A 57,671-nucleotide genomic window follows, 5' to 3' on the forward strand; every position below is an offset into this window, starting at 1 on the left:
TCATCTATGAGCAGACCGGACAGTATGCCAATATCCTTCGTTTCCCTGGTGGAACATCCAATACCATCAGCCGCCATTATGCAACCGGAATCATGGCCGATTTGGCAGAATCCGCTCCAAAGCTCGGATATTTCTACAGTGATTGGAATATCACCAGTGGAGATGCCGGAGAGACAACCGTCACCTCCGAAATTGTTGCAAATGTAACCGCAGGTATGAAATATCAGGATGTATCTATCGTATTGCAGCATGATATCAAAGATTTCTCTGTCAATGCAGTAGAAGAAATCATCCAGTGGGGACTTGCAAACGGATATACATTCCTGCCGATGGATGAGACAACACCAATGGTTCATTGGAAAGCAAACAACTAATTCAAACATGTACCAAAAAAGGTGCCGTAAATCAAATCTGATTTACAGCACCTTTTTATTATGTATATTTTATTCCAACGCAAGAAAGAAACGGCGCACTTCATCCCATGCATTCTTTGATTCAGGAATACTCAAAAATGCAAGTTGAAAGTCATGAAACATCCCCTGATATACACTCAAGCGCACTCTGTTACCCTGCATTCTGGCTTTTGCGGCCACTTCAACAGAATCCGACAGAAGCATCTCATTTTCACCCACCTGAATCAGCATCGGCGGGAATCCCCTGAAATCTCCAAAGAGCGGAGAAATATACGGATCCATCGGATCATGATTGCCCGGATAGTCATTCAGATAAATCATACTCTCGTGTGTATTGCCAAAAAGCGGATCTTTCTCATAATTGGTGCGGTATGATTCCCCGCTCGCCGTCAAATCCGTCCATGGAGACATTGCAATGATTCCTCCTGGCACAGGCATGTTATGATCGCGCAGATACATTGTCAGCGCCATTGCCAAACCTCCGCCGGCAGAATCTCCGGCCAGAATAATTTGTTCTCCAAAATAATTTTGACTGAGTAACCACTGATATGCGGCAAGCGCATCTTCGAGAGCCGCCGGAAACGGATTCTCCGGAGCAACACGATAATCCGGCACGACAACGTCAGCACCCTGACTTACTTCATTATAAAGACCGGCCATTACATAATAGGCATTTCTCACGCCTGCTATGTAACCGCCGCCATGAAATTCGAGAATCACCCGATTGGCATTGCGCTCCTCTTTGCGTGCCAACCGCTGCATTTTAAAATTCCCCAAATCAATTTCTTCCATTGTGAAAATATCCGGGACTGACCACGCCGGTTCGACCAGTTTTTTTCGCAGTTCACCGGTCCTGATTTTGCGTCCCAGTAAGTGGTCTGCCGTAAATCTGGAAATCAGTTCTGACAGAACGCGCCCGGATAAACTCGTATTTTTCATACATGGAACCTCCGATTCATCTCATTGCGCGCTCTGCGGTCTCCCAAGATCAAAGTGCCCAAAAAAGTGAACAAGGCTACGCCCACCGATATTTGTGCAAGCAACGGGCTGCGGTTCCATCCTGCAAGCCAGAAAACTCCGGAAAACAATGACAAAACAACCAATACCAATTGTGGCAGCATATAACTCTGCCAATTGCGTCGATTGGTAATCATCAGAATCAGGATTGCCAGATCCAATGCCATAATGCCGCTCGGATATACATAGGTCAGTGCCCATCCCTCAAATCCCGTCAGATAATCAATGCCTTCGAGGACCAGCAATGCAATCACCAGCAACCCATATACTTTTGACTGATAGCCGGAGCGACCGAGAATCGCATAGCGAATGACGACATTCACATAAAACAATGACAATACCACGATCAGACTCCACCAATTGGTATGAGACAATTTATAATTTAGATAAAGTGCAACGATTCCTGCAATCACAGATAAGAAAAGCACCATATTTTCAAATAAACGGGCACGCCTAATGCTTCCCACCGCATCCGGATAAGAGCGCAATCCACCATCCGGGCCGGACAGTGCATGACGACAAAGCGGGCATCGATCGGTATCATCCAATATTTTCACATTACATTTTGGACAAGTTTTCATGATTTGTCCCTTTCTTTTTCTTAATAATAAACCCGATTGGTCTCGATAGAGACATCAATCCCATCTTCGGCCAGTTTTCTGAAAAATGACTTTTGCACAATCGTCTCACGAAAAACAGAACTGAATGTAAAGCACAGATTTCCGTTATAGGAGCATATGGTTCCTTTCAGTGACTGCCCCTTTGACATGGCAATACAAGCTGTGAATTTCTCGATGTAGTCCGCATATCGCTGATCAAGCACCACATTGCCGATGTTCGTGATGGTACTGGTATTGGCCAGTGCCGATTTGGAATAGACGATTCGAATGGCAGGCTTCTTGAGCGGCAAAGGAAATGCACGCAGGAATTTGTTTTTCTGGTTGGATACGGAATAAGAAAAAAGATCTTCCATATGATCTTTTTGAATTTGTTCCCGCAACGAATCACGCACGGCCTCAAGGACATCTTCAAATGTCATATTGTCCTGCGAAGCCACAAATTCCGCTGAAACCACAATAAAGAAATTGCGTGTGGTATCCGAATCAAAATACGGTCGCAAATTTACCGGCACCGCCACACGAATCGGATGCGGATTGGCCGAGCGAAGCATATGCTCTGTATAAACACTATATACGAAAGCAGCCACAAGATATTCATTCAGTGAAACCCCGTACCGATGTGCCACCTCTTTTAATTCCGACACCTTCATATAGCCATGCATCAAGGCAAATTCGCCTGTCGGTAATTTTTCCTCGCGAATAATATAGGCCTTTTTCTTTTCAAATCCGCTTGGCTTTGCCGCTTTATAGTTTTTCAAAAAAGAGTCTTCCACCGAGAGTGAAGTTTCATCCGAAAGACGGTCCTCACACTGTTTGCCCAACTCCTGATGTGCCAGTCGCAAATACTGATAGGTCAGCTCGCGCAGAAAATTCACGCCTCCCATTCCGTCTGCCAGAACATGGAATACTTCCAGATTGATGCGGCACTGATAATAAGTCACACGGAACAGATAGCTGTGGTTCCTGTTTGCATGGATATAACGGCATGGAAAAAGAGACTCCTCTGTTACTTTAGGAGCCTTCTTTCCATTTTCTTCAAAATAATACCAAAACACACCGGCACGCAGCCTCACATTGAATCCGTCGATTTTCGGCAAAACCATATCCAGTGCTTTTTGCAACAATTTTGGTTGTACCGGTTCCTTTAAGGTCACGGAAATGCGATAGACATTGGTCATACTTTCGCCGGCGATTGCCGGAAACAGCAATGCGGTATTGTCCAGTTTCTGCCAGCGGATGTAGCGATGTGTAGAGCCGATGTGGTCCTTAGTGTCTTTGTTTCTTTTCATAATTGATGTTCGTATTCTTATTTGTTTCGATTTTCAATATCAGTAAACATTGCAATGCGAACCGCATGGCGACCGCCTTCGAATTCCGCATCCAGATATGCTTTTACAATATCTTTCGCAAGCTCAACGCCGACGATGCGTGCGCCGAAGGCAATGATATTCGCATTGTTATGCTGCTTTACCAATCGTGCTGTTGCACAGTCAGAGCATACTGCTGCACGCACACCATTTACTTTGTTGGCTGCAATGGAGATGCCAACTCCGGTTCCGCAGATCAAGACTGCACATTCCACTTCGCCGTTTGCAACTGCATTGCCGACTTTCTCTCCGATTTCAGGATAATGACAACTCTCTGTCGAATCCGTTCCGTAATTGACCACTTCATGGCCAAGTTCCTCCAAATATGCAACAATCTGATACTTTAATTCAACTGCACTATGATCATTTCCGATTCCGATTTTCATCTTATATTCCTCCAAATTACGATTCTGTTTTATTTTTCTCAAGTGCTGCAAGCAATCTGCCCAGCACATCCTGCGGCACATATGCCTTTACAGACACACCTTCTGCCACATATTCTTCCGAAAGCAGTTCGCCCTGTTTGCGAATCTGCTGAAGCAGACTACCCTGTGAAAATGGGATGATTCCCTCAAATAATACTTTGTTGTCACGCAAAATCTGTTCCAGCAAGTCTCTGACGCGGTCAAGTCCAATCTCATTCTTTGCCGAAATCGAAAGCGTATAATCCGCACGGAAATCGCGCAAAGGTTCATCATCCGTGCGCAAATCCTGTTTGTTAAACAATGTGATAATCGGCTTGTCTTTGACTCCAAGCTCCGTCAAAGTCTGGTATACAATCTGCATATGCTTTTCGCGCTGCGGATTGGATGCATCAACCACATGAATGATATAATCCGCATATTTTGCTTCTTCGAGTGTACTTTTAAATGCCTCAATCAGATGATGCGGCAATTTGCGGATAAATCCGACCGTATCTGTCAAAAGCAGCTCCTGCTTGCCGGACAATTCCAGCACACGCGTCGTCGGATCAAGTGTCGCAAACAGTTTGTCTTCCTCAAGCACCTCTGCCTGAGTCAGATGATTCAGCAATGTGGATTTTCCGGCATTGGTATAGCCGACAATGGCAGCAACCGGTTTTGCGTTCTTTTTGCGCTTTGCACGCGTGATATCACGGTGCTGTTCCACCTCTTTTAATTCCCGCCGCAATTGTGCCACACGCGCCTGAATCAGTCGGCGATCCAGTTCCAGTTTCTTTTCACCTGGACCTTTGTTTCCCATCTGACCGCCCTGTCGTGACAGGGATTTGCCAAGTCCGATCAGTCGACTGCTCCGATAGCGCAATTGTGCCAACTCAACCTGTATTTTTCCTTCGCTGCTGGTCGCATGCGCCGCAAATATATCAAGAATTACGAGAGTACGATCGAGAATACGGACAGACAGCAAATCCGACAGATTCGAAATCTGTGCCGGTGACAGCTCATCGTCACAGATGACGGAAGTTGCCCCCGTGCGTGCGATTGCTTCACGGATTTCTTCTACTTTTCCGCTTCCCACGTAGGTTCCCGGATGTACATGCTCTCTGTTTTGAATAATGGTCTCAACCGCCTGTGCGCCCGCAGTCTGTACGAGTTCCGCAAGTTCTGCAAGGGAATCTTCCGTATCATCCCCTTCATTGTCGCATACGCCGACCAAAATTACTTTTTCAAGTTCCTGTTGTGTTGTTTCTATCATTCGGTATCCTCAGTCTGCAGCCCTTCCCTTGTCTTCAAAAACTGCAATTCTGCAGCAGCTTCGTCATCCTTCGGGAATTCATTTACATATTCTTCCAGTATTTCTTTTGCTTTCTGATAATCGCCCATCTTTTCATATGCGACCGTCAGATTCTTGAGCAGGTTCTGCCGATCCAGCAAATCTTTTTGGTCTTTTGCCCCTTCAAAGAAACGAATTGACCATTCATAATCCTTGTTTGCAAATGTCTCCTCGCCCGCATGGACCAGTGCCTGCGCATCCACTTTATCAGAGCTTAGATAGGCATTCAGATAAGTCTCTGCCGCCTCATTTTCGCCCAGTGCTTTTTCGATCATTGCCAGATAAAAATTGGCTTCTACATAATCCTGCTCAATGGCCTGTTTCAGCAGGGAAACAGCATTCTCATATTCTTCCAGATAATAGGCAATGCGTCCTTTGTAAAAATGATCTCTGCCCTTTTCACCGGACTGCTCATAGCCCTTTTGCAGATAATCACGCGCCCGCTCATCCTGTCCTTTATTTTTAAGTGTTTCATAAATGCCGATATACAATTCATAATTCTTTTTGTCTTTTTGAATTGCCTGATTATAATCGGACAGCGCCTCATCCGTACGCCCCTGCTCCATCAGCAGATTGCCTCTCTGGAAATATGCCGGCGCATAATCATTATAAGAGATCAGCGCATCATAAGTTTCGAGAGCCGAGTCAATATCATTCAGACGATAATAGGATTCTGCCAGATACAGATTGATGTCCAATTCCATATCTCCGACAGAATGCGCTGCTGACAGCGCCTTTTGAAATGCCTTTACCGCTTCCTCGTAATTTCCCTGACTCATACAGGTAATTCCATAGGAACGATAAGCCTCCTCATCATTGTCTTCCGCCGCTTTTCCGCAGGACACAAGAAGAAGGGATACTGCCGAAATCAACAGCCCCCTTCTGATATGTTTCATGATCTTATTATTCTTGATTTTATTTTGCGTAATCCGTATCATTTTCTGATTCATGATTTCCTTTTTCTTCCATGCAAAAACTCTTCTTGCATTATTGCTCAACAAAGCAATTATAACACAAGAAGAGTTTTCTTAAAAGAATCGGCTACAATTAATTATAAGTGCCAGATATCCTGATTGTACTGTTCGATGGTACGGTCTGAAGAGAAGAATCCTGCCTTTGAAATATTCACAAGCATCTTCTTTGCCCAGGTCTTGCGATCGTCGAAGTCTGCTACGACGCGATCCTTGGTTTTGCAATAATCCTCAAAATCAGGGAATGTCATGAACCAATCTTTTACGATCAATTCCTTATGCAGTCTCTCAAGATTTTCTTTCTGACCAACCTTCATCATTTCCGGTCCGACAATGAATTCTACCGCACGCTTAATCAGCTTATTCTTCTCGATGTAATCCTTTGAGCAATAATCTCCTCTCTCATAGCGATCGATGACAGTCTGAGAATCCTCTCCGAATACATAGATGTTGTCTTCGCCGACCAACTGAGCGATTTCAACATTCGCACCGTCGCTGGTGCCAAGTGTAACTGCTCCGTTCAGCATGAATTTCATATTTCCGGTTCCGGATGCTTCCTTGGAAGCAAGTGAAATCTGTTCTGAAACATCACATGCCGGAATCAGCTTTTCTGCGAGGGTCACATTGTAGTTTTCTACCATAACAACCTTTAAGTATGGGCTTACCTCAGGATCGTTTGCAATGATTTCCTGCAGACATAAAATCAAATGAATGATGTCTTTTGCAATGATATATGCAGGCGCTGCCTTCGCACCAAAGATTACGGTAATCGGATGATTTGGCTTTTTGCCTTCTTTGATTTCAAAGTATTTGTTGATGACATAAAGTGCATTCAGTTGCTGACGCTTGTACTCATGCAAACGCTTTACCTGGATATCAAAAATTGAATTTGCATCCACTTCGATGCCCTGCTTCTCTTTCAAATAAGCGACAAGCTCGTTCTTCTTTGTCTGCTTTACATCAAGAATCTTCTGCAATACCGCATCATCATTGACATAATTGCCAAGCTTTTCAAGCTCATTTGCATCCTTCTTCCATCCTTCTCCGATCAATTCGGTTACGAGATTGGAAAGTTCAGGATTACAGCTCATCAGCCAGCGGCGGAAAGTAATTCCGTTTGTCTTGTTGTTGAAACGTTCCGGATACAGCTTGTAGAAGTTGTTCAGCTCGGTATTCTTCAAAATCTCGGTATGAAGGTATGCTACACCGTTGATGGAATATCCGTAATGGATATCCATATGCGCCATGTGAACCAAATCATTCTGAATGATATAGGTTGTCTCATCCTTTACCTTGCTTCTCACACGGTTGTCAAGCTCAACAATGATTGGCATCAACTGTGGAACAGCCTTGTTCATGAAGTGGATTGGCCACTTCTCAAGTGCTTCCGCAAGAATGGTATGGTTGGTATATGCACACATCTTGGATACGATTTCAATCGCCTCATCCATCAGGAGTCCCTTCTGGCAAAGCAGACGAATCATTTCCGGAATGATCATGGACGGATGGGTATCATTGATCTGAATGACTGCATAGTCAGCAAGATCATGGAGATTTGAACCGTGTTCAATCGCCTCATCAATAATCAGCTGTGCCGCATTTGAAACCATGAAATACTGCTGATATACACGAAGGATACGACCCTTGTCATCCGAATCATCCGGATACAGGAACAAGGTCAGGTTCTTTTCTACTTCATCCTTATCAAAATCAATAGTATCGCCAACAAGGCTCTCATCGATTGTCTCAATATCAAATAAATGTAATTTGTTGGTACGGTTGTTGTATCCGACAACATCGATGTCATACATCTTCGAAGTCACTTCAAATCCACCGAAGTTTACTTTGTAGGTCTTCTCTGTCTTGTTCAGCCAGCTTTCCTTTGTAATCCATGGATTTGGTGTCTCATGCTGAAGATTGTTCTCAAATACCTGCTTGAACAATCCGTAATGATAATTCAAACCAACACCGTCTCCAGGCAGTCCGAGGGTTGCAAGTGAGTCAAGGAAACATGCAGCAAGTCTTCCGAGACCACCGTTTCCGAGAGATGGCTCCATCTCGATTTCCTCGATCTGTGCAAGTGACTTACCCTGCTGCTCGAGTGCTTTCTTGGTTTCTTCATAGATACCAAGATTGATCAGGTTGTTGGATAATAATTTTCCGATCAAAAACTCAGCGGAAACATAATATAATTTCTTTTTTCCTTCGAGCTTTTCTTTTTTCTGTGCTTTTTCTTTTACGAGATCTAAAAGCGCAAAATAAATCTGTTCATTGGTTGCAGCGGTAATGCTGTTGCAGAGCTTGCGCTCCAATTCATTCATAATAGACATATGATTTCCTCCATATCTGTTTGCTCTTACTCAATGACAAGATTATTATTTCACACTTGTCTGACAAATACTTGCAGTATCTGTGCAAAAAGTGGTACAATCCTATCATGTTATTGCGTAATCAATACCAAAACGGCTATTTAATCGCTAAATTTATGTTGTGATTGTATCATTGAGGAATCAATATGAATATTGTAGAATACGAAAATTATCAGGAAAACAAGGACCATTCCCTGGCCGACTTTCCCTATAACACTTACCTTTGCTCCATCCCACTGGACTTCACGGAAGTGCCGTTGCATTGGCATGATGAAATGGAAATCATCTATATCAAGAAAGGCCATGGCATCGTCACCGTCGATTTTCGCAGCTATCATGTAGAAGGACCGAATCTGATTCTTGTCCGCCCCGGTCAGCTGCATTCCATCGAACAATATCTGGACGATTCCATGGAATATGAAAATATTCTGTTTTCTCCGAATCTGCTGATGTCCAAGGCCGAGGAGTCACGAATTATGGATTTTATGTCCGGCTTTTTATCGGGTCTGATTCGTGTGCCGACGCATTATACGCCGGTCTATCCTTATTACGAGGATATCGCTTCCTGCATTGATGCCTGCGATGAAATTATGAAGACACGGCCCCAGGGATATGAATTCTTTATCAAGAGCAAACTCTTTGAACTGCTGTTTGTACTCGACAACCGCTGCAAGAATTTCGGCCCGGAAGACTCCAACAAAAAGACATTGGAAAAAATGCGCATCGTGTTAAAATATGTCGAAAACCATTATCGGGATCATATTGCGGTTGCGGATGTTGCAAAGATTTCCGGATTCTCAGAATCGCATTTCATGCGCTATTTCAAAGATGCAATGGGCAGTTCCTTCATCGATTATCTGAAGGATTACCGGCTGACAATGGCAGCCCGTATGCTGCAAAGCTCTGAAGAAAGCATCCTCATCATTTCTGAGGAGGCGGGCTTTTCGAACCTCTCCTACTTTAACAGGAGTTTTAAAGACAAATATAAAATGACACCGCGCGAATATCGCAAGCAGTGTCAATAATAATATACGATCAGACTGCACAGGACTGCAAATGCAGCACCTGCCAAAACATCGCTGATATAATGTACGCCTGTCAGTACACGAATGGTGGCAAGCAAAAGCGCACACAAAATCAAAATGATACCGGCCACCGGAATCCCGGACCATAACAACCATGCACAGGCGATGGCCATCGCGGAATAGACATGACGACTCGGAAATGATTTTCCTTTTGTCTGTTTCTCTATAATCGGATGAATCGGCAATGACTCATAAGGCCGCTTTCGATTGCGAATGAATCGATAAACCGTCACAAACAAAAAACCGTCAAGCGGTGCAACGATTGCTTCAAACAAATGTGCATCTTTCTGCAAAAACAGGAAAAGCAACAGCACCGGATATGCGACGAATGACAACACTGTCAGCAGACGGTTCGAAGCTTTCAGGAACCGGCACAAAGCCGGTTTTTCTGCGGTTGTCGTCACCAGGCGAATATAAAAATCCCGCATCTTCTACCTCTCATATAATAAATGTTCCAACAGAAAAATATAAAACCGGCAATCTCTCTCGCCCGCCTGCAGCAATGCAAGCAGATTGGCACGCACATGCTCCACAAAATTATCCGGGGTCAATTCAAGATTCCAGATAGAGCCGTTGATGCGACTGTCATTTGCCAGCACTTCCGAGAACAGTTTCTGCACAGAGTGCATGGTGGACTGATCCATGACACGCAGCCAGCTGTTGTCGTCCTGTGCCAAACGAATCGCCATAAAGGAATAGTATTGTGTCAAAAAATCCGTAAATCCCATTCCCGGTCTGACCAGTTTTTCCTGATCTTTTAATATTTCTCCCCAAAACAGACTCCGACATGCGGCAACAACCGCTTCCTTGTTTGCAAAATAATTATACACCGAGCCAACCGCAATGCCACATTCCGTGGCAAGCTTGCGGATGGTCAGCGCATCAATACCTTCCCGTCTTGCAATTACAAATGCTTTCTCCAAAATCGCATCGGATGTCGTGATTTTGTAATTGATAAATTCTCCCATTATTTTCCTTCGTAACTAACTACGGAAGCGACATCATATCCTTTTAATACATCTCTTCCTTTTAATCCTGCAAGCTCCATCAAAAAGATAATCTTTTCCACTTTTCCGCCGAGTTCCTCAATCAACTCCGCAGCAGCTTTCATGGTACCTCCGGTTGCAATCAGATCATCCACCAATACCACTTTTTGTCCAGGCTTTACCGCATCCTTATGAATCTCAATGGTTGCCTGTCCGTATTCAAGATCATAGCTCTTGGAAACGGTTTCGCGCGGAAGCTTTCCTGCCTTGCGCACCAGTACAAACGGTTTGTGAAGAAGATATGCGATTGGCATTCCAAAAATGAATCCTCTTGATTCTGCACCTGCAATAACATCAAAATCCACACCGTCCAACAGCTTTACCATCTCGTCAATGGCAAGCTTTAATCCGTCCGCATCCTGAATCACGCTGGTAATATCGCGAAACATAATGCCAGGCTCCGGAAAATCCGGAATCGTTGTAATATAATCCTCTACTTTTTTCATCTCTAATCATCCATCCTCTCTGGTTTATTTGGCACATCAGATGCGCCTTTGATGTGCGAAAAATTCGCATCTATTTTTACCACATCACATACGGTTAAGATATCATCTGAAACGGTAAAACGCAAATCATATCCTCCAAAACTGAGTCCGTATATGTAATCCGGCTTCTTGTTGTAAGAAGCGCGTGGATCCTGTGCAAGTATATCATATGCTGCCTGTCTTTTTTCCTGCGGCATTTGTGCAAGCAAAGCTTCCGGAAATACGACTTCAATCCGGTCAGCCTTGTGCTGTTCCGCAAAACTTCCTTTTGCATCCGGATGAGAATCCGTATATGCCAGATACGGTTTGATATCATAAATCGGTGTGCCGTCCATCAGATCCGCTCCGCTGACCACCAAAACCGGGCCCCGGTTTTCGTCAATATAAACCGCTTCGAGTTTCACGGAAGAAAGCCCAAGCGAATTCGGTCGAAACGGCGAACGCGTCGCAAAAACACCTTTCTTTTCTTTTCCACCGAGACGCGGTGGCGCCACCGTCGCTGCAAAATCTTTCTGCCGATTTTTGGAAAAATCCCAGATTAGCCACAAATGTGAAAATTCCTCAATGCCACGGATGGCATCCGGATTGCGGAATTTCGGTTCAAATACAATCTCCGCGCGCAGGGAGGATACCAATCCGCTTTGGCGCGGGATGCCGAATTTGTCCGGAAAATCAGTATGTATTTTTGCAACAATTTCAATTTGCTTCATCTTATAAACTACCTTATACCTGTTCCAAAGTCAACGGCGCAGCCCCTTTGGATAATGGTTTTTCATCTGGTTTGCAGTCGCTTTGCCCCATCCGAGCGGATAACTGCAATAAGTTGCGAGGCAATAGCCGCAGTCCTTCTTTTCCAGAGCAAGGCCCATCTTTGCCTCTCCTCTCAGATAGGCATAAGCTTCTGTCTCATTCAACTCGATTGCGCGCAACACCTGATCTTTTTGCAAAGCCATGGCCCACGCATGTTCCGGTTCAAACCGGTCTTTTTTAAATCCGCCGAGCGCCAGACCCGCGCGCAGAACTTTCAGGCCTGACAAGTTCGGACATTGCGGCGGCGCCAGATACCATTGCTCACCAAAGGTCAATATGCCGTTTGCTTCGATTCTTTTTTCAAATGCATCCGCATATTCCGGTGTGAAATTATCCTGCAGGAATGCAGAAAAGATAAGGCCGTACTGCATTGCATTGGCAGAACCTTTTTTCTTTTTGTTTTTTGCACCTGCATCCGCTTTGAGTGAATGAATCACCGGTGCACGTGTCGCAAAATCCAGTCCGGACAGTTCCCCTTCTTTTTGCAGCAGCGCCATAAAATGGCCTTCGCCCTTGTCTTTGTGTGGCCAGAACCTCACCTGTTTCAGCAAAGAAAAATCCGGATGGCGGGACAAAAATGCATTGACCGTATCTTCATTTTCTTCCTTTGCAAATGTACAGGTCGAATAGACCATGGTGCCTCCCCGCATCAGCATGGACGCGGCATTGTCCAGAATCATTGACTGGCGCTTTGCGCAAAGTTGCACATTCTCCATACTCCATTCCCCAATCGCATCCGGATTCTTGCGGAACATTCCCTCTCCGGAACATGGTGCATCTACCAGAATCCTGTGAAAGAAATCCGAAAAAATTGCAGCCAGATGATCGCTATCCTCATTGAGCACCAGCGCATTGGTGATTCCCATCCGCTCGACATTGGAGGCAAGGATTTTGGCTCTTGCCGGATGGATTTCATTTGCGACAAGCAGTCCTTCATTTTTCAAAAAAGCGGCAAGTTCTGTCGTCTTTCCGCCCGGCGCTGCACACAGGTCCAAAACGCGTTCTCCCGGATTCGGCGACAAAAGCGCTGCCGGTCCCATCGCAGACGGCTCCTGAATATAATAGAGGCCCATCTCATGAAAAGGATGAAGCCCCGGTCTTTTCTCATTGTTATAATAGTAGGAAAGCGGTGCCCACGGAACAGGATCCTCCAGTCCGATTTCATCTGCAAAATTACTCACCAGTTTTTCCCGAACCGCTTCATTGCGAAAGCGAAGTCCGTGATATTCCGGTCGGTCATACGATTGCAAAAATGCATCCATCTCTCCTTCGTCCAGCAGTGGACGAACATGTTCTATAAATTCATTTGGTAATGTCATTTTAGGTTCTTTCCCTCTTTTTGCCAAATTGCCTAGTTATTTTACCATAATTTTTGCGACATTTAAATGTTTTTGAGATTGACACCGCAAAAAGATTTTGCTATCGTATATCAAAAGTATTTTCAACAACTGCACAAGAAAGAGAGGATAACAGCAAAATGGCTACTATTATCGGCGAGGGAATCACCTTCGATGATGTTCTTTTGGTTCCACAGTACTCAGAAGTAACACCAAATTTAATTAACCTCAAGACACATCTTACAAAGAAGATTGTACTTAACATTCCTATGATGTCTGCCGCCATGGATACAGTCACTGAATCCAAAATGGCAATCGCAATGGCAAGACAGGGTGGTATCGGTATCATCCACAAAAACATGTCCATCGAAGCACAGGCCGATGAGGTAGATAAGGTAAAGCGTTCTGAAAATGGCGTTATTACCGATCCATTCTCTTTATCTCCAAATCATACATTACAGGATGCGGACAATCTGATGGCAAAATTCAAGATTTCCGGTGTTCCGATTACCGAAAACGGAAAGCTTGTCGGCATCATCACCAACCGCGACCTGAAATTCGAAACAGATTTCACCAAGAAAATCAGTGAGTCCATGACTTCCGAAAATCTCATCACTGCAAAAGAAGGCATCACTTTGGAAGAGGCAAAGCAGATTCTTGCAAAAGCACGCAAAGAGAAGCTTCCTATCGTAGATGATGATTTTAATCTCAAGGGCTTAATCACCATCAAAGATATCGAAAAGCAGATTAAATATCCTTTATCCGCAAAAGATGATCAGGGTCGTCTTCTCTGCGGCGCAGGTGTAGGAATCACCGGAAATATGATGGATCGTGTTGATGCACTGGTAAAGGCACATGTCGATGTCATCGTTGTCGATTCTGCACATGGTCATTCCAAAAATATTTTAAACGCAGTTCGCGAAATCAAAGCGAAATATCCTGACCTTCAGGTCATTGCCGGAAATATTGCAACCGGCGATGCTGCAAAGGCTCTCGCTGAAGCCGGAGCTGATGCCGTCAAGGTTGGTATCGGACCTGGTTCCATCTGCACAACCCGTATTGTTGCAGGTATTGGTGTACCACAGGTTTCTGCAATTATGGAAGTATATGAAGCAGTAAAAGATCTTGATGTGACCGTCATTGCAGATGGTGGTATCAAGTATTCCGGAGACCTGACCAAAGCACTCGCTGCTGGAGCAGATGTATGTATGATGGGTTCCATGTTTGCCGGATGTGACGAAGCACCGGGAACATTTGAATTATTCCAGGGGCGTAAATACAAAGTATATCGTGGTATGGGTTCCATCGCCGCAATGGAAAACGGTTCCAAAGATCGTTACTTCCAGGAAGGAGCACGAAAGCTTGTACCGGAAGGTGTTGAAGGCCGTGTTGCATACAAGGGCACCCTGGAAGATACCGTCTTCCAGTTGATCGGTGGTATCCGCTCCGGAATGGGATATTGCGGATGTGCTGACATCCCAACCCTCCATGAGAACAGCAAATTCGTCAAGATTTCCGCTGCATCTCTCAAGGAAAGTCATCCACATGATATTCATATCACAAAGGAAGCGCCAAACTACAGCTCAGGTGTATAACAGAAAAAATCAAGGGACTGCATTTGCAGTCCCTTTTTTATTTTGCTTCAAACGCTTTCATCAACAGAGCACGATACACCGGATTGTTCCACCAAACAGATTTTTCAGACAGCCCGGTTTGCAAATCTGCATACGGTTTAGAGATCAGTCTGACCCTGATTTTTCGACGAGATGATTCCGTATCCACGACAGTCAGATAAACTGTCTTCTTCGTACAATTGCCATCCGAATCGGTCGCTGCAAAAATAAGAGGAAGAGTTGCACGATCTGCAAGTCGACCGATTGCGGCAGCATCATAATTCATAATCACCGGAGTCAATATCCCATCTTCCATATCATATGCGCGCGCATATTTGCAAAGAAATGCCTCAGTCAGCTTTCCGCTTCGCGCCTCCTGTACTGTAAAATACATGTCCCGCGCTTCCACCGCAGGAACCGCATCTGAGAGCGCATATATGGTAATGACAGCCTGATCTGTATTCAAAACACCTGCTTCTTTTGCAAGTGCAGCAACAGTCATTTCTGTTTTTGCATCATACAGCTTCCCGCTCTTGGGCTTCGCATGCAGACTCCATCCGGCAAAACTGTCCATCGGCGCATCCGGCATCACAATCGTCTGTGTCACATCCACTCTCATCGTTTTGATCACCGCTTGTGGATTTTGCCGTACAAAGCGGATGGTATATGTATTGGGCAGCCATATCGCATACAATTTTGTGCTTGCATAATGTTCTACAATCCAATTATCGCTCACGGCCGCTGTTGTTGAATAATCACGTCTGCTTTGACTGCGTGTACTGCCCCATCCGCTCTGATAATATCCGGCGCGTGTCCAGCCCGGATTAGGAAATGCCTGGTTCTTTTTTTGAAACTGAAAAGTCGCTTTGACACTGGTCTGATCCGTCCCACTTTGGTTACGATAAAAAGTAACCGTCGTCTTCATCACGGTTGCATATGCGGTCCATTTGGAATTGTCATTGACCAGAAAAGAGACTTTTGCAGTTGTCTCTGTCGAAGGCCCGCTCCATTTTGAAAAGGTATATCCCTTTTGCACCTGCGCCGATATGACCGCTTTGGTGCCGTAACAATAGTTTCCTTCACCGGATACCGAAGCGATTCCGCTTCCTTTCGATAATTTCACGGAATAGAAAAGTCCCTGCACCGATTTCCCGTAGTAGCTTTGCAATGCCACCTTCGATGCCACGGACCAGTCCTGTGCTCCGACAATCCCATCATAGGTTGTATAGACCACACCGCTGATCGGTCCGGAGTCATTCATGCTGCCCTGCACCACTCCATTTTTTACTACAACCATACATGCATTCAGCCGAATCGACACCTTGCCCTCCCGCAACAGATTCAGCGCCTGTCCTGTCATGCGCGATTGCATGTCCGACAACTGAAATGCATACAGATTGTATTCATAATCTCCGCTTTTTCGATTATCAACCCGCTTCAAATATTTCCCGCCAAGCGCAAAATAGATTGTCTGCAGCAACTTGTCATTGTTATCACGGATCAGCAGTTTCCAGCCGATGGTACGATATTTGATTCCTGATGTAGAACTTGCCCCACGGCTTCCGAAATAGACTTTTCCGTCTTTTTCCGAGGTCGGATGAAAAACCGGCTCACCACCATATTCGAGATAATAGTCCGTAGCCTGGTTCCAGACGGATGCACGCACAGTCTGCGTACAACCGGTCCACAGAATCAACGCCAAAAGAAGCGGCCGGATATATTTTTTTGCCTTCAAATCTATCCCTCCTGTTCTACAATCGCAGTCTTTTCATACTCCCGCTGTGTCATGATTCCAAATGGATTCCGATATTTTTCCGTAATGCAAACGGACAGAATCCCTTTGTCTGTATCACAGACTCTGACTGCAATCTCAAATTGCGAATCTGAAGCAATCCGGGTTGCCAGCTCCCCGGACAAAAGCGCACGGACTTGTGTTTCATCCGCTTTGGTTCCGTAAGATTGTTTTAATACAGTCGTAACTGCCCTTGAAAGGATATGCTCCATCTCGTTTTTGCGTGAGATATTTCCATAAATCGACATGCAGGTCAATATCGAATACAGCATAATCAGTCCACAGACTGTCCCCATAATAATATTTTTCATGTCAGGCCTCCCGGAACCGGTGTCTGGACCGGAATCGTAACTGTGCAATTTTGGATTATGCCATTTTGATCCGTCCCCGAAAAAGAAAAATCATAAATTCCCGGTTCTTCGAGACAAATGACCGCCCCATCATTTTCCTGCTGAAACAGGAAAGATTGTCCATTTTGGTTTTGCACCATTGTCAGCTGTAGTTGCACAGGACTGCCGGTGCTGTCTTTCGCCTCAAAATGATCTTTGACCTCCGTCCGGACACCTGCGACAATCGGATGGTCTACCAGATATCCGATATGAATTCCCGTCTGACGCTCATATTTTGAAAATGCCACATTATCCTGTTGCACCTGCCGGTGGGAAGGATACAGTTGACCGATTCCATTTGTGAGATGATTTTTTCCCACAAACAGAATCATCACCGCCAGCACACTGACCGCAATCATCATCCCTCCGAATTGCGATATAATTTCACGCATACAGACCTCCTATCCTGCTCCGTTGACCAGTAAAAACAATAATTTTGAAAGCCCGCCGTCTCCGGACAAAAACATCATCCGAATCACCCAGAATATTGCAGTTGCTCCCAGAACAGAAAGCACTGTCAGGCCATACTCACTCAAAAGATTTTTCATTTAATATCCTCCTCGGATTTATAAGAGCGTCGCTATGTATCTGATTGCATGAACAGCGCTCAAGCCTATAATTGCCAAGACGAGACTAATCCCATATTCTTCCAGTATTTCTACCATGCAAACCTCCTTATCAATAGGTATATGCCGACAAAATATGCGTCTGTTCTTCCTGCAATCCGAAAATGTGGAGCGCATATTTCAATTCCACTTTTGCTGTCTCGCATTGAATCTGCGCCGGAACCATTGCCGCATCCTGTATCACAATCGGTGTTTTCCCGGGTTGATACAGCGTCACCTCCAGCCTGCAGCCTGCAGTCTGCGCGCGCATGCAACATTCGCGCAAAACATCCGGATAATAATCACTTTCTTCCAGTTCTTTGACAATTTTAGCATGCAGATTCTGCGCTTCCATGACATGCAAAAATTGAGCAAACATTCCGATGCAGCAGCTGCACATCAACAAAATCAAAAATACTCCCAAAAAAGTTTTGATAATCTGATTCACCCAAGCCTCCTATCCGGTCTGTCCCATAAATGCAAACAAAAACATTAGCATGTCCGCGATCAGTTTCATGGATGCTGTCAGCACCGGAGCCAAAAACAGCAAATACATCCCACTGCATTTGTCTTTCAGGCGTACCTGTTCCGCCTCATCCAGCGCGCGATAATTATTGCTGACGAGATTCATCAGTTGTCCCTTTGCATTCCCGCTGTTTCCCATGGAAAGTGCATATAACATACTCATCGCTGTTGAAATCTGAGGCATCTGAAAGTCCTGCAAAAAATGATGGTAAGGTCGCGCCGACTCCGGATCCACAATCAGTTCCTGTTCCAGCCGGCTCAAATCCGTCATCAGAATCTGCGGCGCATGCAATGTGGATTTTTGAATTGCAACCTGTACATTTTCGGTTTGCAGCAGCAATACCAGATCGACCAGCCAATGTGGAAAGGCACTTCGTATTTCCTTTTGCACCTGACGCCGGCGCAGTGTTTGCCCGATATAATGCTGATTCAGCACAACAAATGAAACCGCAAGCCCAAATGCACCGTACCATGGGTGCTTTAATATGATACAGATTGCCGAAAGAATCATAAAAGGAATCCCGGCAAGAAGTGAATTCCGCCAGCCTTTTGACATATCATAATTACGATAATCATTCAGTCTTTGCGTGCTTCTCTTCTCATCCGAAAAAGCATCCAATTTAATCCAATCTTCATTTAAGAATTTTGCTCCGCCGAATATAATCAATACATCCAGCGCAATTACGACAACACTCAAAGTCTGTGTGACAATATTTGCACTAATGTCCAGATTCATGACCGGCAGATAGAGAATACAGCTGCAAATCACAAGAGAAGCAATCACGGAAAGAACAATTTCACGCAGGGACTTTTTACGGTCGCGAATCGAATCCTCAATGCGCATTTTCCATCGATTCTCATCCTCCTCCATCAATGCAATTGCCTCCCTTCGTTCTCCGCCTGTCATTTCCACACGCAGCATAAAATCATGCAGGTCTTTCACACGCTTGCAATCATATGCTTTTGCGATCATTTCCAGTGCATCAGCTGTCACTTCCGATTCATCAAAGGTTAACTGGATATGGTCGCAGGCCTCCGTCAGGATTGCTTTAAGCGGGCCCGGATTGACAGAAATTGCAGTATCCGATAAAGCAGCATCGATTTTGCCGGATTTCAAAAAGGCGCGAAACATCATTTCAAGGTATAAGCAGGTCTCCTGAAATCTTTGATACTGCCGTTTTTGCAAGACATCCTTTTTGCGCCAGAATAACACTGCAATCATTCCAATCGCCAGGACAATGGCCGTCACAATCCAATTCAGTTTCAACATCAGATGAAGGAAATAAACAATCATCATCATTCCAAGATATTTCATTTACACCTCCGCATGCTCTACTGTTTCAGATCCGCTGTCGACAATGTTTTGCGCAAACGGGTCCACGATTCCAGACCGGTTCAGCCGATGCAGAATGTGCGCCGGTATTTCATGTGTACACAGTCGCCCGGATTGCACCAGCATATAAATATGATTCCCCTGCTCATCGCGATCAAACAGGCAAAGCTGATCAATATACCGATAAATCTTGTGCTGCGCGTTTTTTTTGCGGCGAATCAAAATGCCGACATCGATTGCTTCGTAGATATCATTTTCGAGCCGGTCCGCATCAATGCGATTCTCCAACATACTCAATATCCTGTCCGGCACATGATGCACATCATCGGTATGCAGTGTGGTCATTCCGCATACGCCGGTGGACCAGCTTTCCAGCAAATATTTCACTTCCCTGCCGCGCGCCTCTGAGAGCATAATCCATTTCGGATTCAGCCGCAGTGATGACTTGATTGCCTGTGCATAATCAAATTGATCTCCGACACGCACTTCCACACAGTCCTTTCCCGGATTGGTCTGGCGGTATCGCAATTCCATCGTATCCTCGATGGTAATTACCCGGTCACTGGCCGGAATAAATTGCGACAGGAACTTCACACACTCTGTTTTTCCCACTCCTGGCATGCCACAGAAAACCATATTCATCTTTGCATGAACAAAGTTCAAAAGGAGATTTAGAACCGCCTCCTCACAATAATCCTCGCGTAGGGCTGACTCAGCCGTCAGCCGAATCACGGGAGGGGTTTTTCTGATGCTGACAGTTCTGCCGTTTCTCGCCACAGATTCATGCAAAATGGTCACACGCAAATCCGGAGTCTCTGCTTCGAGCACAGGATTTTGTTTGTTGAATTGCCGGCTGATGACGTTTGCAATCCGATTGGTGAATTGTTCAATAAACGCTGTCGTAATATTGGCTTTTACATACGCGTCCGGGACAGGATACCGTTCATTGAGAATATTGGTCAGCCATACCTGATTGCCATTGTAATCGATATCCGTCACTTCATCGCTTTCCACAAAGCGCCAGAAAGGTCCAAAATAATCTTTGCCCAGTTCCATGGCACACCTACATACCGGCCGCGCTGTCTGCTGTGCTGATAAAATGCTCGATCAGATTTGCAAACGCTTTGCCGACCACGCCGGAACCGTCCGTGCCTACAACGACAAGGATCACTGCCAAAACGGCAAGAATCGCAGTAATCGTAATCAAAATACCACCGTATTCCTGAAATATTTCTTTCATATTGTCTCCATTCCGATGGGGGAAAGAGTGTGCGAATGCACTTGATTTAAATTGAATTCCAAAAAAGTAATTCTAGTTATACAAAATAATTTTGGATTTGTAAATAGGACATTTATCCCTTATAATAATGGAGTAAAGATATTTTTCATCCGAAAGGAGTATGTCTATGCAAGACAAGGAAACATATCGAATCGGTATCGTCCTGACAAATTTCATGTCCTATACGCCAAGCGGTATTCTGGAAGAAATTTCAAAAGTTTTTCGCGAGCAGGGACATATCACCTTATATACCGAAACAAACGGAAATCTTGAAGACGAACGAAGAGCCATCTCCTATCTGGTTGAAGAGACAGACGGTTTGATTATCATGTCCTGTGCCAAAGACTATTCAGAGATTGAAGATGTGTTGCCGGATTCTTTCCCGGCCGTTTTTCTGCTGAGTTATCCTCGCAACTGCAGAAAATCCGTCATCATCGAAAATGATTATTCAGCCATTTATCAGGGCATTTTATCCCTTTCGAATCAGAATTTCCGCAAAATTGCCTGCGTAATCGAAAATCCGGACACTTTGGTCGGACAGTCTTACATAAAGGCATACGAAGATGCATTAACTGCCATCGGCCAGCCGATTGAAAAAAATATGATGATCGAAATCGATGACTTTACATCCATGAATCCGACAAAAATCTTTTCACAGATTATTGCCTGCGGTGCCGAAGCAGTCTTTTGCACTTCGAGCGCTTTAACCGTATCGCTTTCCGATTGTCTGATTTATTATAATCACAATATCAACAACAAGCCGATTCCCCTTCTGGGTTACGGTGTCAGCGATGTCAGCATCGCCAGTTTTTTAAGTGTAGATTTAATAAGCCATTCAGTTGCTGAATTTGCGAACCTTGCGTTCCAGACACTGATCTATTGCATTCGTCATCCAAATGAGACAGTGCAAAAAGAAAGAGTGCTCCAGTTAAAAGGAACACTCCAAATGCACAGATATAACGGATTAAATATTACAGAAGATTAACAATCTTCTTTCTCACAAATCTCGGAAGCCAGTTCCGAGATTTGTTTCATATTATCGATAAATCCTCTGATATGATCAGCCGAATCATTGGCAACATTCTTCATCGCATCAATTGAACTGGTGGAGGACTCCACCTGCGTGGTCAGATTCTGTGCGATATATGTGAAATCCTGCATTTTATCAAACATAATCTTGGAATCATTCTGATATTTGCGGCCAACCTCAACCAACTCATTATAGCTGCCGATGGTCTTATCCTTCATAAATTCAAGCACCTTGGTCGCCTCTTCCGCAAGGCCCGATACCGCATTCAAAACAATATTGGAAATATCCTTAATCTGAGACGCCGTCTCGCTGGAATTGGCTGCAAGTTTTTTGATTTCTTCCGCAACAACGGCAAATCCTTTACCTTCCTCGCCAGCGTGTGCCGCCTCAATGGAAGCATTTAATGCAAGCAGATTGGTCTGATCGGAAATCTCGATAATATTGGATGTCAGATTGAGAATCAGCTCCGCTTTTCTGGATTCCTCGATTTTTTCATTCATATTCTGTTCAATGGTAACCGCCATTGCTTCCACTTCCTGGCGTTCCTTCTCCGAACGCATCATAATCTCATATGCATCTTTATTGGAATTTTCGGCATAATCGGCACCGTCTTTCGACTCTTCGCTCATTCCAAGGAATGAATCCTTCATGTCTTCCATCACATTGCTGATATTTGCAATTTCATCCGACATGGTAAGAATGGAATCATAAGCATCTGACATTGCACCGGTCAAATCTGCAGAAGCATCACTCACACTCTGAGACTTTCGCTCTACGTTTTCGAGCATTTTTGCAAGGTCACTTGCATTTTTTTGAACAGCCGCAAGTTGCTCTTTCAAAATCTGATTTTTTTCTTCAATTTCGCTTAATGCCTTATTTCTTCTAGCCATATTCCACTCCTATATTCCTGATTATATTTTATAATTCGAAGAATTTTTTATTTTTTCAAATCCCTGCAGGTCCGATAGACATCGCCATCAGTCCTAAAATTAAAGTGCTGTTTATCAAAAAACACCATATACATTTATTATAGCAAACTACATATTTTTGTAAACCTTTTATGTTTTCTCACAAACGTCCTCGCCCCATGGCCCCGGTAAGTTCAGGACATACAAAAAGGCCCCGAAGGGCCCTTTAACTCAGTCGGGCTACAAGCTCCGAGCGAGTCTTGACAAATTGATTATTGTGCGAGCATCTTTTCGCAGCTGACCAGGCGAACGACAGTCACGAATACTTTTGCAGCCTCGGTCAATTCCTCCAAAGAAGGATATGTCGGTGCAATTCGAATTACACTATCCTTTGGATCCTTTTTGTAAGGGAACGGAGAACCGGCTCCGGTCATGGTCACACCGGCTTCCTTGCATTTTGCAATAATTTCTTTTGCGCATCCCTGCAATGCTTCAAACGAAATGAAATATCCACCCAGTGGCTTTTTCCAGTTGCCGATGCCTCTCGGTGCAATTTCTTCGCTTAAAAGGTCATTTAACATTTCGAATTTTGGCCGGATAATTGCGGCCTGTTTCATCATATGAGCATCGATTCCGGCGCGGTCCTTAAAGAATGCGACATGGCGATACTGATTGATTTTGTCAAAGCCGATGGTCTGATAAGTCAGCTGACTCTTGATGTCCTCGAGATTCTTCTTTGATGCAGCAACACCTGCAATACCACTTCCCGGGAAAGAGACTTTGCTGGTTGAGCAAAACTCAAAGATCATATCTTCATTGCCGTATTTCTTTGCTTCATCAAAAATATTCAAAATCTCAGCCTGCTCATCCTCATAGAGATGGTGTACAACATATGCATTGTCCCAGAAAATACGAAAATCTTCTGCAGCAGGTTTCAGGGCAGCGAAGCGACGAACGGTTTCATCGGAATAGACAACACCTTCCGGGTTGGAATACTTCGGCACACACCAGATTCCTTTGACACTTGGATCCTTTACCGCTTCTTCCACCTGATCCATCAGAGGTCCATCATCATTCATGTCGATGTTGATCATCTCGATTCCGAAATGCTCCGTAATCGCAAAATGGCGATCATATCCCGGAACCGGGCAGAGGAATTTTACTTTTTCAAGCTTGCACCATGGTGTATGGCCGCAGATACCTTCGTAATAAGCGCGTGCCACCTGGTCGTACATACTGTTTAAGCTGGAATTGCCATATACCAGAATCATTTCAGGATCCACATCAATCATGGATGCAATCAGGCGCTTAGCCTCCGGGATACCATCCAAAATACCATAATTGCGCAAATCAGTGCCGTTTTCACTCTTTAAAACAGTTTTTGAATTCACAACATCAAGCATTGGCATTGCAAGTTCCAACTGTTCTGTTCCCGGCTTTCCGCGTGACATATCAAGTGAAAGTCCCTTGGCTTTGATTTTGTCAAATTCTGCCTGTAATGATTGCTGTTCAGCCAAAAGTTCTTCTCTTGTCATTTCCTGGTACTTTTTCATAATTCCCTGTCTCTCCTTACTTGTTAAATCTCTATTATACTTTATTCACTTTCTTGATTCGATTCATGAATCCAATCAAAGTATTCACGAATCTTCTTCTCATATCCGTTGTCTGTCGGCTCATAGAATTTCCGATCCGTCAGTCCATCCGGCAAATATTGCTGCTTTACATAATGCTTTGGATAAGCATGCGCATATTTGTAGCCAATGCCATGGCCGAGTTTCTCGGCAGATTTATAATGTGCATCCTGCAAATGAGTCGGAATCGGCGGTGTCTTTGTCTCTTTCACGCATGCCATCGCAGAGCCAATGGCTTCGTAGGCTGCATTGCTCTTTGGTGCGCTTGCAAGATATGTTGCTGCCTGTGACAGAATAATCTGTGCCTCTGGCATTCCGATTCGTTCAATGGCCAGCGACGCCGAAGTTGCAACGGTCAGTGCCATCGGATCGGCATTTCCGATATCCTCGGACGCAAGAATCATCATTCGTCTTGCAATGAATTTGATATCTTCTCCGGCATAGAGCATACGGGCGAGATAATAAACTGCTGCATCCGGATCCGATCCGCGTACACTCTTGATAAATGCGGAGATGGTATCATAATGATTATCTCCGTTTTTGTCATACGAAACCACGCGCTTCTGGATACATTCCGATGCCACATCAATCGTGATATGAATCAGACCGTCCTCGCTTCGTTCCGTAGTCAAAACGCCGAGTTCCACCGCTGTCAAAACGGCTCTTGCATCTCCGTTTGCCACATTTGCGAGGAATTCCAATGCGTCATCATCAATAGTCGCATGAAATGATCCAAGTCCTTTTTCTGTATCATTGATGGCACGCAGAATCAATTCTTTCAAATCATCCGCAGATAATTTTTGCAGTTCAAAAATGACAGAACGCGAAAGCAACGCGCTGTTGACTTCAAAATACGGATTCTCCGTGGTGGCGCCAATCAGGATAATGGTTCCATCCTCCACAAACGGAAGCAGATAATCCTGTTGTCCTTTGTTGAAGCGATGAATCTCATCAATGAACAGGATGGTCTTTCGTCCATACATGCCCTGATTATCTTTTGCCTGCGCAACGACTTCTTCCATGTCCTTTTTGCCTGCAGAAGTCGCATTAATCTGCATAAATTCAGCACTTGTCGTATTGGCAATCACCTTGGCCAGGGTTGTCTTCCCGGTCCCAGGCGGTCCGTAAAAAATGATCGAGCTGAGTTTGTCGGCCTTGATGGCACGATAGAGCAATTTATCTTTCCCGACAATATGCTGCTGTCCAACCACCTCTTCAAGTGTTGTCGGACGCATTCGGGATGCAAGCGGTGATTCCTCATCCTTTTTCTGTTGTCTCATATACTCAAACAAATCCATCGATTCCATCTCCTCATTCAATTTCATCGATCATACATAACTGCAATTTATAAATCGGTATTATAGTGTCCATAATTTGCAATTATGAATAATTCAAACTTGCAAAATTCATTTTCGCATTATTTTTGCAAGTTTACTATGCATTTTAGATTCATTTTTGCATAATTTTATATCGAAAATTTCATTTCTCATAATAGGATACTATTTTTTCTATTTCTTTACAATAAAAAAGTGGAATTTCTGCGGTTTGTATGAAAAACCGTACAAAATTCCACTTTATGTGTGCATATTTCGCGTTTTACAAGTCCGAAACCTCAATGTGAATGACATCTCCCGGCTTTACCTCGTCTGCCAGAATTCTGCGTGCGCAAAGTGTTTCCACATGTTTTTGCAGATAACGTTTCAAAGGACGTGCACCATATGCCGGATCATATCCGTGATCGGCAATATATTTTTCCGCCTCCTCACTTAATTCCACAGAGATTTCACGGTCTGCCAGACGGCGGTTCAAATCTGCAAGCATCAGTTTGATGATATGACCGATATGCTCTCTGGTCAGCGATGCAAATACAATGATTTCATCCAGACGATTCAGGAATTCCGGTCTGAAATGATGTTGCAAATCCTCTGTCTTCAAATTACTTGTCATAATGATGATGGTATTTTTAAAATCAACCGTACGGCCCTGTGAATCCGTAATCCGGCCATCATCAAGCACCTGCAACAGGACATTAAAGACATCCGGATGCGCCTTTTCAATCTCATCAAAGAGGACAACCGAATATGGTTTTCTGCGCACAGCTTCCGTCAGCTGTCCACCCTCATCATATCCGACATATCCCGGAGGCGCTCCGATCAGTCTGGATACCGAATATTTCTCCATATATTCGCTCATGTCGATGCGCACCATATTGGTCTCATCATCAAACAGGCTCTGTGCGAGTGTTTTCGCAAGCTCTGTCTTGCCGACACCGGTCGGTCCCATAAACAGGAAGGAGCCAATCGGTCGGCGCGGATCCTTGATGCCTGCCTTGGAACGCATGATTGCTTCCGATACCTTCTGAATTGCTTCATCCTGACCGATTACGCGCTTGCGCAGTTCCTCATCCAGATGAAGGGTCTTATTTCTCTCACTCTCCGTCAATTTTGCAACCGGAATGCCCGTCCAGCGCGATACAATCTGTGCGATTTCTTCGTCGCTTACATTCTCGCGAATCAATGACAAATCACGATTCTTTAATTGTTCTTCTTCATATTCGAGCTGTTTTTCGAGCTGAGGAAGAATGCCATACTGCAATTCCGCAGCCTTTTCGAGATTGTAGGACTGATTGGCCGCCTCTATCTCGCGTCTCGTCTGATCAATGTTTTCGCGCAGCTTGCTAACCTTGTCGATGGCACTCTTTTCATTGCTCCACTGTGCCTTCTTTTCATTAAACTGATCGCGCAATTCAGCCAGCTCACGCTGCAGATTCTGCAAACGCTCCTGTGACAAATGATCCGTTTCTTTCTTTAAAGCCGTTTCTTCGATTTCCAGCTGCATGATACGGCGATTCATTTCATCCAACTCCATCGGCATTGAATCAAGCTCTGTCTTGATGAGAGCGCAGGCTTCATCCACCAGATCAATCGCTTTATCCGGCAGAAACCGGTCTGAAATATAACGATTTGACAGCACTGCTGCCGATACCAGTGCGGAATCCGTAATTTTGACACCGTGATAGACTTCATATCGCTCTTTCAAGCCACGCAAAATCGAGATGGTATCCTCCACAGTCGGCTCATCTACCATGACCGGTTGGAACCGACGCTCAAGTGCCGCATCTTTTTCGATATATTCACGATATTCATCCAACGTGGTCGCACCAATGCAGTGCAATTCCCCGCGCGCCAGCATCGGTTTTAACAGCTGCCCCGCATCCATCGCCCCGTCTGTCTTTCCGGCACCCACAATGGTATGCAGTTCATCGATAAACAGGATAATCTGCCCTTCTGAACTCTTAATTTCATCGAGCACAGCCTTCAGTCGTTCTTCGAATTCACCTCGATATTTTGCGCCGGCAATCAAAGCGCCCATATCCAAAGCAAAAAGTCGTTTGTCCTTTAATCCGTCCGGGACATCCCCTTTGACAATTCGCTGTGCAAGTCCTTCCACAACCGCCGTCTTTCCGACACCCGGTTCTCCGATTAAAACCGGATTATTCTTGGTCTTCCGGGACAGGATACGGATGGCATTTCGAATTTCATCATCTCGTCCGATTACCGGATCAAGTTTTTGCTCTCTCGCGCGCTCCACCATGTCATATCCGTATTTTTCCAATGTATCATAAGTTGCTTCCGGATTGTCATTCGTAACACGCTGTGTACCGCGTACCATTGACAGCGCCTCCAAAAAGCGTTCTCTCGTCAATCCGTACTCACGCAACAAATCCTTAATTGCTGCATTCGGATAGCGAATCAGGGACAAAAACAGATGCTCTACAGAGACATATTCATCTCCCATCTTCTTCGCCTCATCCTCCGCGTGAATCAGCACATTGTTCAAATCCTTGCCGACATATAACTGTCCGTTTCCACTTACCTTTGTACGGGCATTTAATTTTGTAATTGCATTTTGCATCATATGCTCGAGGCTGATTTCCATCTTTTCGATCAGCTTTGGAATCAATCCCTGTTCCTGCTGAAGCAGGGCAACCAGAAGATGTTCCTGCTCGATTTCCTGATTTCCGTATTCATAAGCCAGCTTTTCACATTCATTGATGGCTTCTACCGATTTTTGTGTGAATTTTTGAATATTCATGTGCTCACCTCCCTTATTCTGTTTCTGTTATAACATGAAAATTAGCACTCGTCAACCGAGAGTGCTAACAATTTATAAATATTTTATTTTCATAAAAAAGAATCTCGCTTGCGAGATTCTACGCGCCGAGCGCGTGTTGCTTTAGCAACAATCTTCATCTCGCGCGAGTGCGCATCCTTAGCGGAGCGCTTTTTACTTTATAGAAAATTCGGAGGAATTTACTATAAAGTCAAAAAGCAAGGCCTGTTTCCAGGCCCTGCTCCATGCTGTTTACAGTTCTTATACGATTATTTCATCATCCTCTTCTTCATCTTCATTTCTCTTATAGAGAATCAGGAAGAAGAAGCAAACTAGTACTGCTGCCCATACAGCTGCAAACAAGAAGCGCATGCTGACGATTGTTGGTGCAGTTTCCTGATGGGTCCACTTTGCGACAAGTGCTGATCCAATGGTTGCAACTCCTGCATCTCTTACTTCATTCAGTTTCTGAAGGAATGCATTGCGCTGTATTTTGTTGCGCTGAACCAGTGCGCGTGCATTTGCGTTTGCATTGGTATCAATGCTCTGCTCAAGCAGCCGGTTCCAAAGTGCCTGATCCATTGTAGGAGCATTGGCCTTCATTTCGTCCACATAAGTCAGTGCGTAGGTCGAGAATTTGCTGGTATAGAATGTAATGGTATGATTTCTTTCATTATATTTGCCGGCGAGATTCTCTGCCACACCGTCATGTACACGGACAATACCAAATGTACGAATCACTTCCACATCTACATTCCAAAGGTTTCTCGGTACGGTTACCACAACCATGATTGCACTGTTTCGTGTGTCTGTGATGCGGACTGCAGGATTTGCATGTCCCTGTGCATCATAGATGCGCTTGAAGAGTGACAGATCCAGATAATGTCCAAACTTCATGCCGTTTTCCTGGCGGGTCAGGAAATTCTTTAACTGCTGTCCGTCGCGCTCCGGAACCTGCTTTTCATTCAAAGCAACTGCTTCCATAAAGACTTCTACTTTATTTCCGTCGCGATATGCCTGCATCTCTTCTTCATCGAGGAGGTTGCTTGCCAATTCGGTATCGAAGTTGCCCAGTTCTACGGATCCGGCATCCTTGTCACCAACGAATGTGGTATACAATTCACCGCCCTTTTCATTCTTCTTCACATCGAGAATGCTGTTTTCGGTTGTTCTTTCAATCTTGGTACCTTCTACTTCACGAACATCTTTATATCCGCAATGTTCACAGTATGCATGCTCTGTCGCATTTGCGCCTGTTGTTGCATTGTCATCATACTCATACTCTGCGTAAGAATGTCCGCTGTATACGGTGATATCCTTAAGCTGAACCACATTTCCGGCGCGATCTGCTACGGTGATGGTATACACTTTGCCGTTGCCCGGCAAAATGTATGTGCCATCAGCGGTAGGAGAAACAACAGAACCATTCACCTTGACTGCTGCGAGATTGGAATCTGAAACGGTAAAGGAAGGGGTTTCGCAGTATAAGGTGTTTGAGGAAATGCCACTGATTACCGGTAAGGTTGCATCAAGTACAACATTATCTGAAGCTGCATAGCTGATATTTCCGGCTGCATCCACTGCCTTTGCATAGATGTAACAGGTCTGATCCGGTGTAACCATGACAGACTTTCCGCTTCCGATTGCGGTCCAGTCTGCAGTTGTCAATGCACCAAGCTGTGCAACATTTAATTTTGTTTCGCTCTTATAATATCCAAGTGATGCCAGTCCACTTTCCTTTTCGCCATCACTTCCCTTGATTACGAATGCGCAATTGGTGTTAAAGAACAATCCTGCGCGTGTGCCGTCATTGATATGATTCCAAACCTTTGTATCCAGTGAAACAGATACTGACGGTTCATACGGATCATCAATCTGCCATACGATTTCCTGAGTTGCGTCATAATTGCCGATTCCCTGTACGATAACGCGATAGGTACCGTAAGCGTCTGCTGAAAGGTCTCCTGAAAGGATATAATCAACGCCTTCGGTCAGCACGCGGTCACCATCCACAATCACGATTTCCGGGCTGATTTCGCCGCGTGTCATAACATAGACATTGTCATTTCGATTGGTCTGCACTTCGAGAAGTTCTGCAGCCTTCGGTACAACTCTGTATCCATGTACACAATCGTCGCGGTTCTCCGGAAGCTTATAATTCGGATTGCTCAGAGAAACAATTTGTGCTTCATATTCGCCGACATTCGAACCTGCATTGGTCAGTCCAGCCAGGCATTCGTCACCGTCGATCAAATCTGCCGGATCAACGATTACGCGCGGAAGCTGTTCAGTCTGATTATAAACCAGATCGGAATCATCCCAGATAAATCCTACTTCCTTCGGCTCAATTACTACGGTTGAAGAACCGTAAACGGTCTCATAGCCTCTTGCTTCAATCTTGTAATAAACGGTATAAGTTCCTTCGCCGGTCTCTACATCTTTGAAGGATACCGGAGTTTCCGTGTAAATACCGTTTCTGGAGGTCGAATAGGTAATGGTTGCGCCCTCCGCCGGTGCGCCGACATTGACACTGATTCCATGATTTTGTCCATCATAGGTTCCTACATATGCCTCTGCGGTCACACCGAGGGTTGCGCGATTTATGGTAAAGGTAAATGGGGTTGTAGTATAAACGTTGTAATTTTCGGTTTCGGTTAAGGTTGCATATACAAAGTAGGTTCCCGGATCCAGGGTATCTTTCTCAAGTTCGGTCCATGGAGTTCCGCCTACATTTGAATTTGTTGTATTGTAATAGAATGTAACTTCTGCATTTTCCTTTACATTGCGAATTACCGGGGTAGATACTTCGCCGTCAAATGTGTAATCGGAAATAGAAATGGTTGCATTCTGATCTGCGCGTACAATTGAAAAATCAATTGATGCTACAAGGTTTTCATATGTCACTTCTGCGCGATATGTTCCAACGCGTGTCGGTGCAGATGCGAGCTGTTCGCTGCCCTTGTAGTAACGCACGTTTGAAGGGCTTTTGCCGGTTTCACCCGTAAGCGGGTTCGTAATGGTTGCGACAATCGGTCTTCCGGTATAAACAGCTGTTCCAATTTCATTCAATGTCAAAGCCATTGCATGATTACGGCCGATATATGCACAATCTTCTTGATAAATTTCTCCGTCACAATATGCATAAATTGCATTGCCCTGTGCGTAGTAATTCCAATGATGTTCATGGAACCGGAACTCACTGGTCTTTGCACTGATATCAGACCAAGGAGTAGACGATGTTGCTGCCACACGGGTATAAACTACATACTGCTTGCTGACGTCAAATGCTGCACCGGTAGAATCACTGGTAAAGCTGATTGCACCGTTTGCTGAAAGTGCATGATTCCATACAGATGAATAATGATCGATTGTGATATTGCTCGGTACACAGATATATTCCTGTCCCGCTGCAGTCTCAATATTGATCTTGCGCTGTTTGCTGTCAACCGTTACTTTTGCTTCCTGTACTACAGGAGGGGTATTCGGCTTTGTTTCAATTTGAAGTTCAGACGGATCTGATTCTTTTCCATCTACAATCTGTACAATATTTAATGTCTTTCCGCGGAAATCATATGCGGTTCCACGGCTGTCTTTTCCTACAAACTGAATATAATCATGAGGGATATTATCAAAATAATACTTGTTTGATCCTACTGTGATCACATAAGAACCATTCTGATCCAAACCGGTTACGACACCGGATTCATAATCTGCACTTGTTGAAATTCCAAATCCTACATCTGCGAGAGAACCAACTCCAAATGAGAAGACAACTTCCGAAGTGGAAAGATTTTCCCATGAAACTGACATTCCGGAGTCTCCGCCTTCATATAATGACAATACATTTTTGCCCTTATAATTGGTTGCTTCTTTATGTTCGCTCACACCGCTGTCATAAGTTTTTGAATCCCAGACATTAACTTCCGAAAAATCATCGATCCAAACTTCGCTTGCAGCGGTCTGCGGAGTAATCGCAAATGCAGCATCATCATCTCTTGGATTTGCATAGGAACCGGATACCATTCCGATCTGTTCAATCTTATTGTTCTTGATAATCGCTTTTACAGGAGCACTGTCATTGGTATTAATCTGTACATCTGTCTCAATCGCAAACGACTTCTGTCCACTTGGCATTCCCACACGGAAATCCACCTGGAATGCATTGGTCTTCTGGAATGATACCTTGACATTGCTCAATGATGCCATTGTAGCCGAGCGGTAATTCACGCCCTGAGGGTTTGTTTCTGACGATGTATAGAAGCCCCAGTTTGCCCCATACGAAGTCTGGATATAAGAGCCCTGATACAATCCTACAACATCAAACGATTGGATTGCGCCTTCGCTTCCAACCAGAGTATATGCCATCGAACCATTTCCGATATACCATCCGGTTGATGAGCCTCTGCGGAACGGAACTTCACCGCTTGTGCTGACCGTCTGTACCGGCTCGGTAAAGGTTGAATCTACTTTGCACTTATACCAGTATCCGTCACGGCCTGCAAATGTATATGTCTGTCCATTAGCACCGCTAATTGCCTCATAGTTTCCGTTTTTCTCGCTTGCTACATACCATGAATAGGAAGAAGCATTTGTGCAGTCAACTGCCAGCTTAATCTGTCCGTCGCTGACTGAAACCAAATACGGATACTTATTGTTTCCAATCGTTGCCGCCTTGATAAAGGAATTTGCATAATGTGTCAACGGAATCGCAGTCACCATCACTGCAATTGCCATTCCAAAAGCCATTGCGCGTGACAAGCCTTTGTTCGCACGGCTTTTTCCAACTGCGTAAATCATCAGATTATACAGGAACAGGAATGGCACCAAAAGGATCAGGATTGGATAAACCAACTTTTTGTTGCGTCTTCCCACTTCTGTGATTTTCTGCAATGTTGCTGCTTTTGTCTGGCGCAGATGGTTCATCATCTGGTTGGCCTGACTTTGATTGTTCTGTTTTTTCTCCGCTCTTGTTCTCATATGCAGTACCCCTCTCTCGAAAATTTTATAGTCCAATGGTACTACTTGGATACGGACAAATGATGGACAAAAGTACCACTTTTCGAAAACTATTTTTACAGTTTCCTTTTCCTCCCGTAATTGTGCGACATTTTCCTGCAAAAAAATATCCATTACTAGTGCCAAAGTACCATCTTTATCCCATTCCATCGGCTAAATCCTCCAGCCCTGTCCCGTCTTGCCAACCGGTCAGGACACACGGCATTCGAAAGCAAGATTCTCCGCAAAGCCGCGCACCGCTTCTATGATTGAGGTTGTTCTTTCAACTATTTGCACTTCTCCGGCACTGTCTTTTCCACGCAAACACCCGATATTCCTGATCACTTTCCTGGGCCATATAGACCGGTGAAGGAACATCGTTGGGAACGCGCTTAGTAAAACAGAAGCCGCTTTTGCGAAGCGCTCGATACGAGCCGCCACGGACGGCGGCGAGAGCCGATGGCGTCCCGGATGGACGCTCTGAGGCGGTATCGAGCGCTCAAAAGCGGCTTCGTTGTTTTACTTAGCAAATGGACAGTGTTCCGAACCGGTCTATATAGGACAGGAAAGCGATTTGAAACACTTCAAGGTGTTTGCGATAAAAAGACAGTTTGTCGAAGTGCAAAATCGGTGAAAGTACAACCCCTTGAAGCGGCGCGTATGGCTTTGGAGAATCTAAGCTTCCGTGCCTATCGTGTCCTGACCGGTTGGCAAGATGGGACAGGGCCTGAGGACTTAGCCGATGGAATGGTACAGCAGAGGGAATGGCACGGTAGAGGGAACAGGGGCGGGGGAATAAAGGCCTGAAAAAAGGGCATAAAAAAAGCAAGTGGCCACAAAAATGAATTTTGTGGCCATCTCGCTCTTTTGGGAGTATGAAATAAAAAATAGATTATGGGGAATAATCTTTGTAAACATATAATAACATTGTATGGTGGACAAATGATGGACAAATTCCGAAAATTTCCGGAAAAATTTTCGTTTCCATCAAGTATCTGTTATTGGACGTATTGAGATGCTGTTCTTGCCATGTCAGTTCCTTCATAATGATCCAGAATATACTGGTAGAACTTTCTTGCATTGGCATCATCCCCGTTTTTGCGGTAGGCCTGCGCAAGATAATATGCAGCCTGACCGTCTTGATAGGCCTTGTCCTGATCGCATACCGCTTTGAGGTCTGTGACTGCGGTCGTATAATCGCCCTGATTGTACGCTTCATATCCCTGCTTAAATGCAGTTTCAAGATATGTGGCACTGACAGCAGCATTCAACTCTTTGTAAGTGCTCTTTCCGCTTTTGCCAAGCAGGGTCTTATCCACTTTTTGAAGAATATTTCCGGCCTTTACGACATCTTCTTTTACATAATAATAGTAATAGCCGCGCACAAGTGCTTCATAGGTGGCCGATACTTTGTCGACCTGTTCCTTGGTCTTGGTCTCCGAATCAAGCTGTTCCTGCAATTCTTCAATCTGCTTGTTTAAGGTCTCGATCATTTGCGCATTCTGGGAAATGGTATCATTGGCATCGACCAGCTGCGCTTTCGCATCTGCTTTTGCATTTTTGCGGACATTCGGAACCACAAGCACACCAATGGTAGCACAGCCGATGAGAATTCCGATTACCAGTGCGACCAGAGTGCCGGCCAGAGAAGTCTCTCGGAAATGCTTTGGCATAATAATGGTATCATTGCCGCTCTGGTACGAAATCAAATCGTCACCTGATGTATTCCGGTTTGGCTTTTCTTCTTTGATACGGCGGTTGACCTCTTTCAGATAACGAAGCGTCGTCGTATTGTCTGTATCGATTTTACCGGCATTACGCAATGTCTTTTTGGCGGTCTCAAGTTTGCCTTCCTGCATATATAATAATGCAAGAAGCTGATGTGCCTTCACCAGACGCGGATTTAAACCGATGACTTTCTTTAATTGGATGATGGCAAGATCGCGGCTGTCCTGCTGACAATACAGCAGCGCCTGATTGTATTTTTTGATGGTCTGGTTGATGGCGTCGAGTCTGCTTTTGTTCGACTGCACCTGATCCAGATATTCGCTTGCGCGATTCTCCTGTGGCTGATAATTCTTGCTGATGACCCACTCGGAAAGAGCCGCAACGGTCTCTCCCGTTTCCAGATAACATAAGCCAAGGAGATTTCTCGCATCGGTATTGTATTTATTGAATTTTAAACTTGCCTTTAAGCTGATAATTGCGCCTGAAATATTACGTACACCGGCCTTTTCGAGTCCGTCATTGTAATATTGATTCGAAATTTTGCGCGCTTTTTGAAAATAATACAGATTCGCACCACATTTTGGGCATATTACCTCAGAACCTGCCTGATTATTGCATCGATAGCAAAACATGACAAATCCCCCTATGATAAATGCTCACGAAGTGCTTCTGCCAACAGATCCGTGACATCCGTCAAATCTTTATTCTTAATCGCCTCTTCTACCTCTTCCACTTCAAGGCTCGGCTGGTAATTCTTCAATTCTTCTTCAAAATTAATCATGATATTCTCCTAATACTCCACCGGAATCATAATCACTTTTCCCTCTCGCAAAATGAATTGCACAGAGTGCTGTGTGTCCTTTACAATCGCAGTGATATTATCAATAGTAACATTTACCCCCGCATGGACATTATTCATGATGCAAACGGTAGCACCCTTTGACGACTCGATGATGGTATCATAATATGATAATTTTTCTTTTGCCTGCGCCAGTTCTGCCTGTGTTGCAATGCGCGCGCGCAAAAGTCCGACTCTTCGCTCGTCACTTGAGATATCAACGCCTTTTTCGATTGCCATTTCCTCGAACTGTTTCAGTCCGATGTTCAGCTTGTCAATCATAGCCTGTTTTTCTCTGACGATATTCTGAAGTGTGACAACTTCCGCTCCCATCACCTTGTCCATACCAACCTGGATTTCGGTGCGCATCTCGCTCTCGTTGCCGCAATTGTAAATCTCAGCGCCTCTGGCGGCATAAATATGACCACCGACCACTGCCGAATTCAGCGAGTTCATCAGAACTTTATCATATATTTCGATATTACAATCCAAAGCCGATGATGCTTCCAAAAAGCCCTCTGCCTTCACTGTTGCATATTCGATGAATTTTGCGGAAATATTGGATTTGGAATAAATGAAGGCGCGGCCCTTTCCGAGCACACCACCTCGAAGAACAATATCCTTTTCGGCTTCAATACGTGCTGCCTCAACAATTCCGTCGATGGTAACGGTTCCTGTCGCGCGGATCTCCGCGCCGGTCAACACATTGCCGTGAATCAGCACATCGCCTCTGAAATCAATATTTCCGGTCTTTAAGTCCACATTTCCATATACTTCATATACCGGGGAAATCTGAATTCGGTTGCCTGTCTTTTCAATCTTTCCGGTAATATCCGCCACATACAGTTTGCCATCCTCGGATCTGGTGAATCCTTTTCCGGCCAATGGCGGAAGCGGTCTGCCTCTCTTTGCGATCAGCATCTTGCCGGATACGCCCATGCCATTTGATCCCGCAACCGGTTCATGATAAATGGCAATTACCTGTCCTTCCTCCACGATTTCAACCACATGGATACTCCAGTAGTCGACCGATCCGTCCGGACGAATGGTAGGCTTGGTGTTAAAGTCTAAATTAAAATTCAACTGAAAGAAGCCATCGATTCCATCCTTGGATGGAGTTCCGACAGCCACAAGGCGTTCATGATTATACTGTTCTCCTTCGATCATTTCACGGACAACATCTTCTTTTACCCCGTAACGCAACCCCTTTGCCGCAATTTTCGACATAATCATATCGAAATCATATTTTTGATCATCTGCCGGTCTGCGCAGCGAGACAAATCCTTTCATGTCATCCTGTGAAATACGAACTGAAAGTTCTTCCACAGTCTTCTCAGCCATGCGAATCCCCCGTTGATTTACACATAAACTCTACCACTTTTATTTTATCTATTTCACTCTGCTAATGCAACCATCAATTCCACATTTGATCATTCACAAACTGTGAATGGGAACCATTCTTAACAAAAAAGGAGCAGGTTTTGAAAAATTCAAGACCTGCTCCGAATCGTGCAAATTACATTTGAGAGAGACGCTCTTCAACAGAGGCCATCATCTGCTCATATTTGGCGAGTTTTTCTTTTTCTTCCGCAACCTTTTCCGGCTTTGCATTGGAAAGGAATTTCTCGTTGGAGAGCATACCGCGGGAACGGGCAAGTTCCTTTGTCAGTTTCTCCTTTTCTTTGGTCAGGCGCTCGCGCTCCTTTTCAAAGTCTACAAGATCTTCCAAAGGCAGATAGCAAACTGCATCAGGGATTACGCAGCTGACTGCATTCTCGGAGATACCGGTCTTGTCGCTTTGGATTTCGATGCCGTTTGTAAAAGCAAGGTTGACATATACTTCCTTGTTGGCTTCAAATACCTCGCGTACAGCTGCATCCTCGGATACAAGGATGAGTTTTGCCTTGCGTGACGGCGGTACCTCCATGCTGGTTCGGGTGTTACGAACCGCGCGAACCAGATCCTGACAACGGGTCAGTGCTGCTTCTGCATCGGTGAAGTTCCACTCTTCCTTGTATTCCGGCCATGCGGAAAGCATGATGGTTTCTTCTTCCGGACAAAGGGTGGTAAAGATTTCTTCCGTGATGAACGGCATGAACGGATGAAGCATCTTCAATCCGTTGGTCAGTGCTGTGCGAAGCGTCCAGAGTGCTGCATTTGCAGATGCCGGATCCTCATCCTTCTTGTACGTACGAACCTTTGCGATTTCGATGTACCAGTCACAGAATTCATCCCAGATGAAATCATATACTTTTTGAACTGCGATACCGAGTTCATATTTGTCCATGTTCTCGGTCATGTCTTTTGCAAGTGTATTGACACGGGAAAGAATCCACTTGTCAGCTGTATGAAGCTCATCGATGGAAGGCTCTTTGATTTCCATACCTTCGAGGTTCATCATAATGAAACGGGATGCATTCCATACTTTGTTTGCAAAATTGCGGGATGCCTCTACACGCTCCATATAGAAACGCATATCATTGCCCGGTGCATTTCCGGTAATCAGGGTCAGACGAAGTGCGTCTGCGCCATACTGATCGATGATTTCGAGCGGATCGATACCATTGCCGAGGGATTTGCTCATCTTGCGTCCCTGTGAATCGCGAACAAGGCCGTGAATCAATACGGTATCAAACGGCGCTTTGCCTGTATGCTCGATTCCGGAGAACATCATACGCATTACCCAGAAAAGAATAATATCATATCCGGTTACCAATACATTGGTTGGATAGAAGTAATCCAGATCTTCGGTTTTGTCCGGCCAGCCTAAGGTTGAGAATGGCCACAAAGCAGACGAGAACCATGTATCGAGGGTGTCCGGATCCTGACGCATCGGTTTGCCACACTTCGGGCAGTTGCAATGGTCTTCTTTGGTAACCACCAGTTCACCGCACTCATCACAATAGAACGCAGGGATACGATGTCCCCACCACAGCTGTCTGGAGATACACCAGTCCTTGATGTTCTCAAGCCAGTGGAAGTAAGTCTTCTCAAAATGCTCCGGCACAAATCTTGTCTCGTTGTTTTTTACCGCATCGATGGCCGGCTTTGCAAGTTCGTCCATCTTTACAAACCACTGCTTTGATACACGTGGTTCAATGGTGGTATGACAACGATAGCAGGTTCCTACATTGTGATCGTGGTCTTCGATCTTAACCAGTGCGCCTTCTGCATCCAATGCCTTTACAATCGCCTCACGGGCCTCATAACGGTCCATTCCGGCAAATTCCGGATAGTCGTCGGTAATCTTTGCATCATCGGTCAAAACATTGATGATGGCAAGGTTATGGCGCTGTCCTACCTCGAAGTCGTTCGGGTCATGTGCAGGTGTAATCTTAACCACACCGGTACCGAATTCCATATCTACATAGTCGTCGGCAATAATCGGAATCTCACGATGTACAATCGGAAGGATTACAGTCTTGCCAACATAATCCTTATATCTTTCATCCTTTGGATTGACAGCAACTGCGGTATCACCGAGCATGGTCTCCGGACGGGTGGTTGCCATCTGGATATATCCGCTTCCGTCAGAAAGAGGATAACGCAGATGCCAGAAATGTCCTGCCTGATCTTCGTATTCTACTTCCGCATCGGAAAGAGAAGTCAGACAGCATGGGCACCAGTTGATGATGCGCTCACCGCGATAAATCATTCCCTTATTGTAAAGATTTACAAATACTTCTTTTACGGCCTTGTTGCAGCCCTCATCCATGGTAAAGCGCTCTCTCTGCCAGTCTGCAGACGAACCCATCTTGCGAAGCTGCTTTACGATGCGTCCGCCGTATTCCTTTTTCCAATCCCATACGCGGTCAAGGAATTTTTCACGGCCGAGGTCTTCTTTGGTCAGTCCTTCTTTTGCAATCTGCTCTACTACCTTTACCTCTGTGGCGATGGACGCATGATCGGTTCCCGGAAGCCATAATGCCGAATAGCCCTGCATTCTCTTGTAGCGGATAATAATATCCTGCATCGTATTGTCAAGCGCATGTCCCATGTGGAGCTGTCCCGTGATATTTGGTGGTGGCATCACAATGGTAAACGGCTTCTTGCTGCGGTCAACTTCGGCATGGAAGTATCCCATCTTTTCCCAGTTTGCATAAAGACGATCTTCGATGTCTTTTGGATCGTAAGTCTTGCTTAATTCTTTGCTCATCCTGTCTCTCCTTTTTATTTCTTATGTATTATGGTCAGATTGTCTGATAAAAAAACGCCCTTCCGACCATAGTCAGAAGGGCGCATGAAAACGCTGTACCACCTTCGTTTGCGTCGGTGCTAAGCACGAACGCCTCATACCCTTTAACGGGGGTGAATCGGAATCTCTTACTGCTGCCGGACGAATGCGGACAGGTTCGGAAATTCGGTTCGAAAGCTACCTTCGGCAAATCTCTTTCCGGCATCTTACAGCCACCCTGACGGGGGATGCCTTCTCTGTAGGAAAGCGGGAATTGCTTACTCCTCTTTCTCATTACCTTTACATGTAATCTTATTTACTAATGTATTCTACGAGGTCAGGTGAAAAATGTCAAGCACCTCCGGATGCTTCTTCTTCCTCTTCTTCCTCTTCATTGGCTGCTGCAACTGCAGAAACCACTGCTGCAACGACTGCCACAACCGCAACAATCACTACAAAAATAACTACGATTAAAAAGAATATCAATAATTGTGATTCAGACATATGCACGCCATCCTTTTCATTCTTTTCCGTTACTAGTTCTAGTGTATCGTTTTCTGCTATGAATTGCAAGAATCTAATTTAGCAATCGCTTTCAATACGACATCAATGGAACGCTCTGCCGCGCGCTCCGCAAATGTCTGATAATCCATCTCTGCGCCTTCGCTGTCCGAGATTGCACGCAAAACAGCAAACGGAACCTTGTTGACATAACATACATGTCCGATGCTTCCGCCTTCCATCTCTGCAGCAATCGCCTCAAAATGATCCCGGATGAAATCGCGTTGCTCGTCCCGCGCGATAAACTGATCGCCGGATGCGATAATGCCTTTTCGATAATTGATTCCTTCTTCTTTGATGCAGGAACAAAGCAGTTCCACCAGTTTCTGATCCGCTGGAAGCAGTATCTCATTGATTCCGGAGAGCAGTCCGACCGGATCTCCGATTGGAGAGGTATCCATATCATGCTGACAGACAGCCTTTGCCACTGCGATATCAAGCACGCTCAAATCTCTGGTCAGCGATCCCGCCACACCGATATTGATGACGCAATCCGGTGCAAAATGAAGGATCATCGCCTCGGTACAGATTGCCGCAAATACTTTTCCAACGCCGGATACCGCAGCAACCACCTCAATATTGCCGATGGTTCCGCTGACGAATTCCACGCCGCTGATTGTCGTAATCTGCTGATTCTGCAATGCCTCCTTGAGGTTGTCCACCTCCATTTGCATCGCACCAATGATTCCGATTTTCATAAACAGTTCTTTCCTTTCGCTTCCTGTCTTATCTTATCCTATCCTGTCCTACCTGGTCGGATATGCAAATGTCATATCTTTCTGAGCTTCTAAAGCTGCCAGATATGTCTTGCATTCCTCTTTGGCCAGACTGAGATCCAGATTTTCGAAATGGCCGCATTCTTTTGCACTCTTGCCAAATATATCCCCTTCATGGGCAATGGTCTTGCGCAGGATATCCTTTGTCAGTTCAAACGCCTGCTGCGGTGTCACCGTATTGCGCAGGAGAAAATAAAATCCGGTCTGGCATCCCATCGGTCCGAAATAAATCACCGAATCCGCATATTCACTGTTGCGCGCATAAGTCGCAAACATATGCTCCACGGAATGCATCACTGCATCGGACATATAATCTCCCATATTCGGACGTCTCGTCCGTAAATCATAGGTAATCACATCGCCATCCTCACGGGAAATATAAAATCCCGGCACAAGAACATCATGATTGATTTCAAAACTTTTAATTCTTTGCATAATAGTCTCCAAATAATTATTCGGCAACCTCTTTCATATTTCCGGCAATCTGATGAATCTCTTCAAGCAATTCATTCATGTTCTGCAGTGCACCCATAGATGAATCACTGACTGAGAATGCAGTTTCGGTAGAAGCTGCAACTTCCTCACTGGTTGCGGAAAGGTTGCTGATATTGTCCATAATAATCTGACTTGCAGATTCAACACTGACAACCGAATTGGTAATACCGCTTACGCTTGCTGTCAGTTCGTCTGTATCAGACTTGATATTTTTGAGCATCTCTTCGGTCTCTTCGATCAATGCATTTTGCATATCTGCATATTCTGCGGATTTTGCCATAGAACTTACAGCATTCTCCGCATCACTGGTCAGATGCTCGATGATGATGCCAATCTTTTCGGTTGCAAGACGGGTCTGTTCTGCGAGCTGGCGAATCTCATCCGCAACAACAGCAAAGCCTTTTCCCGCTTCTCCGGCACGCGCTGCCTCAATGGATGCATTCAAAGCCAAAAGGTTGGTCTGGCTGGAAATGCCAAGGATCGTTCCTGTAATATCCTGAACGTCCTGGATGCTGTGATTGAGCTGTTCCGTGGTCTCACGGGTATCGCTGTTGATTTTAACCACTTCCTCCGCCTGCTCACGCAGCTTGTGAATCAGGACAACGCCCTCATCCACGGTCTCAATGGTTCTGTGTGAAATATCGTTCATGTTGCGTGCTTCTTCCGCAACATTCTGGATGCTTCTCTGGATATCCGCAGTCTGACCGGTCTGCTGTTCAATCGCTTCAGCGGTCGTCTTGGAACTCTCGGAAATATCATAAATAGAACTGTGTGAAGTCTCCATACTCTGATTCAGATTGTCGGAAACTTCTTTTGCTTTTTCAAATTTATTGGTCAGGTCTGTAGCCAGATCTACCACAAGTCCTGCTGTCTTTGCCTGTGCTTCGGCACCCTTTTGCACTGCCTCAATGGTCTCCTTGCTCTGACGGCCCTGCATGATGGAAATCAATCCGGCCATGAAACATGCGATGACGATAAATGTCACATGCAAAATATAATCACCCATCACAATCGTTCCGAATTTTACAAGTCCCAAGGTGTCATGCATCAGGGTTGCAATAACTGCCAAAGTTGAGCCGGCCAGCGTAATCTGTTTGCTTCCGAATACCATAACGGTAATCGCAATCGGAAAAGCGATGGCATAAATTCCGCTTTGACGATATACCGTCAAAGTCACCATGTAAAGTAATGCCAATCCACAGCAACAGATATGGCTGTACACTTCCGACTTGTCAAATTTCAAAAATGTGACATAGGCTGCAATTGCAAGCACAACCGCCACAATCAGTAATGCGACATATTTTGGCTCCGGCCCCTTTGCCATAGAATACACGGTCGGAATCATCACTCCAATACAAAGCATAATTACCGCAAGCATTCCTCGTTGGTTTTTTTCAAACAAATGTCTTGTCTTGATATCCATAAGAACATCCTCCTTGTCTGGCTAAAATAACATAACTATTTCAGTTCCTTTTTGAACAATTGTAGATAATCCCCAAATACTTTCAATGCCGATTCCACAGGTTGTGGAGTGCTCAAATCGACTCCTGCTTCCCTCAATAATTCAATTGGATCCTTTGAACATCCCCCGCAAAGGAAGTGATGAATATAACGTGTGGCAGCCTCCTGTCCGCCCTCCAAAATTAATTTTGCAAATGCTGTTGCAGCCGAATAACCGGTTGCATATTGATAAACATAAAATGATGTGTAAAAATGTGGAATACGCATCCATTCGTGTCGCGTCTCATCATCTATGGTCAGATCCGGTCCGTAATATTGCTCAATGAGCTGTCCGTAGATTTCGTTCAATTCGGTCAGTGTCAACGCCTCATCGTTCCAGATTTTCTCATGAACGATTTTTTCAAATTCGGCAAACAGACATTGACGGAATACGGTTGCACGGAATCCTTCCAGATAATGATTGATCAGATACCTGCGTTCCTTTACATCGGCAGTTGTCATAAGCAGATATTGCATCAGCAGATTCTCGTTACAGGTAGATGCAACTTCCGCGACAAAAATCAGGTAATCACTGTAGGTAATTGGCTGTGTTCGGTTGGAATAATACGAATGAATCGCATGTCCCATCTCATGTGCCAGCGTAAACACGCTGTCCAGCGTGCCGTTGAAATTCAGGAGGACATACGGATGTGTGCCATATGCCGCCCAGGAATATGCGCCGGAGCGCTTATTGGTATTTTCATATACATCAATCCAGCGGTTTTCAAATCCTTCCCGCATGATTTTGACATATTCTTCACCCATCGGTTCCACCGCTTTGAGCACCAATTCCTTCGCTTCTTCAAAGGTATAGCGCTTCTCGCTGTTTTCCACGATTGGCACATAAAGGTCATAGGTATGTAATTCTTCGACATCGAGAATCCGCTTACGTAAAGACACATATTCATGCATCTTCGGCAGATTTCGATGCACGGTTTCAATCAGTTGATCATAGACCGATTCCGGAATGTTTCCATCATCCAGATGCATCGCCCGGGTCGAATGATACCTGCGGCTCTTCGCAAAATATTTTTCCCCGCGCAGATGGCTTGTATATGTCGTGGCAAGTGTATTTCCCCACTGCTTAAACGAACCGTACAGACTCTCATATGCAGCCTTGCGAACACTTCTCTCTGAATTTTCAAGCAACTGACCAAAGGTGCCATGTGTCACGGCAAGCCGGTTGCCTTCCACATCGCGAATGGACGGGAATTTGATATCCGCATTGTTAAACATTTCAAAAATATTCGAAGGTGCGGATTTTAGTTCATTTGCATTTGCCAGCAATGCTTCCTCCGCTGCCGAAAGCACATGTTCCTTTTTCCGAAGCTGTTCGGACAATGCCCTCTCGTAAGCCGCAAGCTTGGGCTCATTTTCCAGAAAGCCTTTCAGTACATCCTCCGGTATTTTCAAAATTTCCGGAGAGGCAAATGCCGTCGCCGATGAAAAAATCATAAGCGCGTTGTCAGCCTTGGCCGCCATCGCCTGATATTTTGCCACAGTCGTATCCTGATGAAACCGCTCATTTGCATAAACCACAAGACGGTTCACATAATAGGTCATCTCATCATACTGTTCAAAATAACGAAGCAGATTTCCGGAATCCTTGCCAAGATTTCCATCCAGATCTTTCATGGCATCCGCCAGAGAAACCAGTTTCCGGTATTCCTCCTCCCAAAGCTCGTCTGTCTCATACATATCCTCGAGACACCATTGAAATTGCTCATCAATTTCACTTCGCTTTTTAATCTCGCCTGCCATAAGTATCTCCTATTTTTTGTTGTCTATTTTTTGATCAGGGTTCCCATACCGCCGGTAAGCTGAGCCCCGTTCTTGTTCAATTTCGTAATCAGCGTACTGCGGATCGCAGACTCTCCGATAAATCCGATGGCCGCTTCAATCTTCGGTGCCATGGTTCCTTCATGGAATTCTCCCGCATCGAGATATTTCTGTGCATCTGCCAGATTCAATGTATCCAGTTCCACCTGATCGTCTGTTCCGTAATTCAGGCAAACTTTATCTACTCCGGTCAGAATGACAAGCATATCTGCATCCAAAAGTTCCGCAAGCTTTCCTGCCGCCAGGTCCTTCTCAATTACCGCACTCGCACCTTTTAAGTGGTTTCCCTGTGACAAAACAGGGATTCCGCCGCCTCCGCATGCAATTACAATCTGGTCTGCGTCGCAAAGTGCACGAATTGCATCGATTTCCACAATATCAATCGGCTTCGGTGCCGCAACGATTCTGCGATAACCACCTTCTACCGGTGTCACATGATTGCCCTTCTGCTCCTCTGCATCAGCTTCTTCCTTGGTAAGCAAACGGCCAATCACTTTGGTCGGATGATAAAATGCCTCATCATACGGATCTACCACAACCTGTGTCAGCACCGTGCTGACCGGCTTATAAATTCCGCGGTTCAACAGTTCCGTACGGATTGCCGACTGCAAATCGTATCCGATATATCCCTGGCTCATCGCTGAGCATACGGCAGTCGGTGTATTGGTATATTCCGGGTAAAGTTTTGCAAATTCGCTCATTGCAGTATGGATCATTCCCACCTGCGGTCCGTTGCTGTGTGTAATCACAACCTGGTAATCATCGCGAATAAAATCCGCGATTGCGGCAGCCGAACGTTTTGCCGCCTCCTGCTGCTCCGGAAGCGTGCTGCCGAGGGCTTCATGCCCGAGAGCGATTACAATTCTTTTTTTCTTCATTCCTTATACCTCCTGTTACTCCAAAAACACTTTTCTGGAGATAAAATTAAAGACAGAAACAATGATACTCGCCAAAATTTTCGCAAACAGATAATAGACCATCATCTGTTCTACAACAATCCACATAATCATCTGATTCAGTCCAAGTCCAATCAATGACAGTGCTATAAAAATTCCCATTTCCGCCCAGCGGTTCATGCCCTCTTTCCCGCGGAAAACAAATCTCATACTCAAAACATAATTCAGCAAGGTCGACAAAATAAACGAAATCGCACTTGAATTAAAATATTCCAGGCTCGTAAATTCGGTCAAGATAATCAAAAGACCATAATCCACCGCAAAGCAGGTAACCCCGACTGCACTGAACCTGGCAATCTGATAAATCAGCCTTTTTATTTTTCTCATATTTTCCTCAATCTTGTTCTCTTCGTACTGTCAAGGTTCTTCCCCCGAGAAATACATATAACTTGACACTTTATTATATCCGATTTCATGCTTTACATCAAGAATCTCCATAAAAGTTATCGCCCAAAAGTCCCATTTTTAGCGTACGGCCCGGAGCGCACAAAAAAAGCTGCGCTATTGCGCAGCTTTTAAGATGTCTGGTTAGTTGATATTTGCAGTGGCGGTACTGCCGAGTGTGACGGTGACCGTCTGTTCTTTGTATTCGCCCTTCTTGTTGGCACGTGAGATTACAATGTCAACCTTCGTGTCGGCAGAATAGTATGCGATGAGTTCCTTGAGTGCTGTCATCGTATAGATTTTCTGGCCATCGAATGCAGTCAGAATATCGCCCTCCTGAAGACCTGCCTTGTCTGCAGCAGAACCGGACATTACTTTGTAGATATAGATACCTTCCGGCATATTATAGGCCTGTGCGACACTTGAAGAAATTGGCTGTCCCTGGATACCAAGGTAGGCACTCTCACTTTCATCAACCTTCTCACGGGTAATCAGCTGCTCGATGATTGGCCATGCATCCTCCATCGGGATGGCAAATCCGAAGCCTTCCACACTGGTGTCGGAATATTTTGCGGAATTGATTCCGATGACTTCTCCGGAAGCATTGATCAATGCACCGCCGGAATTACCAGGGTTGATGGCTGCATCGGTCTGAATCAGATTGTCATTGGTGATGGCAACATCGCTGCCTTCTCCCGCCACGGTGATCTCACGGTCGAGTGCACTGATGACACCGGTGGTAACGGACTGTCCGTAACCAAGGGCATTGCCGATGGCAATGGCGGTCTCTCCGACAGAGAGTTTGGTGGAGTCCCCTACGGAAGCGACTCTGATTGCTTTTAGGGTATCTGCATCAATGTCCGATAAAGCAACCTGCACAACCGCAAGATCTTTTGCTTCATAGGTACCTTTTACGGTTGCGTTGACGCTGGTTCCGTTTACAAATTGTACGGATAAAGTCTTGGCACCGCTGACCACATGGTTGTTGGTTGCAATATATAAATTGTCATCCGACTGGGCAACAATGATACCGGAACCGGCACTCTCACTGTCATAGGACTGAGACTGACCAAACATGCCGGTATAAGTGGTTGTGCTGTAATTGGTGATTGCAACAATGCTTGGCATCACCGCATCCACAACAGAGGATACATCAACTGCTTTCAAATTTGATGTCTTTACTGCTGCTACCGCGCCATCCTTGTAATCGCTGTTGTCTGCGGAAGCATGATTTGCTTTGATTGAATCGCTGTCATTTGTCTCTTCATTTTGTGTCAAAAACGGAAGGTCGAGTAAATGGAATCCTGCATAGCTGACTCCCGTGAAGGTTGCACCGCCAATCATTCCGATGAGCAATGCACCGACAACCGTCTTTGCAATAAAACGCTTCCATCCGCTCTGTGTCTTTTTCTTTGGCTCTGCAAGTACAAAATTCGGTTGTACCTGCTGATATTCCTGCAGGTTGTTATATTCCTGTCGATTCATATCCTGATGATTAAAGTCCATAATATAACCTCCTAATAAAACGCTTGTAATGATCTTACAAGCGTTATCTTAGTCTTCAACTGTGAAGAAATTGTGTTCACAATTTGAAAAAAATATGTTTTTTATAAAATAATACCGTTTTGCTGCAACAGTGCACGCGCTGATTCAACCGAATCCACGCCTGTAGCATTCTTGATTGGCGCAAATTCCTTGCTTCGCTCCACCTCAATCGGCAGGCAGTCGTCCATCAGGTAGACCATGTCTAGAATCAAGGTCTCAAATTTATAGGCATTTGGGGTCTCCGGTTTCACGGAATTGCCGTTCTCGTCGAGATAAGGCACTTTTTTCTCCACAATATGAAGTGGCATCTGACGATCGGAAATGGCAAACAATTTGTCCAGGCGGAACAGATAATTCAGAATCACGCCGAATCCGTACTGCAATGATCCGTTTGGATTCTTTGCCTCTGCCATCTCATCGGTCAGTTCATAATATTCCACGATGGATGGTTTGCCATCCTCGAGACAGATTGCACCAACCTTCTCATGCGGGTCCGCTTTCTGCACACATTTCGCACCGCTGACACGGCCCGATTCAATGACAGCACCTACGAAGACAGGATCTGCGATCTGCTGAAGCACATTGTCTACTGCAAATACATTGAGCCATTCGACGCCCTTTTCTTTTAAATCCGCATCGAGTCCAGCTCTCATCAGAGACGAGAACCATCCTCCGTTTCCGTTTGGACTCATGGCAAGGGAATCTTCACTTTCTACAAGAACATTGCCCTCAAAGTCTACGGCCGGAACCATCTCCTGTACAAAAAATTTCACGAAATCAGAATCATATCCGAAATAATCATGCGCTTCAAAAAATGCTCTCGTATCCGCATCATTTTTGTCTGATGTCATAATATAAAGCGGCACCGGTACACCTGCAGCATCGGTCACCTTCTTCAGGTTTGCAATCAGCTGCTCGAAAATATAGAGTTCTCTGGTGATTCCGACATTGTACATGCCCTTTGCCTTGTCAAACCCAAGACGGGTGCCCTGTCCGCCGGCCAGAAGAATTGCTCCGACTTTGCACTGCCTGATTGCCTCGAGACCAACTGCATAGAAGCGGTCATGATTTGCTTCCACCTCTGCAAGTTCCATCGCACCAAGCGGTGAAAATGTTCCTCTTTGATTCTCTTTGTGATGAATCATGTCCAGATAGGACCAGTTCATCTGTTCCAGCTGATTTGCCAGACGCTCCGGCACTTCCTGCGTCAACACATTCTGCAAATATTTCTGATTGGTTGATGCTACTTTTTCTTTTACAAATTCATTTACCAAACGATTCATTTCCTGTCCTCTTTTTGTCCCGATTGGCTTATTGCGCCGGCTGATCCTTAAAATAGGTGCCGTCCGCGCCAATTGTATTATTGTAACGGCTGATATCCATCGCATCTTCCTCCGACCGGATGCCGCTCATATTGATAATCGCATTATTGGTAGAGGATACGGATGCAGATACATGATATCCTTCCTCTCCAAACAAAAATTCATGTAGTTTCGAAACATTGGTCTCGAGCGTACATGGAACCACCACCGATCCCAGGCCATCCAGTCTCGGAGTTGCCACCGTAAACGGGAATCCTGTGGAGGCGGTAATCTGAAATGCGGATGCATTCTTTGCCAACGACAGTAACTGCTTTAAACTCAGTGAAGTCGCAATATCATCAAATGTGTCATTGCAGATGGAAAGCAATGTTGCCACATCCGCTGTTTTCACCTTATCGAGCATCGCCTGCAGCACAATTCTCTGACGCGACGTGCGCAGGAAATCGTCTCCTGCCGTCTTACGGATACGCGCATAGCAAACAGCCTGCGTGCCGTCGAGATGCATCACTCCGGAGCCTGACAGATGAGAGGTATCCTTACCTGTCACATTGTCGACATCCCGCAGATAAGTGTTGAGCAGGCCGACTTCCTCCGCGGTGACGTTCAGTTCAAGCCCGCCAAGGTCGTCGATGACTTCCACCAAAGCAGCCCAGTCCACGCACAGATAGTCCGTGATATTCAAATCCAGATTGCTGTTTAACATTGCGACAGCCTGCTGCGCTCCGCCATTTGAGAATGCGGAATTGGCTTTTTTGTATTTGCCGTCACCGATATGCAAAACCGTATCGCGGAATACCGATACCAGTTTTACTTCTTTTGTATCATGATTGATGCTTGCAATCATGATGGTATCCGAATTGCCACCGGTATAATTTCCGGCACTGCGGTTATCGAGTCCAAAGAGCGCAATATTCTGATAACCCTTCATTGTCTCCATGGACTCGTCCGCAATATCTTTGTTGATTCCGGCATCCTTTTCGGAAAACTTTTTAAAATTAATTTTGCCAATCAAACTGATGACATAAATACCGATCAATACAACGGCCAGTATCATCACTTCCGTGAAGAATACCGCTATTTTGCGCTTTCTTTTTTTCTGTTTGCGCAGTTGTTGCCTTCTCCGCTCCTCATAGCGCCTGTTCCCCGTTCTATTGTATGTTGCCATATTGCCAAATTCCTTTTACTGACCGAATGTCTTTAATACATCAGCCTTTAATTCTTCTAATTCTTTGTCTGCACTTTCGAGTGCAGTGCCTTTGATTCCGCAATAGAATTTAATCTTTGGTTCTGTTCCGGAAGGTCTTACGCAGCACCATGCGTCATTCTCAAGCTCAAAATATAATACATTGGAAGACGGAAGTCCGGTCTTGGTCACCTCACCGGTCTTCATGTCTTTTCTGGTATCAGCTTTGTAATCGCGCACTGCTGTCACGGCATACGCACCGATTTTTGCAGGTGCATTCTGGCGCGCACTGTCCATGATCTGCTGGATCTGAGCAGCACCGTCGATTCCCTTTAATTCAAGCGTTGCAATACCTTCACGGTAGTATCCGTATTTCTCATACAGTGCAATCATCTCATCCCAGAGTGTCTTACCCTGTGATTTGCAATAAGCTGCTACTTCGCAAAGCATGGTAACTGCCGCAGGTGCATCCTTGTCACGCGCATAGGTTCCCGGCAGACAGCCGTAGCTTTCCTCCATACCGAATACATAATTCTTGCTTCCGGTCTTTTCAAACTCGAGCATCTTCTCACCGATATATTTGAAACCGGTCAATACTTCGATCAATTCCACATTGTATGCTTTTGCAATTGCCTTTGCCATATCTGTCGATACAATGGATTCCACCATTGCAGGATTTTCCGGCAAGGTATGATTCTTTGTCTTTTCGGCAAGAATATATTCTGCGATCAGCATTGCAGACATATTTCCTGTAAATGTTACATACTCTCCGCTCTTGGTATCCTTGCAATAAACGCCGAGACGGTCTGCATCCGGATCGGTTGCCAATACGATATCGGCATCTTCCTTCTTTGCCAGTTCAAGTGCCAGCTTCCATGCATCCGGATTTTCCGGGTTCGGATATGGACAGGTTGGGAAATTGCCGTCTGCGACTGCCTGTGAAGGCTCAATCATAACATTCTCAAATCCAAGATCCTTCAATACTCTCTGAACCGGACGAAGACCGGTGCCATGAAGCGGAGTATATACAATTTTGATATCCTTTGCCATCTCTTTAATGATTTCAGGGTGGATAGAAAGCTTGCGCAATTCACCAAAATATCCTTCTTCAATTTCATCGGAAATCACATTGTATAATCCGGCACGGATTGCCTCTTCCTTATCCATGGTCTTTACCATGTCAAATGAAGTCACCTTTGCCACCTCTGCCATAATATTGCTGTCATGTGGCGGGGTAACCTGTGCGCCGTCTTCCCAATATACTTTATATCCGTTATATTCGCGTGGGTTGTGGCTTGCGGTCAAAACAACTCCGGCGATGGTATGCAGGTTGCGCACTGCATAAGACAATTCCGGTACCGGCGCAAGCTGTGGGAATACATAAGTTTTGATTCCGTTTGCAGCAAGACAAAGTGCGGTTGCCTCTGTGAATTCATCATGCATATTGCGTGAATCATGGGCAATTGCGACACCTCGCTCAATTGCTTCCTTTCCCTGCGAAATAATATAATTTGCCAAACCTTGTGTAGCCTGACGAACGGTGTAGATATTCATGCGGTTGGTTCCCGCACCGATTACACCTCTCAGTCCTGCCGTACCGAATTCAAGCGTGCGGTAAAATCGATCCTCTATCTCTTTCTCGTCATTTGCTATCGATTTCAATTCTGCCTTTGTAGCATCATCGAAATATGGGTCCGTACACCAGATCTCATACTGCTTCTTGTAATCCATGTTTGAATCCTCCTAAATCTAATAAAAAAACCATATGCACTCACATTTTAGCACATATGGTTCTTGTTTACAAAATATAGTTGCAGAAAACTCTAATTCGGGAAATCACTGTATTCGTCCGTCCAGTTGTCCTTCTGGGATGCCGGAATGACGATCAGGGAATCCGGACAGTAACGTCCACGACCGGATACACTCGAAGATTTGGTAATCAAATCTCCGTTATAATACATAACTGCAGAGCTTCCTCCGTCCAATGCGCCCGCCTGAACCGCATTGTAGCGCTCCATGATTGTCGCACATTCACCGACTGTGGCTCCTAGGCTGTATCCCACCTGACGACCGTCGATGATCAGCATCATAAAGGTCTTGTTTGCCTGCTGACCGATGATGGTTCTCGGCTGAATACCGTTTCCACCCGAATCGGAAGTCAGTACATTTTCGCCGTCGATAATCAGCGCCGGGAAAAACTGTACACCCCAGCGATATTGAGAAACCGTATCCTTGGAATAATTCGTCACATAAAGCAGATCATCAAAGTTCATTGCATACAACTTCATGGAATTCGGATGCCCGTATTCCTTTCCGTCAATGATGCACGAACCACGGATAATCGCTCCGCTTCCGTGTCCACCGACATCCTCAAACGGAGAGGCATTAATTGCAATCAATGCACCATAAGAATCACCGAAGTCTTCGATTTCTTCACCGTATGATCCAAAGCTCTTTGAAAGAACATGCTTTACCTGTGCAGGTTCCTTGACAAATGCCATCTTTCCGACATAGCCGTCTCCCTGGACAGCGGTCAAGAAAATGTTGTTGGCACAGTCCACCACAAGGACACGATCACCCTTTGCGGTAAAAATATCAAGCTCACCATCGAGATTATCAATCTTCAGATTCTCATATCCGGATGCAATGCAGGATGGGTTCTGCTCGATATATTCGTTGACTGACGGGCTGTCGAGCTCCCAGTATACATTGGTAAACCATTCTTTTCCGCTGAGATTCTTGTTTGCATCCGTCTCGCCGTTTTTCCAGGTACTTTCCATATTTTCCTGTGCGAGGGTCTGTGCATTGATATTGGCCACGACCTGATTCACCACACTGCGCGGGAAAATCAAGGTTGCCAGCCACTGATGTGAATGCGTTGTCACTGCGGTTTCAATATAAATATTACGCCATTTTACAATAAACGGATTCTGGCTATAGCTGACATACTCTCGTATACCAAATGCAATTACACCGAGAACACCGATTATGGTAAATATTTTTGCAGCCTTTTGTCCGGCTGTCTTTTTCTTCTTTCGTCTATTTGCCATAGCTACCTCATAAAAAACAAACTAGGAGTATTATAGCACCTTTTCGGAAAAATCCTAGTCTTATTTTTCTTAAGAAATTATGAAGACTACTCCATTTCTGTATCATATGTATTGATGGAGATCCGTTCGTCACGGCATTCTTCTCTAAAATTCGCCACAATGCGCTCCTGAATCTGTGCAATCTGCTCCTGTGTTCCCGGATCCACCAAAATGAGCAAAAAGCTCGAAGTGGAATATCGGGTACAAACATCAACGCTTCGGATGGTTTCACGAATGGCATCCTCGAGTCTGACCATTGTCTCCTCCGTCTCCTCACGTGTAAGCTTTTCGTTTTCACGAATTCCGAGCATCACCAGATGAAAACTGTGCTGGAATCTGCGCTTTAAGTTGCTGAAATATTCATAGAGTTTTGCGAACTCACGGAATTCGACATTCATTGCACCATGATAACTGCCAGATTTTTTGAGTGCGGATTTCAATCTTGTCAGATTGCCGCTGTCTTTCTGTTCCTCTTCATCATTGGTCTCTTTATATAAGAAATATCCGTCCTTACCATTTTGCTTTACATGATACAGGGCTTTGTCAGCCTTGCTGTATGCCTCTTTATAAGAAATCGCCGGATTCGTCTCCACCAGACCGATGGAAATGGATGCCGCACGAATTGCAATATCCTCTTCTTTCTTGGTCAGGAATCCGGAGATCATCGCCTCAATCGTCTCGAACATTTTCTCTTTTGTAATATTCTTGATAAAGAGGAGAAATTCATCTCCGCCAAGGCGACATGTCAGTGCGGTACCGGCGCAGTCACTCAGAATTGTTCCAATCAGTTTCAGGACACGATCACCTGCCTCATGACCAATGGTATCATTGATGCGCTTAAGATTGTCGACATCGAGAAATGCCAGGAATCCCGGATCGCGTGACATTGCTTTTTCTATTTCAGATTCGCCGACCGTACGAATATTCAGTCCGGTCAGGCGATCCGTACTCAGCTCGCGCTGTCGTTCATTCAGCGTCAGGACACGATTGATGCGCTCACGCAGCACTTCTGCGACCATCGGCTTTGTAATAAAATCCATTACGCCCAGCTTAAAGCCTTCCACTTCGCTGGTTTTGTCATCATCCGCCGTCAGGATAATTACAGGCAGCTGGTCAAAGCGAACATCTTTTTTGAGTTCTGCCAGAACTTCAAACCCACTCATATCCGGCATATGCAAATCCAAAAGCATCAGCGACGGAAGCGGATGTGTATCGAGGTATTCAAGCGCCTCACGGCCTGACATTGCCACATCCACCCGATAGCGATATTTCAAGATGGCGGTCCCCAATTTGACATTTAAATTGTCGTCATCCACCAATAAAATTACCGTTTCCTTATTCATACACTCTCCCGGCCGATTACAGCCTCTATCTTTCTGCAATAACTATGATAATGCTCCATTACCTCTTCATGATGATCACATACATATGCATAATCACCATCTTTGCATGCGAATTCCAGCAAACGTGCTTCTTCCGACAGCTCATTCAGACCGATTGTCTTAGAAGAGCTCTTGAGCGCATGCACGGTCACACGATAGTCATTCCAGTTTTGCTCGTCCAGATAAGTTTTGAGCAAAACGGCCTTATCATCCGCCAGGTATTCCTGCAAAATCTCAATATATAATTCTGCATTATCCGCAACATAAACCATACCGGTGCGCCAATCGAGAAAATCCATTCTCTGCAACATCGCCATAGGCTCATTGGACTGTGGAAGCAATCCATTCTCCTCCGACTTGCGTGCAAAGAGCACACCTACCGTACCGCTTCCGCAATTGCAGGAAATTGCAGCAGAAGCATCCACAAAAATAATGGATTCGAAATTCACACGGCGCAGAATTTCTTTTTTAATCATATCAAGCATATCCGGCTCCAGTGCCACATGTGTCACAAAAACCCTTCTTGTATCAATATCCCGCGGGTGCTTCAGCAAATGATTCACATATTTGCGCACCACCGGATGCCAGCGTCCAAACATCACTTTTTTTACTGCAATTCGGCCCTGTTTCATATACAAAACCGGACGGAACAGCAGTCGGTATGAGAGATTGCGGACAAATCTGGACAATCGTTTGGCCCGATACATATATTCCAGGTCAAAGAGCAAAAATGCACTGCTGACCTTATCGGTATACGCTTCCAGCTTCTCGATAATTGTATCCGCATCCATCATGCGCTCTGCCAATTCTGCCGCATAAAGTGCAATCAGCCCCAGTGAACTTGACAAATGCTTGGAGTGAAACACTCTGACATTTGAAAATTTTGCAGCTGCTGCAGTCGCATTATCATATCCCACGCTTGCATATCGTCCCATGGCAATATGTATGATTGTCTCTGCCTGATCAACACAGGACGCGAAGAAGGCTTCGTATTCTTCCACCTTTGGGCTTTGCGATTTTGCAAAATTTCCTGCACGGATGTAGGAGACCAGATCTTCTGACCCCACTTCGATTTCATCGCGAAATCTGCCCTGCTCCGTGACAACATAATACGGATTGACGAGAATATGATACTGTTCTGTCAGCTGCCCCGGCAAATCGCATACACTGTCTGTTGTAATCAATACAGGAAGTTTATTCATTTTTGTTACCTCCCGTCAGTTCTTCCACGACTCGTTTGAGGCGCTCTATTTCTACCGGTTTCTCAACAAACTCATCAAATCCCAGCTCAAGCAGCTGCACGCGTGCAGAGCTGGCGGCATTTGCCGTCAATGCCACAATCGGAACCTGCTGATAGAATCCGTTTCTGACACTGCGGATCCGGCGAAGTGTCTCCTCGCCGTCCATTCCCGGCATCATATAATCCAAAAAGATAAAATCAAAATCTTCGAGCTCACAAAGTGCCAGTCCTTCGGATCCGCCCTCTGCAATCTTGACCTGATATCCGACGGTCTCAAGCATGCCACGAACCACTTTCAAATTCAGTCGTTCATCATCGATGACCAGAATCCTCGTATTCCCCGGTGCTGTCGTCTGCTCCTCTTTGACCGGTTCGATTGGCTTCTTTGCCTCAATAACCGCAGGCTTTTGCGGAATGGTCACGCGAATATCCGTACCGTTCCCTACGCGGCTCTTCACATAGATAAAGCCGTTCATGGCACGTGTCAGCTCATGTGCAATCGTAAATCCGATTCCGAGTCCGCTCGTCAGGCGCGCACTGTCTGCATCCTCTTTATAGGCGCCTTCAAACAGGCGATGAATCAGTTCTTTGCTCATTCCCACACCGGTATCACTGACCTCAAAAATCAAATTGATGCCATAATCTTCCCGGCGAGAGAATACACGCAGACGAATGCTGCCGTAGTTTGTAAATTTGTATGCATTATCAATCAGCTGGTGCATGGCCCGGACAATCTTCTCCCCGTCACCGTACAAAAATGTCGGAATTGCCGAATCCACATCCACTGAAACTGCGAGATTCTTGCCATCGCGGTTCGCGTACAATGTATATGCACAGCGGTCCACCAGCTCACGGACATTATACACCTGCTCATTCAATACCATGGTTCCGGTATTTAATTCGGCATAATCCAGGATGCCATTGATTTGAGACTGAATTCTCTGGCCGGACTGATGGATGTCATCAATCTGTCCCATCAATGATTCGTCCAGCTGCCGCTGCAGCAGGATCTCCGTCATTCCGTTGATTGCGGTAATCGGCGTACGCAGTTCATGGGATACATTGGCAAGCAGATTTTTGGTCTGATTGCGTGAAGTCTCGATTTCTTTTTGCATCTTGAGCAGTTCCTGTCTTTTATTTTCATTTGCACGAATAAAGAAATGTGAAATAAAAA

The 57,671-nt window shown here is 45.2% G+C and carries 48 protein-coding genes (2 of these 48 cut by a window edge); 4 read left to right on the top strand and 44 right to left on the bottom strand.

All coding sequences use genetic code 11. The annotated features are described in order from the left end of the window. Window positions 1-374: the final stretch of a polysaccharide deacetylase family protein gene (locus tag CSX02_RS11430; protein WP_099386758.1), read on the top strand. Its footprint begins 1,432 nt before the window's first position; only the last 374 of its 1,806 coding nucleotides appear in the window; its start codon lies beyond the left edge, outside the window; its stop codon occupies window positions 372-374. 69 nt (window positions 375-443) lie between these two features. On the opposite strand, the gene CSX02_RS11435 is transcribed toward CSX02_RS11430, so the two are convergent. The 7 genes from CSX02_RS11435 to CSX02_RS11465 form a co-directional block, all read right to left on the bottom strand. After that, the gene (locus CSX02_RS11435) at window positions 444-1,352 is read right to left on the bottom strand and encodes an alpha/beta hydrolase (RefSeq protein ID WP_099386759.1); all 909 of its coding nucleotides are present in this window, start codon (window positions 1,350-1,352) and stop codon (window positions 444-446) included. Then, the gene (locus CSX02_RS11440) at window positions 1,349-1,987 is read right to left on the bottom strand and encodes a DUF6320 domain-containing protein (protein ID WP_189281551.1); all 639 of its coding nucleotides are present in this window, start codon (window positions 1,985-1,987) and stop codon (window positions 1,349-1,351) included. The genes CSX02_RS11435 and CSX02_RS11440 overlap by 4 nt, the downstream gene beginning before the upstream one ends. Before the next feature lie 44 nt (window positions 1,988-2,031). Next, window positions 2,032-3,339 (bottom strand): hypothetical protein, encoded by a 1,308-nt coding sequence (locus CSX02_RS11445; protein WP_099386761.1) that lies wholly within the window; start codon window positions 3,337-3,339, stop codon window positions 2,032-2,034. Between the two features lie 17 nt (window positions 3,340-3,356). Beyond that, window positions 3,357-3,803: a ribose 5-phosphate isomerase B gene (rpiB, locus tag CSX02_RS11450; RefSeq protein ID WP_099386762.1), complete on the bottom strand. Its 447-nt coding sequence runs from the start codon at window positions 3,801-3,803 to the stop codon at window positions 3,357-3,359. 16 nt (window positions 3,804-3,819) lie between these two features. Then, complete coding sequence (gene hflX, locus CSX02_RS11455) at window positions 3,820-5,091, bottom strand: GTPase HflX (RefSeq protein ID WP_099386763.1); 1,272 nt, start codon at window positions 5,089-5,091, stop codon at window positions 3,820-3,822. Next, complete coding sequence (locus CSX02_RS11460; protein ID WP_143248189.1) at window positions 5,088-6,119, bottom strand: tetratricopeptide repeat protein; 1,032 nt, start codon at window positions 6,117-6,119, stop codon at window positions 5,088-5,090. Before CSX02_RS11460 ends, hflX begins: the two co-directional genes overlap by 4 nt. Before the next feature lie 101 nt (window positions 6,120-6,220). Further along, the gene (locus tag CSX02_RS11465) at window positions 6,221-8,470 is read right to left on the bottom strand and encodes a glycogen/starch/alpha-glucan phosphorylase (RefSeq protein WP_099386765.1); all 2,250 of its coding nucleotides are present in this window, start codon (window positions 8,468-8,470) and stop codon (window positions 6,221-6,223) included. A gap of 185 nt (window positions 8,471-8,655) precedes the next feature. Here CSX02_RS11465 and CSX02_RS11470 point away from each other — a divergent pair, with 185 nt between their 5' ends. Next, window positions 8,656-9,534 carry an AraC family transcriptional regulator gene (locus CSX02_RS11470; RefSeq protein WP_099386766.1) on the top strand — a complete coding sequence of 293 codons (879 nt, stop codon included), beginning with the start codon at window positions 8,656-8,658 and terminating at the stop codon, window positions 9,532-9,534. Here the strand turns inward: CSX02_RS11470 and CSX02_RS11475 are convergent. Genes CSX02_RS11475 through CSX02_RS11495 form a run of 5 tightly spaced genes read right to left on the bottom strand, consistent with a single transcriptional unit; the run spans window position 9,528 to window position 13,254 of the window. Then, window positions 9,528-10,022 carry a phosphatase PAP2 family protein gene (locus CSX02_RS11475; protein ID WP_099386767.1) on the bottom strand — a complete coding sequence of 165 codons (495 nt, stop codon included), beginning with the start codon at window positions 10,020-10,022 and terminating at the stop codon, window positions 9,528-9,530. The genes CSX02_RS11470 and CSX02_RS11475 overlap by 7 nt on opposite strands. A gap of 3 nt (window positions 10,023-10,025) precedes the next feature. Next, window positions 10,026-10,562, bottom strand: coding sequence for a TetR/AcrR family transcriptional regulator (locus CSX02_RS11480; protein ID WP_031546158.1), 537 nt, complete (start codon window positions 10,560-10,562; stop codon window positions 10,026-10,028). Then, on the bottom strand, window positions 10,562-11,086 hold the full coding sequence (locus tag CSX02_RS11485; RefSeq protein ID WP_031546155.1) for an adenine phosphoribosyltransferase: 525 nt from the start codon (window positions 11,084-11,086) through the stop codon (window positions 10,562-10,564). The genes CSX02_RS11480 and CSX02_RS11485 overlap by 1 nt, the downstream gene beginning before the upstream one ends. A 2-nt stretch (window positions 11,087-11,088) precedes the next feature. After that, a complete protein-coding gene (gene tsaA / locus CSX02_RS11490) occupies window positions 11,089-11,835 on the bottom strand; it encodes a tRNA (N6-threonylcarbamoyladenosine(37)-N6)-methyltransferase TrmO (RefSeq protein WP_099386768.1) in 747 nt (248 codons plus the stop codon). A 30-nt stretch (window positions 11,836-11,865) separates the two neighbouring features. Beyond that, window positions 11,866-13,254 (bottom strand): RsmB/NOP family class I SAM-dependent RNA methyltransferase, encoded by a 1,389-nt coding sequence (locus CSX02_RS11495; protein WP_099386769.1) that lies wholly within the window; start codon window positions 13,252-13,254, stop codon window positions 11,866-11,868. A 158-nt stretch (window positions 13,255-13,412) separates the two neighbouring features. Here CSX02_RS11495 and guaB point away from each other — a divergent pair, with 158 nt between their 5' ends. Further along, entirely contained in the window at window positions 13,413-14,867 is a 1,455-nt protein-coding gene (gene guaB / locus CSX02_RS11500) for an IMP dehydrogenase (protein ID WP_031546147.1), read from the top strand. Between the two features lie 37 nt (window positions 14,868-14,904). On the opposite strand, the gene CSX02_RS11505 is transcribed toward guaB, so the two are convergent. From CSX02_RS11505 to CSX02_RS13670, 8 genes are all read right to left on the bottom strand, one after another. Next, on the bottom strand, window positions 14,905-16,620 hold the full coding sequence (locus CSX02_RS11505) for an InlB B-repeat-containing protein (protein WP_099386770.1): 1,716 nt from the start codon (window positions 16,618-16,620) through the stop codon (window positions 14,905-14,907). 2 nt (window positions 16,621-16,622) lie between these two features. Continuing rightward, window positions 16,623-16,988, bottom strand: coding sequence for a hypothetical protein (locus CSX02_RS11510; RefSeq protein WP_031546140.1), 366 nt, complete (start codon window positions 16,986-16,988; stop codon window positions 16,623-16,625). Further along, window positions 16,985-17,458, bottom strand: coding sequence for a hypothetical protein (locus CSX02_RS11515; protein ID WP_099386771.1), 474 nt, complete (start codon window positions 17,456-17,458; stop codon window positions 16,985-16,987). Before CSX02_RS11515 ends, CSX02_RS11510 begins: the two co-directional genes overlap by 4 nt. A gap of 9 nt (window positions 17,459-17,467) precedes the next feature. Further along, a complete protein-coding gene (locus CSX02_RS13665) occupies window positions 17,468-17,614 on the bottom strand; it encodes a hypothetical protein (protein ID WP_189281553.1) in 147 nt (48 codons plus the stop codon). Between the two features lie 130 nt (window positions 17,615-17,744). Then, window positions 17,745-18,119, bottom strand: a complete 375-nt coding sequence (locus tag CSX02_RS11520; RefSeq protein WP_099386772.1) for a hypothetical protein — start codon at window positions 18,117-18,119, stop codon at window positions 17,745-17,747. Between the two features lie 9 nt (window positions 18,120-18,128). Beyond that, window positions 18,129-19,511: a hypothetical protein gene (locus tag CSX02_RS11525; RefSeq protein ID WP_099386773.1), complete on the bottom strand. Its 1,383-nt coding sequence runs from the start codon at window positions 19,509-19,511 to the stop codon at window positions 18,129-18,131. After that, a complete protein-coding gene (locus CSX02_RS11530; protein WP_099386774.1) occupies window positions 19,512-20,585 on the bottom strand; it encodes an ATPase, T2SS/T4P/T4SS family in 1,074 nt (357 codons plus the stop codon). 7 nt (window positions 20,586-20,592) lie between these two features. Continuing rightward, window positions 20,593-20,769 carry a hypothetical protein gene (locus tag CSX02_RS13670; RefSeq protein WP_189281555.1) on the bottom strand — a complete coding sequence of 59 codons (177 nt, stop codon included), beginning with the start codon at window positions 20,767-20,769 and terminating at the stop codon, window positions 20,593-20,595. A gap of 166 nt (window positions 20,770-20,935) precedes the next feature. Here CSX02_RS13670 and CSX02_RS11535 point away from each other — a divergent pair, with 166 nt between their 5' ends. Continuing rightward, window positions 20,936-21,793: a substrate-binding domain-containing protein gene (locus CSX02_RS11535; RefSeq protein ID WP_031546129.1), complete on the top strand. Its 858-nt coding sequence runs from the start codon at window positions 20,936-20,938 to the stop codon at window positions 21,791-21,793. On the opposite strand, the gene CSX02_RS11540 is transcribed toward CSX02_RS11535, so the two are convergent. The 24 genes from CSX02_RS11540 to CSX02_RS11650 form a co-directional block, all read right to left on the bottom strand. Further along, complete coding sequence (locus CSX02_RS11540; RefSeq protein WP_099386775.1) at window positions 21,790-22,728, bottom strand: methyl-accepting chemotaxis protein; 939 nt, start codon at window positions 22,726-22,728, stop codon at window positions 21,790-21,792. The genes CSX02_RS11535 and CSX02_RS11540 overlap by 4 nt on opposite strands. 290 nt (window positions 22,729-23,018) lie before the next feature. After that, on the bottom strand, window positions 23,019-24,299 hold the full coding sequence (locus CSX02_RS11545; RefSeq protein WP_099386776.1) for an aminotransferase class I/II-fold pyridoxal phosphate-dependent enzyme: 1,281 nt from the start codon (window positions 24,297-24,299) through the stop codon (window positions 23,019-23,021). A 41-nt stretch (window positions 24,300-24,340) separates the two neighbouring features. After that, window positions 24,341-25,675, bottom strand: coding sequence for a replication-associated recombination protein A (locus CSX02_RS11550; RefSeq protein WP_099386777.1), 1,335 nt, complete (start codon window positions 25,673-25,675; stop codon window positions 24,341-24,343). Between the two features lie 298 nt (window positions 25,676-25,973). Then, window positions 25,974-28,472: an ATP-dependent chaperone ClpB gene (gene clpB, locus CSX02_RS11555; RefSeq protein ID WP_099386778.1), complete on the bottom strand. Its 2,499-nt coding sequence runs from the start codon at window positions 28,470-28,472 to the stop codon at window positions 25,974-25,976. 279 nt (window positions 28,473-28,751) lie between these two features. Further along, window positions 28,752-33,467 (bottom strand): hypothetical protein, encoded by a 4,716-nt coding sequence (locus CSX02_RS11560; RefSeq protein WP_143248190.1) that lies wholly within the window; start codon window positions 33,465-33,467, stop codon window positions 28,752-28,754. Between the two features lie 1,016 nt (window positions 33,468-34,483). After that, window positions 34,484-35,845 carry a tetratricopeptide repeat protein gene (locus tag CSX02_RS11570; protein ID WP_031546111.1) on the bottom strand — a complete coding sequence of 454 codons (1,362 nt, stop codon included), beginning with the start codon at window positions 35,843-35,845 and terminating at the stop codon, window positions 34,484-34,486. Window positions 35,846-35,856: 11 nt separating this feature from the next. Then, a complete protein-coding gene (locus CSX02_RS13675; RefSeq protein ID WP_189281557.1) occupies window positions 35,857-35,994 on the bottom strand; it encodes a hypothetical protein in 138 nt (45 codons plus the stop codon). Window positions 35,995-36,003: 9 nt separating this feature from the next. Continuing rightward, the gene (locus CSX02_RS11575) at window positions 36,004-37,392 is read right to left on the bottom strand and encodes a DUF342 domain-containing protein (protein WP_099386781.1); all 1,389 of its coding nucleotides are present in this window, start codon (window positions 37,390-37,392) and stop codon (window positions 36,004-36,006) included. Window positions 37,393-37,567: 175 nt separating this feature from the next. Then, window positions 37,568-40,207, bottom strand: a complete 2,640-nt coding sequence (locus CSX02_RS11580) for a valine--tRNA ligase (protein ID WP_099386782.1) — start codon at window positions 40,205-40,207, stop codon at window positions 37,568-37,570. Window positions 40,208-40,576: 369 nt separating this feature from the next. Continuing rightward, window positions 40,577-40,729: a hypothetical protein gene (locus CSX02_RS13680; RefSeq protein ID WP_189281559.1), complete on the bottom strand. Its 153-nt coding sequence runs from the start codon at window positions 40,727-40,729 to the stop codon at window positions 40,577-40,579. A 56-nt stretch (window positions 40,730-40,785) separates the two neighbouring features. Beyond that, window positions 40,786-41,484, bottom strand: coding sequence for a 5'-methylthioadenosine/adenosylhomocysteine nucleosidase (locus CSX02_RS11585; RefSeq protein WP_099386783.1), 699 nt, complete (start codon window positions 41,482-41,484; stop codon window positions 40,786-40,788). Window positions 41,485-41,532: 48 nt separating this feature from the next. Continuing rightward, the gene (locus CSX02_RS11590; protein WP_099386784.1) at window positions 41,533-41,997 is read right to left on the bottom strand and encodes an S-ribosylhomocysteine lyase; all 465 of its coding nucleotides are present in this window, start codon (window positions 41,995-41,997) and stop codon (window positions 41,533-41,535) included. Between the two features lie 16 nt (window positions 41,998-42,013). After that, a complete protein-coding gene (locus tag CSX02_RS11595; RefSeq protein ID WP_099386785.1) occupies window positions 42,014-43,480 on the bottom strand; it encodes a methyl-accepting chemotaxis protein in 1,467 nt (488 codons plus the stop codon). A 35-nt stretch (window positions 43,481-43,515) separates the two neighbouring features. Beyond that, complete coding sequence (gene pepF, locus CSX02_RS11600) at window positions 43,516-45,318, bottom strand: oligoendopeptidase F (RefSeq protein WP_099386786.1); 1,803 nt, start codon at window positions 45,316-45,318, stop codon at window positions 43,516-43,518. Window positions 45,319-45,341: 23 nt separating this feature from the next. After that, a complete protein-coding gene (gene arcC, locus CSX02_RS11605) occupies window positions 45,342-46,274 on the bottom strand; it encodes a carbamate kinase (protein WP_031546096.1) in 933 nt (310 codons plus the stop codon). Window positions 46,275-46,289: 15 nt separating this feature from the next. Beyond that, window positions 46,290-46,679 carry a GtrA family protein gene (locus CSX02_RS11610; protein ID WP_031546094.1) on the bottom strand — a complete coding sequence of 130 codons (390 nt, stop codon included), beginning with the start codon at window positions 46,677-46,679 and terminating at the stop codon, window positions 46,290-46,292. A 201-nt stretch (window positions 46,680-46,880) separates the two neighbouring features. Then, window positions 46,881-48,242, bottom strand: a complete 1,362-nt coding sequence (locus CSX02_RS11615; protein ID WP_099386787.1) for a S1C family serine protease — start codon at window positions 48,240-48,242, stop codon at window positions 46,881-46,883. Between the two features lie 101 nt (window positions 48,243-48,343). Continuing rightward, the gene (locus CSX02_RS11620; RefSeq protein WP_099386788.1) at window positions 48,344-49,564 is read right to left on the bottom strand and encodes a UTP--glucose-1-phosphate uridylyltransferase; all 1,221 of its coding nucleotides are present in this window, start codon (window positions 49,562-49,564) and stop codon (window positions 48,344-48,346) included. Between the two features lie 28 nt (window positions 49,565-49,592). Then, window positions 49,593-50,768: an LCP family protein gene (locus tag CSX02_RS11625; protein WP_081826759.1), complete on the bottom strand. Its 1,176-nt coding sequence runs from the start codon at window positions 50,766-50,768 to the stop codon at window positions 49,593-49,595. A gap of 15 nt (window positions 50,769-50,783) precedes the next feature. Further along, window positions 50,784-52,517: a phospho-sugar mutase gene (locus CSX02_RS11630; protein ID WP_099386789.1), complete on the bottom strand. Its 1,734-nt coding sequence runs from the start codon at window positions 52,515-52,517 to the stop codon at window positions 50,784-50,786. A 92-nt stretch (window positions 52,518-52,609) separates the two neighbouring features. Further along, the gene (locus CSX02_RS11635; protein ID WP_099386790.1) at window positions 52,610-53,836 is read right to left on the bottom strand and encodes a phosphodiester glycosidase family protein; all 1,227 of its coding nucleotides are present in this window, start codon (window positions 53,834-53,836) and stop codon (window positions 52,610-52,612) included. An 86-nt stretch (window positions 53,837-53,922) separates the two neighbouring features. Beyond that, entirely contained in the window at window positions 53,923-55,218 is a 1,296-nt protein-coding gene (locus CSX02_RS11640) for a GGDEF domain-containing response regulator (RefSeq protein ID WP_099386791.1), read from the bottom strand. Further along, window positions 55,215-56,459: a DegV family protein gene (locus tag CSX02_RS11645; RefSeq protein WP_099386792.1), complete on the bottom strand. Its 1,245-nt coding sequence runs from the start codon at window positions 56,457-56,459 to the stop codon at window positions 55,215-55,217. The genes CSX02_RS11640 and CSX02_RS11645 overlap by 4 nt, the downstream gene beginning before the upstream one ends. Next, a protein-coding gene (locus CSX02_RS11650; protein WP_099386793.1) for a hybrid sensor histidine kinase/response regulator crosses the window boundary here: on the bottom strand, window positions 56,452-57,671 show its 3' portion. The gene runs 460 nt beyond the window's last position; the window shows 1,220 of its 1,680 coding nt (coding positions 461-1,680); the start codon falls outside the window, past its right edge — the gene reads right to left on this strand; it ends in the stop codon at window positions 56,452-56,454. Before CSX02_RS11650 ends, CSX02_RS11645 begins: the two co-directional genes overlap by 8 nt.

This window comes from Agathobacter ruminis (assembly GCF_002735305.1).
Classification (GTDB): domain Bacteria; phylum Bacillota; class Clostridia; order Lachnospirales; family Lachnospiraceae; genus Roseburia; species Roseburia ruminis.

Excerpts from the sequence above, each read along its gene's own strand:
- CSX02_RS11435 (WP_099386759.1), bottom strand. The coding sequence starts at position 1,352 with ATGAAAAATACGAGTTTATCCGGGCGCGTTCTGTCAGAACTGATTTCC.
- CSX02_RS11445 (WP_099386761.1), bottom strand. The coding sequence starts at position 3,339 with ATGAAAAGAAACAAAGACACTAAGGACCACATCGGCTCTACACATCGC.
- rpiB (WP_099386762.1), bottom strand. The coding sequence starts at position 3,803 with ATGAAAATCGGAATCGGAAATGATCATAGTGCAGTTGAATTAAAGTAT.
- hflX (WP_099386763.1), bottom strand. The coding sequence starts at position 5,091 with ATGATAGAAACAACACAACAGGAACTTGAAAAAGTAATTTTGGTCGGC.
- CSX02_RS11460 (WP_143248189.1), bottom strand. The coding sequence starts at position 6,119 with ATGAATCAGAAAATGATACGGATTACGCAAAATAAAATCAAGAATAAT.
- CSX02_RS11465 (WP_099386765.1), bottom strand. The coding sequence starts at position 8,470 with ATGTCTATTATGAATGAATTGGAGCGCAAGCTCTGCAACAGCATTACC.
- CSX02_RS11470 (WP_099386766.1), top strand. The coding sequence starts at position 8,656 with ATGAATATTGTAGAATACGAAAATTATCAGGAAAACAAGGACCATTCC.
- CSX02_RS11475 (WP_099386767.1), bottom strand. The coding sequence starts at position 10,022 with ATGCGGGATTTTTATATTCGCCTGGTGACGACAACCGCAGAAAAACCG.
- CSX02_RS11480 (WP_031546158.1), bottom strand. The coding sequence starts at position 10,562 with ATGGGAGAATTTATCAATTACAAAATCACGACATCCGATGCGATTTTG.
- CSX02_RS11485 (WP_031546155.1), bottom strand. The coding sequence starts at position 11,086 with ATGAAAAAAGTAGAGGATTATATTACAACGATTCCGGATTTTCCGGAG.
- tsaA (WP_099386768.1), bottom strand. The coding sequence starts at position 11,835 with ATGAAGCAAATTGAAATTGTTGCAAAAATACATACTGATTTTCCGGAC.
- CSX02_RS11495 (WP_099386769.1), bottom strand. The coding sequence starts at position 13,254 with ATGACATTACCAAATGAATTTATAGAACATGTTCGTCCACTGCTGGAC.
- guaB (WP_031546147.1), top strand. The coding sequence starts at position 13,413 with ATGGCTACTATTATCGGCGAGGGAATCACCTTCGATGATGTTCTTTTG.
- CSX02_RS11510 (WP_031546140.1), bottom strand. The coding sequence starts at position 16,988 with ATGAAAAATATTATTATGGGGACAGTCTGTGGACTGATTATGCTGTAT.
- CSX02_RS11515 (WP_099386771.1), bottom strand. The coding sequence starts at position 17,458 with ATGCGTGAAATTATATCGCAATTCGGAGGGATGATGATTGCGGTCAGT.
- CSX02_RS13665 (WP_189281553.1), bottom strand. The coding sequence starts at position 17,614 with ATGAAAAATCTTTTGAGTGAGTATGGCCTGACAGTGCTTTCTGTTCTG.
- CSX02_RS11525 (WP_099386773.1), bottom strand. The coding sequence starts at position 19,511 with ATGAAATATCTTGGAATGATGATGATTGTTTATTTCCTTCATCTGATG.
- CSX02_RS11530 (WP_099386774.1), bottom strand. The coding sequence starts at position 20,585 with ATGGAACTGGGCAAAGATTATTTTGGACCTTTCTGGCGCTTTGTGGAA.
- CSX02_RS13670 (WP_189281555.1), bottom strand. The coding sequence starts at position 20,769 with ATGAAAGAAATATTTCAGGAATACGGTGGTATTTTGATTACGATTACT.
- CSX02_RS11535 (WP_031546129.1), top strand. The coding sequence starts at position 20,936 with ATGCAAGACAAGGAAACATATCGAATCGGTATCGTCCTGACAAATTTC.
- CSX02_RS11540 (WP_099386775.1), bottom strand. The coding sequence starts at position 22,728 with ATGGCTAGAAGAAATAAGGCATTAAGCGAAATTGAAGAAAAAAATCAG.
- CSX02_RS11545 (WP_099386776.1), bottom strand. The coding sequence starts at position 24,299 with ATGAAAAAGTACCAGGAAATGACAAGAGAAGAACTTTTGGCTGAACAG.
- CSX02_RS11550 (WP_099386777.1), bottom strand. The coding sequence starts at position 25,675 with ATGGATTTGTTTGAGTATATGAGACAACAGAAAAAGGATGAGGAATCA.
- clpB (WP_099386778.1), bottom strand. The coding sequence starts at position 28,472 with ATGAATATTCAAAAATTCACACAAAAATCGGTAGAAGCCATCAATGAA.
- CSX02_RS11560 (WP_143248190.1), bottom strand. The coding sequence starts at position 33,467 with ATGAGAACAAGAGCGGAGAAAAAACAGAACAATCAAAGTCAGGCCAAC.
- CSX02_RS11570 (WP_031546111.1), bottom strand. The coding sequence starts at position 35,845 with ATGTTTTGCTATCGATGCAATAATCAGGCAGGTTCTGAGGTAATATGC.
- CSX02_RS13675 (WP_189281557.1), bottom strand. The coding sequence starts at position 35,994 with ATGATTAATTTTGAAGAAGAATTGAAGAATTACCAGCCGAGCCTTGAA.
- CSX02_RS11575 (WP_099386781.1), bottom strand. The coding sequence starts at position 37,392 with ATGGCTGAGAAGACTGTGGAAGAACTTTCAGTTCGTATTTCACAGGAT.
- CSX02_RS11580 (WP_099386782.1), bottom strand. The coding sequence starts at position 40,207 with ATGAGCAAAGAATTAAGCAAGACTTACGATCCAAAAGACATCGAAGAT.
- CSX02_RS13680 (WP_189281559.1), bottom strand. The coding sequence starts at position 40,729 with ATGTCTGAATCACAATTATTGATATTCTTTTTAATCGTAGTTATTTTT.
- CSX02_RS11585 (WP_099386783.1), bottom strand. The coding sequence starts at position 41,484 with ATGAAAATCGGAATCATTGGTGCGATGCAAATGGAGGTGGACAACCTC.
- CSX02_RS11590 (WP_099386784.1), bottom strand. The coding sequence starts at position 41,997 with ATGCAAAGAATTAAAAGTTTTGAAATCAATCATGATGTTCTTGTGCCG.
- CSX02_RS11595 (WP_099386785.1), bottom strand. The coding sequence starts at position 43,480 with ATGGATATCAAGACAAGACATTTGTTTGAAAAAAACCAACGAGGAATG.
- pepF (WP_099386786.1), bottom strand. The coding sequence starts at position 45,318 with ATGGCAGGCGAGATTAAAAAGCGAAGTGAAATTGATGAGCAATTTCAA.
- arcC (WP_031546096.1), bottom strand. The coding sequence starts at position 46,274 with ATGAAGAAAAAAAGAATTGTAATCGCTCTCGGGCATGAAGCCCTCGGC.
- CSX02_RS11610 (WP_031546094.1), bottom strand. The coding sequence starts at position 46,679 with ATGAGAAAAATAAAAAGGCTGATTTATCAGATTGCCAGGTTCAGTGCA.
- CSX02_RS11615 (WP_099386787.1), bottom strand. The coding sequence starts at position 48,242 with ATGGACTTTAATCATCAGGATATGAATCGACAGGAATATAACAACCTG.
- CSX02_RS11620 (WP_099386788.1), bottom strand. The coding sequence starts at position 49,564 with ATGAATCGTTTGGTAAATGAATTTGTAAAAGAAAAAGTAGCATCAACC.
- CSX02_RS11625 (WP_081826759.1), bottom strand. The coding sequence starts at position 50,768 with ATGGCAACATACAATAGAACGGGGAACAGGCGCTATGAGGAGCGGAGA.
- CSX02_RS11630 (WP_099386789.1), bottom strand. The coding sequence starts at position 52,517 with ATGGATTACAAGAAGCAGTATGAGATCTGGTGTACGGACCCATATTTC.
- CSX02_RS11635 (WP_099386790.1), bottom strand. The coding sequence starts at position 53,836 with ATGGCAAATAGACGAAAGAAGAAAAAGACAGCCGGACAAAAGGCTGCA.
- CSX02_RS11640 (WP_099386791.1), bottom strand. The coding sequence starts at position 55,218 with ATGAATAAGGAAACGGTAATTTTATTGGTGGATGACGACAATTTAAAT.
- CSX02_RS11645 (WP_099386792.1), bottom strand. The coding sequence starts at position 56,459 with ATGAATAAACTTCCTGTATTGATTACAACAGACAGTGTATGCGATTTG.